The sequence below is a fragment of the Spirosoma areae genome, from assembly GCF_054781775.1.
On the sequence record NZ_BAAGTT010000023.1, the window covers coordinates 1 to 57,671 of the forward strand.

Annotated in this window: 47 protein-coding genes, 1 tRNA gene and 1 pseudogene (1 of these 49 running past the window's edge); 28 read left to right on the forward strand and 21 right to left on the reverse strand. The window is 51.1% G+C overall.

Going from position 1 to position 57,671, the window contains the following annotated elements:
- Nucleotides 1-87 (forward strand): annotated as a pseudogene (locus ACYVI1_RS08750) (integrase core domain-containing protein); the annotation flags it as partial.
- Nucleotides 88-199: 112 nt separating this feature from the next.
- On the opposite strand, the gene ACYVI1_RS08755 reads toward ACYVI1_RS08750, so the two are convergent.
- The 4 genes from ACYVI1_RS08755 to ACYVI1_RS08770 form a co-directional block, all read right to left on the reverse strand.
- Nucleotides 200-631 (reverse strand): hypothetical protein, encoded by a 432-nt coding sequence (locus ACYVI1_RS08755; protein ID WP_460908941.1) that lies wholly within the window; start codon nucleotides 629-631, stop codon nucleotides 200-202.
- A 129-nt stretch (nucleotides 632-760) separates the two neighbouring features.
- A complete protein-coding gene (locus tag ACYVI1_RS08760; protein ID WP_460908943.1) occupies nucleotides 761-1,702 on the reverse strand; it encodes a DUF4145 domain-containing protein in 942 nt (313 codons plus the stop codon).
- A gap of 280 nt (nucleotides 1,703-1,982) precedes the next feature.
- Nucleotides 1,983-2,666, reverse strand: coding sequence for a response regulator transcription factor (locus tag ACYVI1_RS08765; RefSeq protein ID WP_460908946.1), 684 nt, complete (start codon nucleotides 2,664-2,666; stop codon nucleotides 1,983-1,985).
- A gap of 4 nt (nucleotides 2,667-2,670) precedes the next feature.
- Nucleotides 2,671-4,251 carry a sensor histidine kinase gene (locus ACYVI1_RS08770; RefSeq protein WP_460908948.1) on the reverse strand — a complete coding sequence of 527 codons (1,581 nt, stop codon included), beginning with the start codon at nucleotides 4,249-4,251 and terminating at the stop codon, nucleotides 2,671-2,673.
- A gap of 208 nt (nucleotides 4,252-4,459) precedes the next feature.
- Between ACYVI1_RS08770 and ACYVI1_RS08775 the strand changes: the two genes are divergently transcribed.
- Complete coding sequence (locus ACYVI1_RS08775; RefSeq protein ID WP_460908950.1) at nucleotides 4,460-5,239, forward strand: GLPGLI family protein; 780 nt, start codon at nucleotides 4,460-4,462, stop codon at nucleotides 5,237-5,239.
- A 121-nt stretch (nucleotides 5,240-5,360) separates the two neighbouring features.
- Entirely contained in the window at nucleotides 5,361-8,147 is a 2,787-nt protein-coding gene (locus tag ACYVI1_RS08780; RefSeq protein WP_460908952.1) for an outer membrane beta-barrel protein, read from the forward strand.
- Nucleotides 8,148-8,187: 40 nt separating this feature from the next.
- Here ACYVI1_RS08780 and ACYVI1_RS08785 read toward each other — a convergent pair whose 3' ends face one another.
- On the reverse strand, nucleotides 8,188-8,871 hold the full coding sequence (locus ACYVI1_RS08785; protein ID WP_460908954.1) for a hypothetical protein: 684 nt from the start codon (nucleotides 8,869-8,871) through the stop codon (nucleotides 8,188-8,190).
- Nucleotides 8,872-8,930: 59 nt separating this feature from the next.
- A complete protein-coding gene (locus tag ACYVI1_RS08790) occupies nucleotides 8,931-10,208 on the reverse strand; it encodes a THUMP-like domain-containing protein (protein ID WP_460908956.1) in 1,278 nt (425 codons plus the stop codon).
- 105 nt (nucleotides 10,209-10,313) lie between these two features.
- Here ACYVI1_RS08790 and ACYVI1_RS08795 point away from each other — a divergent pair, with 105 nt between their 5' ends.
- Together ACYVI1_RS08795 and ACYVI1_RS08800 are read left to right on the forward strand one after the other, a co-directional pair.
- The gene (locus ACYVI1_RS08795) at nucleotides 10,314-11,951 is read left to right on the forward strand and encodes a SulP family inorganic anion transporter (protein ID WP_460908958.1); all 1,638 of its coding nucleotides are present in this window, start codon (nucleotides 10,314-10,316) and stop codon (nucleotides 11,949-11,951) included.
- A 3-nt stretch (nucleotides 11,952-11,954) separates the two neighbouring features.
- Nucleotides 11,955-13,073 carry a glycerate kinase gene (locus tag ACYVI1_RS08800; RefSeq protein ID WP_460908960.1) on the forward strand — a complete coding sequence of 373 codons (1,119 nt, stop codon included), beginning with the start codon at nucleotides 11,955-11,957 and terminating at the stop codon, nucleotides 13,071-13,073.
- 47 nt (nucleotides 13,074-13,120) lie between these two features.
- Here the strand turns inward: ACYVI1_RS08800 and ACYVI1_RS08805 are convergent, their stop codons facing one another.
- Nucleotides 13,121-13,567, reverse strand: a complete 447-nt coding sequence (locus ACYVI1_RS08805; RefSeq protein WP_460908963.1) for a hypothetical protein — start codon at nucleotides 13,565-13,567, stop codon at nucleotides 13,121-13,123.
- A 638-nt stretch (nucleotides 13,568-14,205) separates the two neighbouring features.
- On the opposite strand from ACYVI1_RS08805, the gene ACYVI1_RS08810 reads away from it, so the two are divergent.
- From ACYVI1_RS08810 to ACYVI1_RS08835, 6 genes are all read left to right on the forward strand, one after another.
- A complete protein-coding gene (locus ACYVI1_RS08810) occupies nucleotides 14,206-14,763 on the forward strand; it encodes a deoxycytidylate deaminase (protein ID WP_460908965.1) in 558 nt (185 codons plus the stop codon).
- Complete coding sequence (locus tag ACYVI1_RS08815; RefSeq protein ID WP_460908967.1) at nucleotides 14,760-15,365, forward strand: acyl carrier protein phosphodiesterase; 606 nt, start codon at nucleotides 14,760-14,762, stop codon at nucleotides 15,363-15,365. Before ACYVI1_RS08810 ends, ACYVI1_RS08815 begins: the two co-directional genes overlap by 4 nt.
- Nucleotides 15,362-15,826 (forward strand): rhodanese-like domain-containing protein, encoded by a 465-nt coding sequence (locus tag ACYVI1_RS08820; protein WP_460908969.1) that lies wholly within the window; start codon nucleotides 15,362-15,364, stop codon nucleotides 15,824-15,826. The genes ACYVI1_RS08815 and ACYVI1_RS08820 overlap by 4 nt, the downstream gene beginning before the upstream one ends.
- A gap of 122 nt (nucleotides 15,827-15,948) precedes the next feature.
- On the forward strand, nucleotides 15,949-16,983 hold the full coding sequence (gene holA / locus ACYVI1_RS08825) for a DNA polymerase III subunit delta (protein ID WP_460908971.1): 1,035 nt from the start codon (nucleotides 15,949-15,951) through the stop codon (nucleotides 16,981-16,983).
- Nucleotides 16,984-17,189: 206 nt separating this feature from the next.
- Nucleotides 17,190-19,586 (forward strand): TonB-dependent receptor, encoded by a 2,397-nt coding sequence (locus ACYVI1_RS08830; protein WP_460908973.1) that lies wholly within the window; start codon nucleotides 17,190-17,192, stop codon nucleotides 19,584-19,586.
- A gap of 43 nt (nucleotides 19,587-19,629) precedes the next feature.
- Complete coding sequence (locus ACYVI1_RS08835) at nucleotides 19,630-20,187, forward strand: hypothetical protein (protein WP_460908975.1); 558 nt, start codon at nucleotides 19,630-19,632, stop codon at nucleotides 20,185-20,187.
- A 36-nt stretch (nucleotides 20,188-20,223) separates the two neighbouring features.
- Here the strand turns inward: ACYVI1_RS08835 and ACYVI1_RS08840 are convergent, their stop codons facing one another.
- From ACYVI1_RS08840 to ACYVI1_RS08850, 3 genes are all read right to left on the reverse strand, one after another.
- Complete coding sequence (locus tag ACYVI1_RS08840; protein ID WP_460908977.1) at nucleotides 20,224-20,421, reverse strand: hypothetical protein; 198 nt, start codon at nucleotides 20,419-20,421, stop codon at nucleotides 20,224-20,226.
- Between the two features lie 104 nt (nucleotides 20,422-20,525).
- Nucleotides 20,526-22,130 carry a CehA/McbA family metallohydrolase gene (locus tag ACYVI1_RS08845; RefSeq protein WP_460908978.1) on the reverse strand — a complete coding sequence of 535 codons (1,605 nt, stop codon included), beginning with the start codon at nucleotides 22,128-22,130 and terminating at the stop codon, nucleotides 20,526-20,528.
- A 103-nt stretch (nucleotides 22,131-22,233) separates the two neighbouring features.
- Nucleotides 22,234-22,307: transfer RNA gene (locus tag ACYVI1_RS08850), tRNA-Met, on the reverse strand.
- Nucleotides 22,308-22,427: 120 nt separating this feature from the next.
- On the opposite strand from ACYVI1_RS08850, the gene ACYVI1_RS08855 reads away from it, so the two are divergent.
- From ACYVI1_RS08855 to ACYVI1_RS08875, 5 genes are all read left to right on the forward strand, one after another.
- On the forward strand, nucleotides 22,428-22,820 hold the full coding sequence (locus ACYVI1_RS08855; RefSeq protein WP_460908981.1) for an START-like domain-containing protein: 393 nt from the start codon (nucleotides 22,428-22,430) through the stop codon (nucleotides 22,818-22,820).
- A 112-nt stretch (nucleotides 22,821-22,932) separates the two neighbouring features.
- Nucleotides 22,933-24,444, forward strand: coding sequence for an LptF/LptG family permease (locus tag ACYVI1_RS08860; protein ID WP_460908983.1), 1,512 nt, complete (start codon nucleotides 22,933-22,935; stop codon nucleotides 24,442-24,444).
- A gap of 115 nt (nucleotides 24,445-24,559) precedes the next feature.
- Nucleotides 24,560-24,835 carry a 30S ribosomal protein S15 gene (gene rpsO, locus ACYVI1_RS08865; RefSeq protein ID WP_460908986.1) on the forward strand — a complete coding sequence of 92 codons (276 nt, stop codon included), beginning with the start codon at nucleotides 24,560-24,562 and terminating at the stop codon, nucleotides 24,833-24,835.
- Nucleotides 24,836-25,051: 216 nt separating this feature from the next.
- Complete coding sequence (gene pnp / locus ACYVI1_RS08870) at nucleotides 25,052-27,193, forward strand: polyribonucleotide nucleotidyltransferase (protein ID WP_460908988.1); 2,142 nt, start codon at nucleotides 25,052-25,054, stop codon at nucleotides 27,191-27,193.
- 75 nt (nucleotides 27,194-27,268) lie between these two features.
- Entirely contained in the window at nucleotides 27,269-28,132 is an 864-nt protein-coding gene (locus tag ACYVI1_RS08875; RefSeq protein ID WP_009282104.1) for a sigma-70 family RNA polymerase sigma factor, read from the forward strand.
- A 61-nt stretch (nucleotides 28,133-28,193) separates the two neighbouring features.
- Here the strand turns inward: ACYVI1_RS08875 and ACYVI1_RS08880 are convergent, their stop codons facing one another.
- On the reverse strand, nucleotides 28,194-28,553 hold the full coding sequence (locus tag ACYVI1_RS08880) for a hypothetical protein (protein ID WP_460908990.1): 360 nt from the start codon (nucleotides 28,551-28,553) through the stop codon (nucleotides 28,194-28,196).
- Nucleotides 28,554-28,984: 431 nt separating this feature from the next.
- Between ACYVI1_RS08880 and ACYVI1_RS08885 the strand changes: the two genes are divergently transcribed.
- The gene (locus tag ACYVI1_RS08885; protein WP_460908992.1) at nucleotides 28,985-29,596 is read left to right on the forward strand and encodes a Crp/Fnr family transcriptional regulator; all 612 of its coding nucleotides are present in this window, start codon (nucleotides 28,985-28,987) and stop codon (nucleotides 29,594-29,596) included.
- Nucleotides 29,597-29,713: 117 nt separating this feature from the next.
- Here ACYVI1_RS08885 and ACYVI1_RS08890 read toward each other — a convergent pair whose 3' ends face one another.
- From ACYVI1_RS08890 to ACYVI1_RS08900, 3 genes are all read right to left on the reverse strand, one after another.
- On the reverse strand, nucleotides 29,714-30,877 hold the full coding sequence (locus ACYVI1_RS08890) for an HU domain-containing protein (protein ID WP_460908994.1): 1,164 nt from the start codon (nucleotides 30,875-30,877) through the stop codon (nucleotides 29,714-29,716).
- Nucleotides 30,878-30,897: 20 nt separating this feature from the next.
- Nucleotides 30,898-32,574 (reverse strand): TonB-dependent receptor, encoded by a 1,677-nt coding sequence (locus ACYVI1_RS08895; protein ID WP_460908996.1) that lies wholly within the window; start codon nucleotides 32,572-32,574, stop codon nucleotides 30,898-30,900.
- Between the two features lie 83 nt (nucleotides 32,575-32,657).
- Nucleotides 32,658-35,726, reverse strand: a complete 3,069-nt coding sequence (locus ACYVI1_RS08900) for a tetratricopeptide repeat protein (RefSeq protein WP_460908998.1) — start codon at nucleotides 35,724-35,726, stop codon at nucleotides 32,658-32,660.
- Between the two features lie 194 nt (nucleotides 35,727-35,920).
- On the opposite strand from ACYVI1_RS08900, the gene ACYVI1_RS08905 reads away from it, so the two are divergent.
- The 3 genes from ACYVI1_RS08905 to ACYVI1_RS08915 all read left to right on the forward strand — a co-directional run bounded on the left by ACYVI1_RS08905 (nucleotide 35,921) and on the right by ACYVI1_RS08915 (nucleotide 39,835).
- Complete coding sequence (locus ACYVI1_RS08905) at nucleotides 35,921-37,774, forward strand: M61 family metallopeptidase (protein ID WP_460909000.1); 1,854 nt, start codon at nucleotides 35,921-35,923, stop codon at nucleotides 37,772-37,774.
- Nucleotides 37,775-37,864: 90 nt separating this feature from the next.
- Nucleotides 37,865-38,608, forward strand: coding sequence for a lysostaphin resistance A-like protein (locus tag ACYVI1_RS08910; protein ID WP_460909002.1), 744 nt, complete (start codon nucleotides 37,865-37,867; stop codon nucleotides 38,606-38,608).
- A gap of 6 nt (nucleotides 38,609-38,614) precedes the next feature.
- Nucleotides 38,615-39,835 carry a DUF5009 domain-containing protein gene (locus ACYVI1_RS08915; RefSeq protein ID WP_460909004.1) on the forward strand — a complete coding sequence of 407 codons (1,221 nt, stop codon included), beginning with the start codon at nucleotides 38,615-38,617 and terminating at the stop codon, nucleotides 39,833-39,835.
- A gap of 150 nt (nucleotides 39,836-39,985) precedes the next feature.
- Here ACYVI1_RS08915 and ACYVI1_RS08920 read toward each other — a convergent pair whose 3' ends face one another.
- From ACYVI1_RS08920 to topA, 6 genes are all read right to left on the reverse strand, one after another.
- Nucleotides 39,986-40,309 (reverse strand): DUF5615 family PIN-like protein, encoded by a 324-nt coding sequence (locus ACYVI1_RS08920; RefSeq protein ID WP_460909006.1) that lies wholly within the window; start codon nucleotides 40,307-40,309, stop codon nucleotides 39,986-39,988.
- Nucleotides 40,293-40,526, reverse strand: a complete 234-nt coding sequence (locus tag ACYVI1_RS08925; RefSeq protein WP_460909008.1) for a DUF433 domain-containing protein — start codon at nucleotides 40,524-40,526, stop codon at nucleotides 40,293-40,295. The genes ACYVI1_RS08920 and ACYVI1_RS08925 overlap by 17 nt, the downstream gene beginning before the upstream one ends.
- A 154-nt stretch (nucleotides 40,527-40,680) precedes the next feature.
- The gene (locus tag ACYVI1_RS08930) at nucleotides 40,681-41,649 is read right to left on the reverse strand and encodes a hypothetical protein (protein ID WP_460909010.1); all 969 of its coding nucleotides are present in this window, start codon (nucleotides 41,647-41,649) and stop codon (nucleotides 40,681-40,683) included.
- A gap of 80 nt (nucleotides 41,650-41,729) precedes the next feature.
- Complete coding sequence (locus tag ACYVI1_RS08935) at nucleotides 41,730-42,428, reverse strand: SIR2 family NAD-dependent protein deacylase (protein WP_460909012.1); 699 nt, start codon at nucleotides 42,426-42,428, stop codon at nucleotides 41,730-41,732.
- A gap of 77 nt (nucleotides 42,429-42,505) precedes the next feature.
- The gene (locus ACYVI1_RS08940) at nucleotides 42,506-44,824 is read right to left on the reverse strand and encodes a glycoside hydrolase family 20 protein (protein WP_460909015.1); all 2,319 of its coding nucleotides are present in this window, start codon (nucleotides 44,822-44,824) and stop codon (nucleotides 42,506-42,508) included.
- Between the two features lie 211 nt (nucleotides 44,825-45,035).
- Entirely contained in the window at nucleotides 45,036-47,738 is a 2,703-nt protein-coding gene (topA, locus tag ACYVI1_RS08945; protein ID WP_460909017.1) for a type I DNA topoisomerase, read from the reverse strand.
- A 309-nt stretch (nucleotides 47,739-48,047) separates the two neighbouring features.
- On the opposite strand from topA, the gene ACYVI1_RS08950 reads away from it, so the two are divergent.
- Nucleotides 48,048-48,920, forward strand: a complete 873-nt coding sequence (locus tag ACYVI1_RS08950; RefSeq protein WP_460909019.1) for a DUF4349 domain-containing protein — start codon at nucleotides 48,048-48,050, stop codon at nucleotides 48,918-48,920.
- 231 nt (nucleotides 48,921-49,151) lie between these two features.
- Here the strand turns inward: ACYVI1_RS08950 and ACYVI1_RS08955 are convergent, their stop codons facing one another.
- Complete coding sequence (locus ACYVI1_RS08955; protein WP_460909021.1) at nucleotides 49,152-49,622, reverse strand: Lrp/AsnC family transcriptional regulator; 471 nt, start codon at nucleotides 49,620-49,622, stop codon at nucleotides 49,152-49,154.
- A gap of 109 nt (nucleotides 49,623-49,731) precedes the next feature.
- Here ACYVI1_RS08955 and ACYVI1_RS08960 point away from each other — a divergent pair, with 109 nt between their 5' ends.
- From ACYVI1_RS08960 to ACYVI1_RS08990, 7 genes are all read left to right on the forward strand, one after another.
- Nucleotides 49,732-51,189, forward strand: a complete 1,458-nt coding sequence (locus tag ACYVI1_RS08960; RefSeq protein WP_460909023.1) for a CoA-acylating methylmalonate-semialdehyde dehydrogenase — start codon at nucleotides 49,732-49,734, stop codon at nucleotides 51,187-51,189.
- Between the two features lie 128 nt (nucleotides 51,190-51,317).
- Nucleotides 51,318-51,941: a transposase gene (locus ACYVI1_RS08965; protein WP_460909025.1), complete on the forward strand. Its 624-nt coding sequence runs from the start codon at nucleotides 51,318-51,320 to the stop codon at nucleotides 51,939-51,941.
- A gap of 107 nt (nucleotides 51,942-52,048) precedes the next feature.
- The gene (locus ACYVI1_RS08970) at nucleotides 52,049-53,398 is read left to right on the forward strand and encodes an aminotransferase class III-fold pyridoxal phosphate-dependent enzyme (RefSeq protein ID WP_460909028.1); all 1,350 of its coding nucleotides are present in this window, start codon (nucleotides 52,049-52,051) and stop codon (nucleotides 53,396-53,398) included.
- Between the two features lie 100 nt (nucleotides 53,399-53,498).
- Entirely contained in the window at nucleotides 53,499-54,962 is a 1,464-nt protein-coding gene (locus tag ACYVI1_RS08975; protein WP_460909030.1) for an NCS1 family nucleobase:cation symporter-1, read from the forward strand.
- Nucleotides 54,959-56,341, forward strand: a complete 1,383-nt coding sequence (gene hydA / locus ACYVI1_RS08980; protein WP_460909032.1) for a dihydropyrimidinase — start codon at nucleotides 54,959-54,961, stop codon at nucleotides 56,339-56,341. The genes ACYVI1_RS08975 and hydA overlap by 4 nt, the downstream gene beginning before the upstream one ends.
- Before the next feature lie 107 nt (nucleotides 56,342-56,448).
- Nucleotides 56,449-57,315, forward strand: coding sequence for a nitrilase-related carbon-nitrogen hydrolase (locus ACYVI1_RS08985; RefSeq protein WP_460909034.1), 867 nt, complete (start codon nucleotides 56,449-56,451; stop codon nucleotides 57,313-57,315).
- 252 nt (nucleotides 57,316-57,567) lie between these two features.
- Nucleotides 57,568-57,671: the beginning of an NAD(P)-dependent oxidoreductase gene (locus ACYVI1_RS08990; protein ID WP_460909036.1), read on the forward strand. It continues 1,240 nt past the right edge of the window; 104 of the gene's 1,344 nt are visible here — the first part of the coding sequence; its start codon is at nucleotides 57,568-57,570; the stop codon falls past the right edge of the window.

Genomic DNA, 57,671 nt, shown 5'->3' on the forward strand with positions numbered 1-57,671 from the left:
TTGGAGAATGGGTGGAGTATTATAACCACCAGCGCTATCATGAGTCCTTGGATAATGTCACGCCAGCCGATGCTTACTGGGGTCGTCAGCAGCATCTGTTAGCAGAACGCCGAAAAACTAAGCAGTTGTCGCTGCTGAAACGGCGGAAAAATCATATTTTTCAGAAATTGCAAAGCAGCTAAAAGTATCTCTTCTCTTTTCACCCGCATATGTCCACTTTTGGCTGACGACATACAGCATCAACTATTGAAGCAACACCATCCTGTTCTTCCAAAAAGCCTTCCGCAATGAACCGGTGGGGCCAGTTATTTAAAAATTTTTCAGCTAAAAAATTAAATGTATGATTAGCGGCATCCTGGGTATTGTAGAGCGATATAGCATACATTTTGCATACATGAGCATTTTTTACTTTTCGCTTTGTTCCCTTCCGTTCCCGATCAACCAGAACGGTTGGGCGAAAATCACGTTCCGTTAGTTTATTTGTTTCTACAAACCGATAAGCTGTGCCACTGCCTCCACTACAGTCATTGGGACAAGGAAGCGGCACATTATCCTCATCAATTAAGTGTTGATATTTGAGTGTGGTATCAAGCGTAGGAAGTTCGGATTTAGGTATAGACACTTCTTGCATAAAGTTATATAGTCTTGGTAAAAGAGGATGGCAAGCAACAATTAAGCTAAATCACTTATTTTGAGTCATAACATGGCTCTATGGTAATCATACACATGAAAAACCTTCCTAATCTCATACGTTAACCATTTAATTTGCTCTATTATTGACACTCAGATCAGCTACGCAATAAACTTGGCCGTCCACAAGAATTTCAATAAAAAATCTTTCAGGTAAATTTTTGGGGTTAGTTATAGTAAGTTCAGTTTCCCACCAGCGTGGATTGCCTGATCGACTCTTCACCTTCAAATTGCTTGGTTGTTGCACTTCGGGCAACAATGGACCACTTCGGGTGTTATAGAATTTGGCGGTGACATCTGGCACTGTTTCGCTATCATCAAGTTCAATTACGTGACTATATTTGCTTGCGTTACGGTAAGCTGAGGGCAATTTGATTTCTTTAGGTTGAATTACCTTTGTAGCTTTTGGCTTAGTCGCAGGGTCACTATTGGCAATGCCGCGTTTTACTTTAGCGGGTAAAACAAACAAGAACTCGCCGAGTGTTTTGGCAAATTCCAGACTCATTTTGGCATCAGCTATGGTCGGAAAGCCTACATTTTCATCAGCGTGACGCTGCCCGTTTGCCCCTAACCGTACCTGATGTGCCCACTCGCCCATTTCAGGGGTTAACAAGTGATCTACTATGGCCTTTTCAATTCGTATGTATAAACTACCGTCCTTGTATCCCTTTTCCTTTAGCATAGCATCTACGGCACTGGCAGATACTATAACCGATGCAATTGGAGTGGATGTACTCCGCATGGCCTCACCTAAGTAGGTTCTTACATTGTCAGGTAAGTTAATGTCTGGCGTTTCCGCATTAGGATAAATTTTTGAGACTTGATTGCCGGGTGGATAACCCATTGCTAATACAGATCCCCCACACCGCTTACAAATATATACACGCCATATTTTGGGTTCTTTCCCATTGTCATAGCTTGTCTTAAATGCGTACTCAACAATCATATTAGGATAATCCACCGAACAGTGAGGGCAGGTATCAATCTTTAAGTGCTCATCAAGTTCAATCATGGTGTGGTTTATAATTCAAGCAGTCAACGAAACAATATTGAAATATAGACAAAATCTTATTGCAATAATATAATAGCATTAAGTGGTAATTGTTGGATTTTGACCACTATTTGTACCTTACTGTAAATAACTTGCTGATTACCAGCATCAATTACTTTTAAGGAAGGCAACTGACCGTACTGAAACGCTTTATACGAACAGGCTCGCGTTTCTCAGCCATTCAAAAGCCATGATGGAAACGTACAGAACGCATTAATTACTGGTTCTGGCCGGATACGGCTTAGCTAATCAGCTTGTAGCCAATGCCCCGGATGTTGATAATCTGTACCGTTGGGTCGTCGCGCAGGTACCGCCGAAGCCGGGTGATGAACACATCCAGGCTTCGTCCATTGAAAAAGGAATCGTTGCCCCAGAGTTCGGTCAGCACGGCACTGCGCTCAAGCACCTGATTCCGTTGTTCGTACAGATGCCGGAGCAGTTCGGCCTCTCGGTGCGACAGCAGGGCTTCGTGGCCATCAAGCAGGAGCTTTTGCTTCGGTGGATCAAATAGATAACGGCCAATGGGCAGCAACGCCGATACCGTTGAGGCCGCTAACGAAACGGTTCTACGCCGAAGCAGGGCGTTTATCCGAACAATAAGTTCATCCAGACTAAACGGTTTTTTTAGGTAGTCGTTTCCACCCAGCTCAAAGCCGCGCACCACATCGGCCGTCTGCGAGCGGGCCGTCAGGAACATAATCGGCACGTCGGGATTTGCCTGACGAATGTGCTCAGCCAGGGTAAAGCCATCCATCTGCGGCAGCATCACATCGGCCACCACAATGTCGGGGTGCTGCCCGCGAAACAAGCTTAACCCCTCAGCGCCATCGGTGGCATAGAGCACCGTAAAGCCACGCACTTCCAGACTGTCGCGAACAATCATGCCGAGGGCTACTTCGTCTTCTATCAACAATACCGTTGCCATTGGTTCAGGATGCGGAATAAAGCGGATTGAGGTTAAGGCGAAACCGTTTGATGCCTGCCTGCCCCTCACCGCCCTGCTCAGGAATTAACAGGATGAATTCACTCCCCTCCCCCGGTTCGCTGACGACGTCGATGAGGCCGCCATGTTTTTCAATCACCTGCCGCGCGTAAGATAATCCCAGCCCGAAGCCTTTAACGGGGTGCAGGTTGCCGGTCGGTACCCGAAAAAAGCGGTCAAAGATGGCGCTCTGATAGGCCTTGGGAATACCAATGCCGTTGTCCTTAACAGACAGCCGCCAAACGTGTTCGTGCTTTCGGCTGGAAACGCGAATGACTACCGACTCCTGGGCATACTTGATGGCGTTGTCGATGAGGTTGTTGAGGGCATTGGCCATGTGGAAGCGATCGATCCAAACGGGTTCATCGACTGGGTCAACATCCACGTCAAACTCAACTGGTTTATCGAATTTCAGGTGGTAGTTACTCAGGATCTGATGAATCAACTCCGACGGCTTTATCCACTCCGGGTTGAGGGCCAGTTCTTTTTTCTCTTCGACCGCCAGTGTGAGCACCTTCTCGACCAAATCAGCCAATCGCTGTAAGTTAGTCTGCGAAATGGTTAGGTAGGTCTGGGTTCTCTGCGGGTCGCTCAGGGCACCAAAGTGCTGGAGAGCCTCAACGGCTGCCGTAACGGTTGCGATGGGTGTTTTCAACTCATGCGTCATGTTATTGATGAAGTCGTTTTTGACCTCCGACAGCTTTTTCTGACGTAGAATTGTCGCCAGCATGAACAGGAAACAGCCCGTTGTCAGCACCAGCAGCAGCACCGAGCTACCCAGCAACCAACTCATACGGCGCAGCAAATAAAACGTTGGGGTAGCGAATGAGGCCTGAGCAAAGCGGTTCTTTACGGGATTAAGCATCTCAGGCGTGGTTCGGAGCACATTGCCATCGGTATCAGTCGGCGTGGACCAGCCGCTCCGAAAAACAACTACGTTCCCCTGGGTTCGACGCGGGCGAATCGTCAGCGTATCCAGGCGAAAGGGAGCATCAATGGCGCGTCGGCGCAGCTCTTTCCCGTAAGCGATTCGCAATTTTTCCAGGTTGACATCGGCGCCATCGGCCCAATCGAGCAGTAACAGACTGGAGATTCGCCGGGCAAACGTATCGGCCATTAAAACGGGCCTGACAGCGGGCCGTTGCCGGGCATTATTCGTAACGACGATTCGCCCCGGTGGTTTAGCCGCCCGCAGCGTATCGATCCGTTTGTTGACGAACACCCGCGTTTCCACGCCCGAAGCCTCGCCCGGAGCCTCGTACCGCCGAACAATGATGTGCGAATTGGATTCGACTCGTGATGCCGCCTGAGGCCGGGTCGTCGCACCGGGAAGTTTTTTATCAAGCAACTGCCGGGCTTCGGCCATCTGTTGCTGCTGAAGTACGTGAAACAAGGCATCCTGCACCGTGCGGGTAAATTGTTGCTGGTTGAGCTGGTACGTCGTCCAGAGCCAGTAGCCCTGAAAGGCGTTGATGCCGACAATACAGGCGGTCATTAACCAGAAGATCGATCGGATGCGTCGGTTCATAAGCACTTGGGTATACCTGGATTCTGTGGATTTCCCTGATTCTGTAGATGCTATAGAACCGGGAGAATCCACAGAATCATTTCCTGAGCAAATCTACAGCGTTGACTGGGTCTTTCCAGACGCGTTAACACTGTTTAACACTATGTAGCAGTGTGTTACAAAAGTCTGCCTGACCTTTGGCTCGTCAAATCAAACCAAGCCGTTGTTTATGAAAACGCCCGTTCGTGTAGCCCTGCTTCTCTCGCTGCTCGCAGCCAATGCCCACCCAACGCTGGCCCAAACGTCTGGCCAGATTACCTACGAGGTTGTCCGAAAGATCGATCCGGCCAGTATGCGAATCGTCATTAATGGCGAGCCGGTTAAGCCGGGTGATCCCAACTTTCCGACCGACATACCCGATGCCCGTACCTTTGGTCAGAAAGTCCTGTTTACCGACAAGTATGCCAAAGAATCCCGTGACGAGCAAAATGCCGTTATTCAGACTATTAACGAGGGCGCTGCCCCCCGCACGACTAACGTAGGGCGCCCCTTCGAGGAACAGGTATTTGTCGACCTGGCCAATCAAAAAACCGTTACCCTGCTGACCATTGGCAAAGATAAAGACGCCCGGACCTACCGCGCCGAAACCCCTGTTCAACGCGCGAACGGCTGGCAGGTAACCGATCAAACCAAAAAGATCGCTGGCTATACCTGCCGTAAGGCAACGGTACCCTTCCATAAAGAAACGTATACGGTCTGGTACACGACTGACCTGCCCGTTACCTATTCACCCGTCCATGAACTAACCCCCGAAGCGGGCGTAGTGCTCCTGATTGAAAGCAGCCGGGAGCAATTCCGGGCAACCAAAGTAAAAACCTCCGCTATTCCGGCGAACGACGTTCACCCCAGTTCACTCGCCCAGATCGTTACGCCCGACCAGTTAGCCGACCTTCGCCAGAAAGCGCTCGCCGATTTTCGGCAACAACTGCAAATCGGCGAACGGAATTAAGTCGCACGGGTAACTGACCACCCCCTCCTGAAACCTACAGGATTAGCTTTTCAAAGGGGCTGGTCAGTTAGAAACAAAATTTATTGTTTAGGTGGCCCTGCCAACTAACGGCTTGCTTTCTATGAAACGATTATTCATTTTTCTTATTCTTGCTATCTCTCTGATTCAAAGCGGATTAGCGCAGTCTATAGTTGCAAATGCCGACATTGTGGGAACTGTGCTCGATTCGGCGAGTGGCAAGCCGTTGCGAATGGCCTCCGTTTCGTTGTTAACCGACCGCGACTCAGGTTATGTCAACGCAACCATAACCGACGGCGACGGGCGGTTTCGGCTGCGGAGTATAGCTGCGGGCCGCTATCGGTTGCTGGTAACGTTTGTGGGGTACCGGAATGCGTCTCGACTCGTCACCGTTGGCCGGCAAACAGCCACAGATGCCGGAACAATCCGCCTGACCGAGCAGGCGAACACGCTCAGGGAAGTTGTCGTTACTCAGGAACAGGCACCCGTTACCATTAAGCAGGACACGCTGGAATTCAACGCCGGTTCGTTTAAGACCCAACCCAACGCGCAGGTAGAGGAACTGCTCCGGAAACTGCCGGGCGTTGAGGTAACCCGCGACGGAACGATACGAGCCCAGGGCCAGGCCGTTAGTCGGGTGCTGGTTGACGGAAAGCCTTTTTTCGGCGATGACCCGAAAATGGCCACCCGCAACCTGCCCGCCGATATTATCGATAAAGTACAGCTATACGACCAGTCGTCCGATCAAGCGCAGTTCTCAGGTATCGACGATGGTAACCGGGAGCGCACCATCAACCTAACCATCAAACGCGACAAGCGGAAAGGCTATTTTGGTCAGAATTCCATTGGCGCAGGTACTGATCGCGACGGTGGCCTGCAACGCTACCAGGGTCGGCTTAACGTAAACCGATTCAACGACGGCCGGCAGTTGTCAATTATTGGCCAGGCGAATAACCTCAACCAGCAGAATTTCACCTTAGCCGACCGGGGCAATCCCGAACCAGGCGGATCAGGCGGGCCTGTGCTGGTGGGTGGGCCGGGTGGCGATGGGGGCGGGGCATCCCGACCAAATAGTAATCGAACTCCCGGCAACATCGTCGAAATAAAAGCGGCAGGCATCAACTATCGGGATAAAGCAGGTAAACGGGCCGAGGTGGCCACGAGCTATTTTAGTAATCAGGCCATCACCACTACTGATCAGCAAAGTCGTCGCGAGACAATCCTGCCAAACCGGTCGTTCTTTACCGATCAACGCATTTATTCGCAGAATCGCCAAACGAGTCACCGATTCAATGGCCGACTTGACTGGCAGCTCGACTCGCTGACCAGCCTGCGCCTGTCGCCCAGTCTGTCGTGGCAAACCACGGGATTCGATAGCCGAAACACCAGCCGATCCTTCCTGCCCGCCGGGCAACTACTCAACACCGGCGATACCCACTATGGCGCAACGGGCAACGGATTCAACGGCTATAACAACCTGTTACTCATGCGTAAATTCCGTCGGGAAGGGCGTTCCGTTTCGGCGAACCTGAACACCCTGGTAAGCGATGGGCCAACCAATGCCCTGAATCAGTCAGCCAATGCGTTTTATGAGTCAACGGGCCTGGATACCCTGACGATGAGTCGGTTAAACCAACGCAGCCGGCAAGCTGGCTACTCGTTCCAGAACACGCTGACGGTATCATTCACCGAGCCACTATCCCTGAATCAGAAACTGGAGTTTCGGTATGCGTATGCCACCACCCGCAACCGGGCCGAGCGGGATGTTGTCGATGCCAGCGAAGCCACCGGAGTCTACGACCGCCCAAATGCAGCCTTGAGTACTGGCTTTGGCAGCCTTTTTGCCACCCACCGGGTAGGGACGACCTTCCAAACACGCTGGTTGCGGTATAGTTACGCACTGGGTTTCGATCTGCAGCAGGCCGAGCTTCAGGTAGATAACCGGTCGGCGGATACGAGTCTGACCAGCCGGTATATGAACGTGCTGCCGAATGCGCTTTTCAGCTACACATTTTCCGGAAATCGCAGCCTGCGGATGCAGTACCGAACCCGGCTGAGTCCGCCATCGATAACGCAGTTGCAGCCACTCGTGGATAATATGAATCCGTTATACGTCCGGGTTGGCAATCCCGCGCTTCGGCCCGAGTACTATAATTCCCTGACAATGACCTACAATGGGTCGAATGGCGTGGGTGGCAACAGCCTGTTTCTAATTGCCAGCCTGAACCAGAGCGACACCCGAATCAGCACCGCAACGACGATCAATAGCGCTGGTGTTCAAACCGTTCGACCCATCAACAGCACGGGCTACTGGTCAGCAAGCGGTTTCCTGTCGGTGGGTCGAACAATTCCGTCGATTAAACTGGGCATCAACCTGCTAACGAACGCAGGCATAAGCCGGTCCGTCAGCCTGATCAATGATCAGCTGAATGAGTCGAAAAGCGTTATTCTGGGCCAGGAAGTACGCCTGCAATCATCGTATAACGGCAAATTCGATTATGGCATCAGCGGAAATATGAGCTACCAAACGGCTGCCTATTCGCTTTTGTCACGCCAAAACACCACGTTCTGGTCGCAGTACGCTACCGCCGATATAAACTGGCAGCTTCCGTTCAATTTCCTGTTGACGAGCGATCTGACCTATACCGCTACCACCGGCCGAACAGCGGGTTATAATCAGCAGTTTACGCTCTGGAACATAGCCCTGGCGCGGCAATTTTTGAAAGGCAAACAAGGCGAAGTGCGCGTTTCGGTTTTCGATTTGCTGAATCAGAATCGCAGCTTAGTTCGCAATACGGCAGATTCATACGTAGAAGATGTACAGAGCCGGGTCGTAAAGCGTTACTTTATGGTCAGCCTCGTTTATAACCTGCGAAAATTTGGGGTGTAACCCCCTTCAGCCAGCACTCGTCTTTTGGCGAAGCACTGATTTAATTACTTTTCTTCGACTTCACCGCTTCAACGTTCTTTTTGCGGCTTTCCAGTTCGGTGAGGGCCGTTTCCTGGTCAGTCTTGTTGGTTTCGATGTCTTTCTGGAGTTGCTCCAATTCTTTGGTGTTGTCGTCAATGCGTTTCAGAAGCCGTTCTTTTTCTTTGGCATTCTGCTCAATCGACCGCTGGAGTTGTTCCCCTTTACGGACCATTTTCTGGTGGTTCTTCTGCGCTTCGTCGAAGCCCCCCTCGGCTAGTTTTACCTCCTGCCCATAGAGCGAATTGTCGGCAAAGCTTTTGAGCAAACCTTCCGCTGCCGAATAACCGCTTCCACCGGGCGTCACGAAGTTGCCGCTGCCGAGGTCGAAGGCGGCAAAAATAGTAGCCGACGTGCGCGACGATTTTACCGTACTGACTAAGTTAACCGGCTCTGAGGAAATGGCCGAAATGTCGGCGTTGGGAATGCGGTATGTTCCGCGCGAGGCCGTCATTCGACCGTATTTCTGAAGTTGTGTTTCCCAGTCTTTCTCAATCTGTTTGCCATCGCCCTGAATCGTCAGGTAAAGGCCCGGCAACTTAGCTTTGTCGACGGTGCTTTCACCCGCATAAACAGTTTGAGCGAAGGTCGATGTTGAGAGAGTTAACAGACAATAAATCAGGATGTAAGCGAATGTGTTTTTCATGGTTGTGTTCAGTTTGTTCGGCTGAATGGCCGAATTATAGTGACTCTATCGAACTGGATTTACTCAACTTTTTTGGTAATTAACAATCGTTTGTCGCCAGTATACAGCGTTGTTGCCAGAATATAAACAGACCCCCCTTCGCGCAACGATAATTTTTTACGTAACTCGGCCACTGTCTGCGGGAAATTACGCACGGTAAGGTTGGCTTTAAGTTCCGGTAGAACCAGTTTAAGGGCTTTTGCATCAGGTTTGATTACCTCCTGTACCTTGAAAATACGGCCTGGGAAATTGATTTTTAAGTCATTACTGGTGTAAAGGTGACTGTTTGGCGCCAGTTTGTCCAACCCAAATCGTGCTGCTGTCAGCCGAAAAGCGCCTGCCTTTAGCACAGCCGCATTCGGTTCATAAATATAGTCCTGAACGGCTGCATATGTAACGTCTGCATTTCGTTCATCCTGCCATCGAAACCGCATGGTAATCGGTCCGTCTGGTAGTAAGTTAACACTGTTAACCGCTATATCTTCTTTTGCAACTCTCTGATTGCCAATAATAAACAAAATCTCCTTCACTTCGTTCTGCACGGCTACTATATGCACCGCTTCGATGGCCTCGCTTAGCTGTCGGACGGACAAGTCGAGGTCAAGTAACGGAGAAACCTTTACTAAAATTTTGGGTGCTCGCTGCAGGAGTGTTCTGAGGAGGTCAGGATTTGATATATCCGGCTCGCAATCGGTTAGCCGAACCACCCGACCGCCCTGGTCATTACGCCGGTGGGGGTCCAGATAGATCCAGTCAGCAGGTGTATTGGGCAAGGGTGATCTGGCCGCCAGCGCGTTGGCGCTTTCGAGCAGACCAACCCCATCGCCAACATAAACCTGCACATTTTCGAGACCCAGCAACGGCAGGTTATGAGCCGCCAGGGTAGCCAGATCCGGTTGCCGATCCAGATACACGACCTGCTCGATCCGATGGGCAAACGCCCACGTATCGACGCCCATACCGCCCGTCAGGTCGAGGAGCAGCCGACCCGCCACAAGCGATGCTTTATAGCGGGCTGTCTGCTCCGACGAAGCCTGCTCCACCGACAGCGCGGGCGGGAATACCAATTGAGCATTTGCGTACCAGATTGGTAATTTCTCCCGCGCTTTCTGGCGGGCTGAAATTTGAGCCGCCAGTTTTTTTATGTCGACGCCCGCCAGTTCAGCATTGCCCCGCCGGGGTTCTCCCGTCCGGTCGAACTCACGACGAGCCGGATGAGCACGCAGCAGCAGCGACTGGACATCATCGGCCAGATGAGCCTGAATAAACCTCTGCTCGGATGGAGAAAGTGTTATCAATGAATAGGTTAACTATTTTTTTAAATCTCTTTTTAATTTTGTGCAACCCGGAATGGGGTATCAGCGTTCCAAAACCAGACAAGTAAGGACCAACACTAAACGTTTATGAAACGAGTCAGCCCATTGCGTACACTTCTAACGTACAAATCAGGATACCTACGCCAGGATCTCCCCGCCAGTCTATCCGTTTTTTTAGTGGCCCTGCCGCTCTGTCTGGGCATTGCTCTGGCATCGGGCGCCCCCTTGTTTTCAGGACTTGTGGCGGGTATAATTGGCGGCATCGTAGTCGGATTTCTATCGGGTTCTGACGTTAGCGTGAGCGGACCGGCTGCTGGTCTGGCGGTTATCGTTGCCGATGCCATCACAAAAATAGGGTCTTACGAAGCATTTCTGGTAGCGGTTATGCTGGCAGGAGCAATTCAACTTATTCTGGGCCTTATCAAAGCCGGTAAGTTTAGCAGTTTCTTTCCCGACAGCGTAATTAAAGGCATGCTTGTTGCCATTGGTATCGTCATTGTTTTAAAACAGATACCCCACGCATTAGGTCGCGACAATGACTACGAAGGCGAATTTGAGTTTTCGCAGTTAGCCGATGGCGAAAATACGATTTCTGAAATTTACCGGGCTATCGAAACGGCCAGTACCGGTGCGGTCATCATCAGCTTCGCTTCGCTGGCCTTTCTCATTGGCTGGGATCGATTAGTCAAAAGCAGCACCCGCACATTCGTTAAAAACTTTCCTTCGGCGTTGGTCGTCGTCGTGCTGGGCGTGGCGCTCAACGAGTTTTTTCGGGTAGCGATGCCCGACTGGTACTTAGGCGACACGGCCCATCAGCACATGGTGCAGATTCCGACCGTTGCAGTGGGTAAAAGCTTATTTTCTATTTTCGACTTTCCCGATTTCAGTTACCTAAGTAATCCGCAGATATACATTACGGGAGCCACCATCGCCATTGTGGCCAGCCTGGAGACCCTGTTAAATCTCGAAGCATCTGACCGGCTCGACTCAGCCAAGCGGGTGTCGTCAACCAATCAGGAGCTAATGGCACAGGGTGTTGGCAACATGCTGTCGGGCATGATTGGCGGTCTGCCCGTTACGTCGGTGGTGGTGCGAACATCGGCGAACGTGTATGGTGGAGCACGGACCCGGCTGTCGGCCATACTGCACGGCGTTTTTCTATTTACGGCTGTCTTTCTGGGTGGTCCGCTGCTCAATCTGATTCCGTTATCCTGCCTGGCGGCTGTGCTGATTATGGTTGGTTATAAATTAGCCAGACCAGCTATTTTCAGGAAAACCTACCGTGACGGCTGGAGCCAGTTTGTTCCGTTCATTGTAACCGTTCTGGGCATTATTTTTACCGACCTGCTGGTTGGAATTGCCCTCGGCTCGGTTGTGGGTATCATCTACGTGCTCTATACGAACGTTCAATCGACGTTTCATGTCACCCGCAATGGGCATAAGGTGCTCATTGAGTTTGATAAAGATTTGTATTTTCTGAGCAAACCCCAGCTTAAGGAAACCTTAGGTTCACTCCAGCCTGGCGACGACGTGGTCATCGACGGCAGCAAGGCTGGCTTCATTGACGATGATATCTATAACATGCTGCACGATTTCCGCGAAACGGCTAAGGTTCAGGGTATTAACTACGAGTTGCGCGAGGTGCGGCTGCGTCGGCGGAAGCGTAAACGGAAAGAAGATGGGGGGACGTTGATGAGCGAGTCGATGGCCGATCCTCATCAGTAGCGGATGAAAATTCTTTTGGCGCCCGACAAGTTTAAAGGGTCACTAACGGCAATAGACGTGTGTGCCGCCATGACGGAGGGCATCCGGCTGGCTCAGCCACTGGCTGAAATTCTTACTGTGCCTATGGCCGACGGGGGCGAAGGGACCGCCGAGGTACTGACCTCTGCAACAACCGGCGTTTGGCACACCTGCCGCGTTCAGGATCCGCTGGGCCGACCGGTCAGGGCGGGGTACGGTATCTCAGGCGATGGCAAAACCGCCTTCATCGAGATGGCACAAGCCTCGGGGTTGCGGTTGCTTGAACCGTCGGAATACGACCCATTCCGGGCCAATACCTTCGGCACCGGTGAGTTAATCAGCCAGGCGATTGGTCAGGGGGTTGAGCGCATCGTGCTGGGCATTGGCGGCAGCGCAACCAACGACGCCGGAACGGGCATGGCAGCCGCTTTAGGCTGGCGTTTCTTCGATAAAGCAGGGATTGAACTGCGGCCCTGTGGTGGTAATCTGGGCCAGATTGACCTGATTAGTCCACCCGATTCACGCTGGAACGGGCGGATAGACGTAGCCTGTGATGTGACAAATCCGCTCATTGGGCCGCTGGGTGCCACCGCTATCTACGGCCCCCAGAAAGGGGCACAACCCAACGATTTGCCTATTCTGGATGCCCACATGAGGCACTGGGCCGAGCGAGTCAATCAACAGTTTGGCGTTGATTTGGCGATGAAGCCGGGTGCGGGCGCTGCCGGTGGCCTGGGAGCCGGGGCAATTCTGTTTTTAAACGGCCACCTGACCGAAGGTGTCAACCTGCTCATTCAGTACACGGATTTGGCCCGGAAAATGGTAGGTGCCGACCTTGTGCTCACGGGCGAGGGGCGGATTGATAACCAGACGTTGCAGGGTAAACTCATTGCAGGCATTACTCAACTGGCTCAGCAGCAGCATATTCCGGTGGTGGCGCTCTGTGGTTCATTGCAACTTTCGCCCGAAGACCTGCTGGCATTAGGACTAACCAGCGCCTTCTCCATCGTGCCTGGCCCGGCCAGTCTGGACGACGCCCTCACAAATGCCGCCCAGTATTTGAAACGGGCTACGTTTCAGGTAATCCAATTGTTGACGTTGTGATGTTTAGCAGAGGGAACTTAAAATAGCTGTTTAGTTGAGCGGCAGCGCTACTTTGTCGCTCGTTTATAGGTTTCAACAATCACCCGGTCAATGCCAAGCTTATCAACTTTTTCAATGCCCTGTTGAATAAGTGTATCCCCGGTAATTTTAACAGCAAACTGGAATGTGTGATTTTCCCAGGCTTTATCCGTAAAGTAGTCTAAATGCTCCGTGTAAATACTATCGACCAACGTATAAACCCCTCCGCCCGCAGAGAATGGAGCGGTAGTTGTGTCTTTACGTATGGTATGATTTAAAAAAGCGAAATGAGTTGAATTAATAATTTTGATCATTTTCCGGCTCGGATCAAACGTAGAAAAAGTCGTGTCTTTTTCGGTCGTTGTTGCCGAGATCAATTCCCAGGTGCCAATTAGTGGCACCTGAGTTTGTTGTTTAGTGCAACCATAGGCACTACAGAGTACCACAATCCATATACGGGTTATGTTAGCTTTCATAGTTTTAAGTTATACAGCTCAAAATTATAATTTTATCCCCCGAATTAAGACTGACGCCTTAATGGATCGCTCTTTAAGGTGCAGAAACTTCTTACGTTCTTCGTCCTGTTTGAAGTTCTCAAAATCTTGCTCCGAGTCAAATTCTACGAGGTGTATTTCGTAGGGTTTGTCAGTGTGGTATTCGATGAACGAGGCATCCGTGGGCCGCACCCTCAGCAAAAGTTTCCCGTTATATTTTGCGATTGTTGGAATAGCAATGTCTTCAAATTGATGAAATACAGGCTCCTGGCCTTCTTTAATATAAATTAACTGAGTTATGTAGATCATCCCTTTGTATAAATTTAAACTTGCTGTCACGTCTGCCAACCGAAACAGACTCACCATCTTTGTTTACAGGCCATACTACTTGTACACGAATGAAACGGACCTTTCTCGAAAAGCTAAACGATATCTTACCGATTCGGCTACTGTTTCCTATGTGAGCCAAAGAAAGGTGATGTGGGGCTGTTCTGCAAGCATCTTTTTTAGTATTTCGATGAACAGGGACGGGATGTAGGTAAATTGCATGAATAGTTGTTGTTCCGTTCTCTTTTTCATCAACTGTGTGAAAAGCCCTGAAATTTCCGGTAGTTTGTAGCATGGATAGGAAAGATGCCACGCGACAAACTAAAGAAACGCTTGTTTCTCAAACCCGCCCTCACTTCGATGACATTTTCATGGACCTGGCTGTGAACCTGGCCAAGCGGTCGCACTGCATCAGGGCGCAGGTGGGGGCAGTACTGACCCGCGACACCCGAATCATTTCTATTGGCTACAATGGCCCCCCGGCGGGGACGCATAACTGCGACGAAGAATTTCCCGACGTCGGCTGCCCCCGTGACTCCAAAGGCTCGTGTTCGCTGGCCCTGCATGCTGAGCAAAATGCGATTCTGTATGCCGCCAAGAATGGCTCCGAAATTGAAGGGTCTACTATCTACGTCACGCTGTCACCCTGCATTGCCTGCGCCCGGATTATTTACAGCATGAAAATCGCCCGTGTCGTTTACCTGAATTCCTACGCTGAATACAAAGGCATTGGGTCCGACGAGGGCGTCGACTTTCTGCGCCGGTTTGGCGTGACCGTCGAGCGATATGGCGAAGCAAGTTCCAGCGCCACCTTACGTTCGGAGCCTGCGATAGCGAACAACGTGCCATGAACATTCTGGCACACGCCTATCTGTCGAATCGGCATCCCGATTTACTAATCGGCAACTTTATCGGCGATTTTATTAAGGGCGACCCGGCCGGCCCGCGCCATAACCTGACACCGGGCGTTGTGGCGGGCGTTCGACTGCACCGGGCCATCGACACCTTCACCGACGCGCACCCCGACGTAGCCGCCGTGCGCGATTTGCTGCATCCGCGTTGCCATAAATACGCCGGGGCCGCCGTCGATATTTTTTTTGACTATTTTCTGGCTGTTGATTTTACCCGGCTTGCGGGCCAATCCCTATCCGAATTTGTTTCTTTTTTCTACCAGACCATTCGGGAAAATGCGCTGCATCTGCCACCGGCTGCCAACCGCATGGCCGATTACATGATTCGACAGGACTGGCTTACGAATTATCAGTTTGTCGACGGCATTGACCGGTCGCTGAAAGGCGTTGCCCGCCGAACCGCCTATCCGTCGGGATTAGAGACAGCCATTGAGGATTTTAAGCAGTATTACAACCAGATTGCCGGGCATTTCGCGTATTTTTGGCCTGCGTTAGTCGAACATTGTCAACCCATACGCACATCGCTGCTCAGTACTTTATGAACGCTCAACGAACTCATTTCTCACTCGCCCACATCGGTGCACCCATAGTAGTCCTGCTTTTTTGTGTACTTGTCGTCCAGGTTGGCTGGAAAACTGCCGAACCCTGGCGCCCCGACCAACTGCTCGAACCGGCTGACCTGGCCGCAACCATTACCAGTTCCAAAGCCCATAGGCCCCTGATCATCAGCATTGGACCAGCGGCTACCATAAAGTCCTCCATTGAGATTGGGCCGGGTGGTGAAGCCGCCAACCTGGCAAAATTGGAGAAACTCCTGAGCAACGAGCCAAAAGACCGCGCTATTGTGATTTACTGCGGTTGCTGCCCGTTTAAAAATTGCCCGAATGTCCGCCCGGCCTTTACCAAACTCAACGAGCTGGGGTTCACCAACCACAAACTCCTGAATCTGGCCAAAAACCTGAAAACCGATTGGCTGGATAAAGGGTATCCGGTGGCGGAGTAAGTTGTTGTGTAACGTGTCAGCCGGGCCACCGGAGGAGTTCAACGGTTGCCTTCTGGTACGTTGAACCCCTCCGGTGGCCCGGCTGACACCTGAAACGTTGAACCTGAAACCTGAAAGCTGTTTTGATTCCTGCCGTTGACGCCCTGCTGAAAGACATCCGTAACAAACGGATTGCGCCCGTTTATCTCCTTCACGGCGATGAGCCGTATTACCTCGATCGCGTTGCCGACGAACTCGAAAAAGTAGCCGTGCCCGTTGCCGAGCGCGGTTTTAACCAGTTTGTCCTTTTCGGGAAAGATGCCGATGTGGGGGTCGTTATCAACTACGCCCGTCGCTACCCGTTCATGGCCGAACGGCAGTTGGTGCTGGTCAAAGAAGCTCAGCAACTGAACGGCATTGCCGACAAGTCAGCGCAAACGCTGCTCGAAGATTATGCCCTGAACCCATTGGCCAGCACCATTCTGATGCTGTGCTTTGTGAAAGAAGATGGGAAGCCCGGCCTCGACGAACGGAAATCGTGGGTGAAAGCCTTCGGCGCCAAAGGTAAACTGCTGGGTGTTAAGAAATTGTATGACAATAAAATTCCGGATTGGGTAGGGGAGTACTGCCGCGAACAGGGCGCCAAAGTTAGCCCCAAAGCTTGCCAATTGCTGGCCGATCACATCGGCAACGACCTGAAACGGCTGGCGGGTGAGATTGATAAAATCCTGATTAACCTGCACGTCGGCGAAGAAATTTCGGCGGCAACGGTGGAGCGATTAGTGGGCATCAGCAAAGAATACAACGTGTTTGAACTCCAAAAAGCCCTCGTACAGCGCGATGTGGCGAAGGCCAACCAGATTGTCGACTATTTCGGACGTAACCCGAAAGACAACCCATTGGTGGTTATTCTGGCGCAGTTGTTTGGGTATTTCAGCAAAGTGCTGCTGGTGCAGGCGTCTAAAGAGCAAACCGATAAGGTACTGGCCCCGCTGCTGGGGGTCAATCCGTTTTTTGTGAAAGATTACCTGTCTGCCGCCCGCACGTTTCCACTGCCTAAAGTAGCCGCTATCATCCATGCCATCCGCCGGGCTGATGCCCAAAGCAAAGGCATCGACGCGCCCACGATGAGCGAGAGCGACATTCTGCGGGAACTGGTTTTCGACGTCCTGCATTGACCGACTACCATTCGGTTGTAACCAAAGCCGCTGACTGCCAGCGGCTTTTTGCGTTTGAAAGCGGGCCTGCTTTGCTTTTGCTGTAAAAAAAAGACCAGGTAAGGCGCTTAAAATTGCGTAATGACTCTTATTTTTCTAATATTGCAACAATGTTGCATAAATTCAGTTTTGTTAGTAGGCAAAGCTGATGTAAGGCAGTAGTACGAATGACGAATTATCAAAAAATCTGTTTGCTGGGCTGGCTTTTTCTCAACGGACTCTCGTTGAGTCGGGCACAGTCAACGGGATGTTCCACCATCCTTAAAGGTCGGGTTCTTGGGCAGGATACCCGCGAACCGTTAGCCGGAGCAACGGTATATATACGCGAATTAAACACCGGGACTGTTGCTGATACCGCTGGTTTTTTTCAATTTTCAGGCGTCTGTTCTGGTAAGTATATACTTGATTATCAGTTTGTTGCCTATAAAATGCTCGGTGTGCCAATTACACTAACCACAAATACCATCACCACGCTTGCTCCTGTCTACTTAACGTCGGATAGTCAACTCCTGCCGGAAGTAGCCGTAACCGAACATCGTTCCGAAGCCCAGCAGTTGCTCCAGACGCAAAGCAGCTTATCCGGTGCCGCCCTCGACCAAACGCGCGGCCAGTCGCTGGGGGAGAGTTTAAAAACAATCACCGGCCTTTATTCGATCCAAACCGGCCCCAGTGTGTCGAAGCCCGTTATTCATGGGCTGTACAGCAACCGGATTATCATCCTGAATAACGGAATCCGGCAGGAAGACCAGCAATGGGGAACCGAACATGCGCCACAGGTTGATCAGTTTCTGGCTTCCCGGCTGACTGTTATTAAGGGGGCAGCCAGCATCCGGTACGGTTCGGATGCCATTGGCGGGGTGATTCTGGTAGAGCCTAAGGCGATGCCCAATCAGCCGGGCGTGACGGGTGAGGTAAACGTAGTTGGGGCAACCAATGGCGGTATGGGCGTGGCATCGGCTATGCTGGAAGGCGCTTTTGGAAAGAAATTTACTGGATTGAGCTGGCGGCTGCAGGGAACATTGAAACGGTCGGGCTACGTCCGAACGCCCAATTACTTTCTGGAAAACACCAGTTACCACGAGAATTCTATTTCGGGCGATGTGCATTATGACCACCAAAATTGGGGCGCTGAGGTATTTTATAGCCAGTTTGATACCAAAGTGGGCCTGTTCACGGGGGCGCAGGTAGGTAGTTTAGCTGATCTGTATACGGCCATTAACCGACCCGAACCCCTTTTCCAGCCCGGCTTCTCCTACGACCTGGGGCGACCCTATCAGGCAGTCCGGCACGACCTGCTGAAACTTCGGAGCTATTACCACGGCAGCCGGGGTGGCACGCTGACGGCTACGTTTGCCCGCCAGCAAAACACCCGCCGGGAATACGATTTTGTATCGTTCAGTGGCATCACCACCCCCGAATTGTACCTGAAATTAGTGACTCAAACCGCCGATTTAGTGTGGGAACACCGTCCCGTCAAAACCTCCGCAGGCGGAAATTGGTCGGGTAGCCTGGGGTTTAACGGAATCACCCAGGGCAATGTGCGTCAATATCTGTTTCTGATTCCGAACCTCCGAACCTTTGGAGCGGGGTTGTTCGCAATTGAACGGTACGCGGTTGACCGATGGACGCTGGAAGCGGGGGTGCGCTACGACTATCGCTGGCTTCGGGCGTACTTTCTCGACGAAGCGTCGAAGCAGCCGTATGCTGAAACCCACAACTGGCAAAACGTAAACGGGTCAGTGGGTGTGGCGTATCAGCTCCGGCCCACCCTAACTCTGACGACCAACCTAAGCACAGCCTGGCGGGCACCCAACATTGCCGAGCTGTATGCCAACGGGTTGCACCAGAGCGCAGTAGCTTACGAACGGGGTAATCCGAACCTCCGGCCCGAACAGGCCTATACGGGCAACCTGGTGCTGGCCTATGCGGGCAAACGGCTTAGCGGAGAGGTGGGCTTCTATAGCAATCGCATCGACAATTACATCTACCTCAAGCCCGACTCGGTTCCCATTGTCCGGCAGCGGGGTGCGTTTCCTGCCTATAGTTATTCGCAGGTGCGGGCTACCTTTCGGGGCGTCGATGCAACGCTGACGTACAAATTTACGGACCGGTTATCGCTCACCACCAAAAATTCGCTGCTGTTCGCCTACAATCATACCGACCACCAGTACGTAGTTTCTACGCCCCCCAACCGCTCCGACAACAGGTTGCGCTACGACTGGGCAAAGTGGGGAAAACTGTCGAATGTGTACGTGTCGGTGAATGGCTTGTATGTGGCCCGGCAAAATCGGGCGCCCGCCGTCACGAATCGGCAGGAAAACGGGCAGATCATCTTTACCGGCGATTTTGCATCACCGCCACCGGCCTACTTCCTGCTTGGAGCTGAATTGGGTTTTACCGCACAGGTGGGCAGGCACCCGCTGAGTGTAGTGTTGAGTGGCACCAATCTGGGAAATACGGCCTACCGCGATTACCTGAATCGGTTTCGCTACTTCGCCGATGAGCCGGGGCGCAACCTCATGCTGAAACTCAGGCTACCGCTGTCCTTCAGCAAGCAATCGTAATTTACTCAGTAACAACCTGTTTCACGTTCTAAATTCTACGGCTATGCGCTTTCTCAAACAACAGATTCTGTGGCTAACGGGGCTAAGCTTACTGGCTGGCTCCTGTAAAAAAGAAGAACAAAACGTTGCACCAACCGATGATAATGAAACAATTACGACTGCTACCCTGACACTCACCAATAAGGCCGCGCCAACGGAAATTGTGACGGCAAGTATTGAGAACCTGAACACGACCGCCAACTTTAGCAAAGCCGTCCTGAATGTAAAGGCAAATGCGACCTATACGGGCGTCCTGACCCTGCTCGACAAGACCAAAACGCCTGTACTTGATGTGTCGGAAGCAGTGAAAGGGGAAGCCAATGAACACCTGGTTGTGTACACGCCCACGCCCGCGAACCTGCTGACGGTTACAAGTACTGATCAAGATACCAACCCGGCGCCGGGGCCGTATCCGTTGGGATTAACCACCGAATGGAAGACCGGGCCAGCCGGGTCGGGCAACCTGAAGGTGGTGTTGCGGCATCAGCCCAACGTGAAAAACGGTAAGCCAGCGCCCGGAACGTCCGATTTGGATACGGATTTTACCGTAGTGGTCAGGTAATGGACCCGGAAATGGGGGCTTAACTCAGCGAATTAGTCACCGACGAACCGTTAAAAAGAAACCCGCCACAACCAGGGCAGCCCCTGCGCCAATCAACGCATAGTCGGAACGCTTCGTATTCCGGGCCACCGCCTGTTCGGAGTTCGATTTGTTTGAGGCTGACAGGTCCCATTCGTGACGTCCAGAATCAAGGGGGGGGGGCGTCGGCAACATCAAGTTGAGGAAAATGGTCATACGACGAGAACCAGTGCAGATCGGCGTCGGGAAACAACGGCAGCGCACGTTTTGACTATTTAGATGTATTGGTTGTGCCAATAGGTCGTTACGTAGCCGTGCCCTTAGCGTTTGGGCAGCCGGGTTCTTAATTCAGCAATAACATCTCTGGTTTCCTGAATACGCGTTTTAAGCCCTTTTTTATAGTGCCAGGCCTGAAATTCAGGATTATCCCGGTGGGTTTCCAGTTCCTGCTCCAGCTCCTGAAGGTATTTTTCGCTTTGGGTTAAATAGTATCCTGCGGTTTCGGGATTGTGAAACCCGCCCCCGTCGACGGTTACGTATACCGGGGTTGTGTGGGCGGCCTGGGTTGAGTCGCCGTAGCAGCGGGCCGCAATCCATAGCCCCTGGTGAACGGACTTGAGGTCGAGGGTCACCGTCAGATGACTCGCTGACTGACCCATTTCGTTTTTAGTGACACGTTTTAGTACCCGCCCATGGGCTATTAACTCGATGGCTTCCAGCGGCATCTGTGCAGAATGACCATACGCCTGGGCACTAATGACCAGGTTATTCCCTTTTTTCAGCCGGATCTGGTCGCCGGGCAGGGCATTGTTCACGCGGAAGTCGAGAAGTGGCCCACTGGTTACGAACGTATGCCCAGCCGCCACACCCCTCTGCCAGGCCTCAGGCGTGAAGGGACCGCTGAGGTACGTATAAAAGCGCGCATTGCCAATGCGGGCGGAATGTTCGGGCAGGTTGTGGTCGTGGCCGCACCACGGAAAGTCAGAACCCGCCGTGGCCGTAAGCCGAAACCCTAAGTCCAGCATGTGGTAATACTGCTGGGTGCGAAGCGGTTGCGACGATACACAATATTGAAGCAGTTCCAGCATATCCACCTTACCCCGCAGCCCATCGAGCGTGAGACCCCGGTACCCATGAAAGGATTCTGCCTGATGGGCGTAGCCGGTAAGTCCACCCCGTTTATGAAGTTCATCAAACACCTTGTCGTAATAGTAATACGCCTGCCTGAATCGCACGGAAGCCGTGGCGCCGACCCCTATGGCGTGGCCCAGGTCGGGGGTTCGCGGATCTTCCTGGCCGGCTGTCAGCAGGTAATTGCCCTGTTGATAGCTGCCTTTTTCACCGAAAGCATACTGCGGGTAGTAGGTCTCCCAGAAGTCGCCCATTTTTAGCAACACCCCCACGTTAATGTCCTCGGCCTGAATCCAGTGAAGGAGCGGCTGATTTTCGCCGGGCGAACGCCGGATGTGGATGTGCCCATCCGCTGAAAACCAGTTGCGGGCGGCCATGTTGATCCAACGGTTCATCCGGCAGGTTTGCCGAAGGGTCTTGCCTGATTGAATTCGAAGGCTGTGCGTCTGGGTCAGGTATTCAGTGCCCTTCGATACGGTCAGTTGATAAACGCCCGGTGGTAAGCTGAGGCTAAATAAACCCGCCACATAGAAGGAGCTATCAGGCTGAAACGCATAGCCATCGGCATGGTCCCAGAGGCCATACGAAACGGCTACCGCTTCCTTTGGAAGGGCGGCTACCGGTTTGCCCGCCCGTGTAAGTCGTATGCGGGCGGGTGTTGGCTTACCCGACCCGGCCTCTTGTATGGCAACGTATACGCGTCCGGTACGTTGTGCGTGTCCATCGGTGATGGCTCCTGAAAAAACCAGAAGTGCGTTCAGCAACAGGAGGTGAAGCCGGTGAGTCATAGTCATTCGTTGGCGCAACGAGGTTGTTTCAAGGGTAATACGCCCTTAACTGAAAATCGCCTAACTGGCTGACATGCAGCAGATTAGGCGATTTTATTGACTGACAAAGTAGCGGGGAGCAGGATCGAACTGCCGACCTTAGGGTTATGAATCCTACGCTCTAACCATCTGAGCTACCCCGCCGGATTTTATAATGTCACAAAAGTAAGCAAAATTCGATGCAGGTCAAAAATCAGCATTGACTTTCGCAAAAAAATTCGTTTACCTTTGCCAGTGACCCCTTTTTTATAGTCTGCTACTGTTATGGAGAAAATTAAATTTATCACCGAATACGAGCTTCGGGCGTCTCCCAAGATGTTATTTCCGTATATAAGTACCGCATCGGGTCTGTCGCAGTGGTTTGCCAGCAAAGTCAATACAATGCCCGAACAACGGTTCGATTTTCAATGGGATAACGAAAGCCACATCGCCCGGCAGGTATCCATGCGGCAAAATAAAGGGGTTCGTTTTGAGTTTTTAGATACCGCCGAAAATGGGTCTGATAATAATTACGTCGATTTTCGGGTCGACCAGTCTGAACTCACCCAATCGACGTTTTTACGCATCACAGACTACTCATCAACTACCGACGAAGGCGAGCTTCAGGACCTCTGGGATGGCTTAATGGATAAATTAAAGGAGATTGTCGGGAGTTAACCTTGTTAAAAATGTATAATGAAGAATGAAAAATGGATGATGTTCGTTACCTGATTAGCGGCACTCTGCCACATACCTTCGGGGCCGCCCGTGCGGTTCAGTATCCAGCGTAATGAAGAAAATTGACAAATTAGTGCTCGGCTCGTTTTGGGGGCCATTTTTTTTGACCCTCGGTGTCGTCATCTTTATTTTCCTGATGCGACTGCTGATGTTCTACATCGAGGAGTTTGTCTCAAAAGATCTTGACCTGGCCACCTTCGGTCGGTTACTTTTCTACTTCGCCCTGCTAACCGTACCCACCGCCCTTCCGCTGGCCGTGTTGCTGTCGTCGCTGATGACGTTTGGCAATCTGGGTGAGTTTTTTGAACTGACCGCCCTTAAAAGTGCAGGCATTTCGCTTACCCGGGCCATGCGTCCGCTGCTGATTGTCGCCGTTGGTATTAGTGCTTTCTCGTTCTGGTTCAACAATTCAGTGTCGCCCTGGGCCAACCTCAAAGGCTACAGCCTGCTCTACGATATTAAAACCGCCAAAGCCACGCTGAACCTGAAAGAAGGGATTTTTTACAATGATTTGCCAGGTTATAGCATTAAAGTCGACCACAAAATTAAAGGCCCTAAAGATAGTAAGAACGGCGATTTGCTGAAGGGATTAGTCATTTACAAGCATCCGGCAAACGGACCGGAATCAGGGAACCGGGAAATTATTCTGGCTGATTCCGGGCGGATGTACACCGACAAAGACCGGACCTACCTGACCTTCCAACTCTTCAATGGGAATGACTACCAGGAGTATGCCGACAATAACAGCGTTAGTTATGCCAGCAGTGGGTCACCGGGCAAAGGTGCTCAGTTCATGCGGAATGGCTTTAAAGACTACCGGCTCGTGATTAGCCTCGAATCATTTGGTATCAAGCGTACCGATGAAAACCAGTTTGAGTATCACGAGTACATGAAAAATCTTGATGAACTCTCAACCCTGACGGACTCGCTCCGTAAGGAGTATAAAAACACCAGTTTGGGCGTAGCCAGCACATCGCGGCAGTATTATACCTATCAGTTTAAGGCCGATGCGACGGTTAAGCAGCCGAAGCAGCTAACAGATGGCAAATGGATTGATTCCCTGTTAAAAAAGCAGGATGTAGCCCGCCCCGATTTAGCCCAGGCCGCCCTCAGTCAGGCACAGAACATCCTGTCGTATTCAACCTCGAACGTAACCTATCTGACCGAAAAAGAGAAGACGGTCTGGAAGTATCAGTTAGAAAGTCACCATAAATTCACGCAGTCCATCGCCATTTTTGTCATGTTTCTAATCGGTGCATCCATGGGGGCCATCATTAAAAAAGGGGGCTTTGGCGTACCGGTCCTGATCGCTATCGTGTTCTTTATTTTCTTATATGTATTGACGATTGTTGGTGATAAATACGCCAAAGATGGGTTACTATGGGTGCCGCTGGGCGCCTGGATGGCCAATCTGGTGTTGTTTCCGGTGGGCCTGCTGCTGATGCAGCGTGCCCGGCACGACTCGCGGCTGTTCGATAAGGATGTGTACATTATTGCCTGGGAACGACTAAAGCGACACTGGGAAGCCCGAAAAAATCGTCAGCCGATAGTCACTGGTTCATAATGGCTGACAAAAGGTAGGCTGGTCGAAACTAATGACCAGCGACTGCTGACTATCGACTATTTTTCACTACCTTTGCACCCAAATTCATTTTTCCAATCAAATTAGCTGTCTGAAGATGTATCTAACGACCGAAAAAAAACAGGAGATTTTCTCCACCTCGGGCCACGCCAAAAGCGCAGCGGACACCGGGTCGGCCGAATCCCAGATCGCGCTGTTCACTTACCGGATCAGTCATTTAACCGACCACCTGAAAGTTCACAAGCACGATTACGGCACCCAATTAGGTCTTTTAAAATTAGTGGGTAAACGTCGGCGGTTGCTGAACTACCTTCAGAAAAAAGACATTATGCGGTATCGGGCCATTCTGGCATCGCTGGGCTTACGGAAATAGTTGGGCCACCACAACAAAGGGAATCTGCTCTATCAGTAGATTCCCTCATTTTTGTTGTTTCTTTTTGGGCATCGTCCGGTAGCGACGAACGTTCAGAAGAAAAGAAAGGAAGTAATTGAGGTATGATAACCGATTGGTGAGCAGCGTGGATGCAGGCATCCGGCAGCCGTCGATTATCAAAAAAAGCTGTAAGAGGACGTATTCAAAATCTGTTTTATGTTTCAAATCACCACGCAATCCGTTGCGCTGCCCGACGGGCGGGAAATTACCATCGAAACCGGCAAACTGGCCCGACAGGCCGACGGAGCAGTGGTTGTACGGTTAGGCAACACCATGCTGTTAGCCACCGTTGTATCAAGTAAAGAGGCCAAAGAAGGCATTGATTTTCTTCCCTTATCCGTTGATTATCAGGAAAAATTTGCCTCGGCTGGCCGAATTCCGGGTAGCTTTCAACGGCGCGAAGGCCGCTTGGGCGACCACGAAATTCTGATTAGCCGGTTGGTCGACCGTGCTCTGCGGCCAATCTTTCCCGAAGACTACCATGCCGACACACAGGTAATGATTACCCTGATTTCGGCGGACCCTGACGTGCAGCCCGATTCGCTGGCTGCATTGGCTGCTTCGTCGGCGCTGGCCGTGTCCGACATTCCCTTCAACGGGCCAATTTCGGAAGTGCGCGTCGCTAAAATTGACGGTCAGTATAAGATTAACCCGAAAACGGCTGATCTGGAACGGGCGACCATCGACCTGATTGTGGCGGCCACCGAAAAAGATATTTGCATGGTCGAGGGCGAAATGGACGAATGTTCAGAAGCCGAAGTGGTCGAGGCTCTTAAGGTTGCTCACGAAGCCATCAAAGTGCAGTGCCAGGCCCAAAAAGAACTGGGTGCTAAAGTGGGCAAGACCGAAAAGCGGGTATACAACCACGAAACCCACGACGAAGACCTGCGGGCGGCTGTTCGGTCGGCTACGTATGATAAAATTTATGAGGTTGTTCGTCGGCAGAATCCAAATAAAAAAGGTCGTTCTGAAGCTGCTAAAGCAATCCGCGACGAGTATATAGCTTCGTTTCCGGAAGGTTCGGAGGTGAATACAGGGTTGATTAAAACGTATTTCCACGACCTGGAATGGGAAGCCTCGCGTCGGTTAGTCCTCGATGAGCGCACCCGTTTAGATGGCCGGGCCTTGGATCAAATCCGCCAGATTTCGGCGGAAGCCGGTTATTTGCCGGGTCCGCACGGGTCTGCTTTATTCACGCGTGGCGAAACCCAGTCGCTAACGACCGTAACCCTGGGTACTAAAACCGATGAGCAAATCGTCGATCAAACGATGTATCAGGGCTACAGTAAGTTCCTGCTGCATTATAACTTCCCCGGCTTTTCAACGGGCGAAGTGAAACCCAACCGGGGAGCTGGCCGGCGGGAGATTGGCCACGGAAACCTGGCCCACCGTTCGCTGAAGAAAGTGTTGCCCGCTGGCGAAGATAATCCGTACACCATTCGGATTGTGTCCGACATTCTGGAGTCGAACGGTTCATCGTCGATGGCCACAGTCTGCGCCGGAACGATGGCTCTGATGGATGCCGGGATTAAAATCAAGGCGCCCGTTGCCGGAATTGCGATGGGCCTGATTTCCGATGCACCATCCAGTGCGGGCGCGAAATACGCCGTGCTGTCGGACATCCTGGGGGATGAAGATCACCTCGGCGATATGGACTTTAAAGTAACGGGCACCGAAAAAGGTATTGTTGCCTGCCAGATGGACCTGAAAGTAGAAGGTTTATCTTATGAAGTACTGGCGCAGGCCCTGGAACAGGCGCGTTTGGGCCGTCTACACATCCTCGGCGAAATGAAGAAGGGCATTGCTGCGGTTCGTGATGACCTGAAACCACATGCCCCCCGCGCCGTTGTTATCAAGATCGACACCAACCAGATTGGCGCCGTTATCGGACCTGGTGGAAAGGTGGTTCAGGATATCCAGAAAGAATCGGGCGCGGTTGTCAACATTGATGAGCATGACAACGCGGGTTGGGTAAGCATTTTTGCGACCAGCAAACAAAGCATGGACAAAGCCGTGTCGCGGGTGAAAGGCATCGTGGCCGTACCTGAAGTGAACGAAACCTATGTCGGTAAAGTGAAAACGATTCAGCCCTTCGGTGCATTCGTTGAATTCATGCCGGGCAAAGACGGTTTATTGCATATTTCCGAGATTAAGTGGGAACGCTTGGAAACCATGGATGGTGTGCTGCAGGTAGGTGAAGAAGTGACGGTAAAATTGATTGATGTGGATAAGAAGACCGGAAAGTATCGGTTATCGCGTAAAGTTTTGCTGCCGAAGCCAGAGAACAAAAATGCGTAAGTCATTGTTACTTTTTTGTGTAATGCAACGTCAGAATGTAGCGTTATATAGTCACTCCACCGAGGGCACCGTATTATGAGACAGCTAAAAATTTCAAAACAGATTACCAATCGTGAAAGTCAGTCGTTAGACAAGTACTTGCAGGAGATTGGTAAAGTAGACCTGCTTACCCCCGATGAGGAAGTAACGCTGGCCCAGAAAATTCGGGAAGGTGACCAATTGTCGCTCGAACGCTTGACAAAGGCAAATCTTCGCTTTGTGGTGTCGGTGGCTAAACAATACCAGAATCAGGGCCTTTCATTGGGTGATTTAATTAACGAAGGCAACTTAGGTTTGATTAAAGCCGCTCAACGATTCGACGAAACGCGGGGGTTTAAATTCATTTCTTACGCGGTTTGGTGGATTCGCCAGTCGATTCTGCAGGCATTGGCCGAGCAGTCCAGGATTGTGCGTTTGCCCCTCAACCGGGTTGGCTCGCTGAACAAGATTTCCAAAACGTTCTCCGACCTCGAACAGAAGTTTGAACGCGAACCCTCGCCCGAAGAACTGGCCGCTGTGCTGGAAATTTCGGCGGCTGAAGTTGTTGATACGCTGAAGATTTCAGGTCGTCATGTATCCATGGACGCGCCGTTTGTGCAGGGCGAAGAAAACAGCCTGCTCGACGTACTCGAAAACGATGGCGAAGATAAACCCGATTCGGGTTTGATAAATGACTCGCTGCGGAAGGAAGTACAACGCGCCCTTTCAACGCTGACCCAGCGGGAAGCCGATGTGATTACGCTTTATTTTGGTCTGAATGGCGAACACGCCATGACGCTCGAAGAGATTGGCGAGAAGTTTAACCTGACCCGTGAGCGGGTTCGGCAGATAAAAGAAAAAGCCATTCGTCGGCTGCGCCACACCTCCCGGTCGAAAGCGCTGAAGACGTATTTGGGCTAAGTTCCTGTTTTCTGTTTGCTTATGCAAAAAGCCTCCTGACTAACGTGGGAGGCTTTTGTATTTATTGTACCTGAACTATCGCTTCGACTACGTTCAATTCAGCATCAATTTTCCGGTTAAGTTCGTCAAGCAGGCTTGTATGTACCTGAAGTTTAAGGTAAGTCGGGGGTAGCAGCGACGAGCGGGCAGGCTGAGAACTCATATCTGTCAATAGAGTGGCTACGGTATTACCTGCCTGCTCACGCAACAGCAGAAGTTTGCGTAACGTCGATCTTTGTTGGGCAGGCTTCCAGGAATTTGGTGTGTCGGTCGCCCTGATTATCTGGTTTAATCGGTCATATCGATAGCAAAACGCATCAAGTACATTCAGCCATTTCAAGAGGACTTTATCTATTTCTTCTACCGAATCTGAGTAAGCCATCACGGGTGTATTGGAATTGCATCATGGAACAGGTACCTGTCTAAGTCGACTGCAGATCCATTGGTGGATAGTTACCGTCTTCTGTTAACAGCAGGTCAACTCGCGGGCTACAATCGATAGTTCGAAAAAGCAGGTTATCGACTCAGGTTTCCATAGGGAAACCTGAGTCGATAACCTGCAGGCATTAAACCCGTTCATAAAAGTATTTAACCGTTCCGCAATTTTGTGTGACATTTATCACTATTTATACTTAGATTAGCCATTGGTTAATAGTAAGTAAGCTAACATATAATTTTTTGGTAATCTATTTGTAAGTTTATTTCGCTTAATTGTTTTGTAAGTGAAATACCTGTAAAGCTGGTCGGGTTTTAATTCGTTTTGTGCCCTTTATCCATACTATAAATACATCCGGCGGGAGGTATTTTATTGACATGAAAGCAATCTCAACTGAAGAACTTGAAGCGGGCTATCTTAGGTTAAAAACACTTGTGGATGTGACGAGTCCCATCTCAGACGTGACCTGGCAGTATTTTAGAACCCATAGTCAGCCTTGCTTTTACGAAAAGAAAACGAAGCTTGTCCATGAAGGAGAACGCCCCCAAATGTTAGGCTTTATAATCCAGGGAGCAGCCAAGTCGTATTATAGCTCACCCATTGATGGACGCCAGGTTGTTACCCGGCTTCATGTACCGAACGATTTCTGCGTTTCGGCTAACTTTCATCTGGGAGAGGTTGCTGTCGATAACATTGAGTTCGTAGCCGATAGCTGGCTAATTTGTATATCCCATGCCGATGTCGTGCGGATGTATGCCACCTTCCCGGATTATACCCGTCTCTACGCAACGCTTTTGGGCCACCGCAGTCGGATGCACGAGGAGAAAGTTCGCGATCTACAGATGCTGACAGTCGGGCAGCGTTTAGAAAAGCTTATAGCCACCAATCCGCATTATTTTAACTACTTCCCCGTTGCCGATATTGCTTCCTATTTAGGAACTGAACGGGAAACCCTGACCCGATTACGAAGCAAACTCTATAAGCAGTAATAGCTGGGTTAATCGGCTTTAGCTTACCATGTAGAATGAACCTACTATACAGGATCAGGGCAAAACAAAAAGACAATACCAACGGACTGTCTTTTTTTAGACAACAATTTTAACTGCTTAATTCTTTAAAAGCCACGTCTCGGAACCGGCTAATTCGCTGATAGCGGCCATCCTGGCAACAGCTTCCTCCCGAATGGCCGACCCCGCAGCCGCCACTTTATACCGTTCTTTCTGACCACGGGCAGGCATGATAACAAACGCGTCGGCATAACCGGCTTTACGCAACTGCCGCTTTAGCCTCAGGGCATTCCGCTTGCTCGAGAAAACACCCGCAATTACCGTAAAATGAGGGCTTGTGCGAATGTGCCTGACAACCGGCAAGGCCATTTTGCTGACGACCACTGGCTTCACCGCCCGTGCTGCTTCAAGTTTTACATGAACCCCAGCCCCGGCGGGTGTTACTTCGGGTTTGGCTACAGGCTCAGTTGGGGGCGTACCAACCACTGGTTCAACAGCGACTTTAGCCACCGGCCTGGCTTCAGGAACTGGGGCAGGACCATTTTTTTGAACAATCCCGACCTTTGGTATTGCTTTTTCGTCAGTCGAACGCTCAACAAGTGAAGCCGACAAGCGGAACAGGTTAGCCGGGTCTACGCTGCTCTGAAAGGGTTGGCCGGGATTAATCACGGAGAGATAACTGACCACACCCAATGACCCAACCAGCAGAACAACGGCGGCCGCGAGCCAATACCGGCGAGCCGGGTGGTAGGGCACAAGCCTTGTTTCTTCGTCCCGCACCAGTATCGGACTGAGTGTTGTAACGGGTACAGCCTCCAGGGCAGCTTCAAGCTGAGGCTGGCGGTTAATTAACTGGGCCGACACGGCACTCATACCATAGGCTTCCCCAAAGAAATTGTGTCGCAAACCAGGAACAAACTGGAGCCGGCCTTCATCATTTTGAGTGAATGTGCCAATCCCATCAAGCTCGAACCGCCCCGCCGTTTTGACGTCCTGCCGTAGTTCACCGACAAACTCGCTGATATGCCGCTGGGCACCTTCGCGCGTGACCGGCTCGTGCAGCATGATGTAGTTGGCCAGAATCCCATCATCGAAGCGTAGGGCTTCGTTAAAGGCCACGCGTTTGCGGGGAGGCAAATATAACCCGTTGGCTTCCGTAAAGACTGCCGATTGATAGTGAGTCAAAAACGCTCCCAAGTCGGGAACAACAACACAATCATACTGATACAGCAGCTTTTTGAGGTACTCATTTACGGACGCCATAGGATGCGCGGGTGGAGGGGTTAGAACGAATAACTGATTCCTCCGAGAAAGTTAAGCCCTTGCGTCTGATAATACAAATACCGCTGGTAGTTCTGGCTGAAGATATTGTTTAACGAAACAAAGGCCGACACTTGTGAACCTAAGAAATAGTCAATTTTCAGGTTAGCGTCGTAGATGGGTTTCAGGGTGTAGGCTACGCCAGACGTGAAGTTTTTGTTTCGGATGCCCTCATAAAAATACAAATCGGCGGTGACGAATAATTTTTTGTTCAGGATGTAGGAATTGCTCCAGCTAGCGGCCACCTGCGGACGCCCCCAGGCTTCTTCGAGTCGGTCGAGACCGTAGTTGAAAAAGTCGGCTTTCAGCGTTGACCGAAACTTATCTTTCTGTGCATACGCTAATTGCCCGGATACGGTCAGCACGTTGGCAATACCGCCATCGTAGAGCACGAAGAATTTTGTGGTATCGGGAATCGTATTGTTGAAGGTCGAAAAGTTTCGGTAGCGGGCATAGGATACCTTGCCTTCATACGAGAATCCCCCCCCCAGATTTCCTTTAGAACCGCCATAGATATCCAGCGACTTAACCGTGTTAACTAATGGCACCTGCGACGCAAGCCACTTGTTCTCAGCAAGTAACGAGCGCAGCGTATTTCGGTTAATATCCCCGTCGACGCCTGCGAAAATGTGAACGTTACCCACGGGGACAAGGTCGATATCAATCACCGGGAAGGCCCGCGTTTCGTTGATGCCCTGCCGTTGGTCGGTCTGGTTAACCGCGTTGACACCGCCCGTAATGGTGAATACTGAAGACGTGTACTTAAAGCTGGGCTTTACACGAAACAGATTCCGATTGTCGACGATGGACCCGTCGGAGCGTTGGGTAACGAAGGCGTCGGCAGCTACCAGCGCAAACACATTGTCGGTGATGCCGAGCGAGGCATTAAAGTTGGTGGCCCAATCGGTTTCGGAGGCATTGAACCGGTCGCGCAGGGAGGTGATACCTGTGCGGAGGGCGTAGTCGATGGCGTTTTCCGACTTGGCGTTTTCAATCCCTATTTTAAAATTAATCGTATTGAGCCGCTGCTTAATCAGATCGGGGTTGAAGTTGGGCTGAGCGGCAAACTCCCGGCTGTATCCGTAAAAATTATACGCGTTCCGGTCGAAGCCGACGTCTGCCTGAAGTTTGAAGGCATCGGCTAAATATTTACCGGTCACCCGAATACGGGTATCGCTTTGGGCAGAATTCTTGCCATCGACCGGCCCCAGCGCCGATGACAGATGCCGCACGGACCCTTCGAGCGCGAGGTTCGAGAGGTTGTTGATACCGACGAAGCCTTCGCCCAGAAACGAACTGTAATTACCCGCACCCAACTTTACGTAATTGTTGTAGGCGGCTGTTTCCTCGGGCTGAGTCGTTGCTGGAGCCAATACGTTGGTCGTAATTTTCGGGTCGCCCACGGTGAGTTTGCGGTCCTCGAACTCGTAGGTGAGTTTTCGCTGCTCGGCGGATGGCTTGCTGGATGGAATCTTATTAAAAATTCGGTTGGCGGGCGGCAACTCAATTTTCCGGCTTTTCTCAACCGTAATTTCCTGATTATCCACTTCGCCTTCCTTCACCGGTCGCGTGGGTTTCGGCTGTTGCGCGAAAAGCGGGACGGATAGAGAAAGCAGGGTGAGGGTGAGTAGGTAACGCATAATGGATAAGGTGAAATGAATAATGAATAATGAATAATGATAAGACGCTATAGCATTTTACATTATTCATTAGCCATTATTCATTAGTTTTTAGACTCCAGAGCCGCCAGCTTTTGCTTTGCTTCGGCGATGATGGTTTCGTCGGATGAATTTTCGATGATTGAGTTCAGAACAGCTTTTGCCTGCGCCGTTTCATCGAGGGCCACGTTATTGTCGGACACCAGAATGAATGCTTTGCCTTTCCAGTAGTCGAACTCGCTGAACTGCTCATTGAATTTCAGCAGCAGCGCAACTGACTCTTTGTATTTTTTCTGCCGGAACAACATGTCGCCGAGGTAATACTGGGCTTCGGCGCCGTTGATGTCTTTGGCCAGGGCAATGGTTTTCTCGAAATCGGCCTGCGCGGTTTTATAGTCGCCCTTCCCGAAGGCCACTTTGCCCAGCATAAGCTGCGCCCGATTTTGGGCGGCCGGCACCACGTTTCCGGCGGCTATGACCTCGCGGGCGACGGCTGCGGCTGAATCGGGCTTAGGAAACGCGAAATAGGTGTCCATCAGCCCTAACTGAGCCGACACCTGCTCAGCTTTGTTGCTGGCTTTGCTCAGGATAATCTGGTAATTCCGAATGGCGCGGGGGAAATTCTTCTGCTTTGTTTCCAGGTCAGCCGCCCGGCTTGCTGCCCGAACCAGAAAGTCTGATTTGTTGTCGGCCACGACTAAATTATAGTACCGGAGGGCGTTGGCTGCGTCGTTTGTCTGGCGATACGATTCCGCTAAATAGTAACGGGCTTCGTTGGTGCCGGGACTGGCGGGGTATTCCTGCAAAAACGCCAGAAACGACTGAATGGCCTGCGGATATTTCTCATTGGCGTAAATATTCTTGGCATTCTCGAACTGCACCCGCTCCACGTCCGTGCTGCCCGGATTGCTCTTTTTGTATTGACCCAGCACCTGCGAAAACTCCTCGGGCCGACCGGCATCATTTAGTGTATTCTGAATGCCCAGCAACGCACTTTGCGCCTGTTCGGAGTCGCCGTAGTTGTCTAAAATGCGTTTGTAATCGGCTACCGCCGGGTCGTATTGCTGAATATTTCCGTAGGCAATGGCCCGTTTCAGCAAGGCAGCCGGGATGAGCGAACTGTTCGGCTTGTCCTGAATCAGCTTCGTATAATTCTGAATGGCCGCCTGATAAGCGCCTTTCTCAAAATCGACATTCGCCTTTTGAAACAGGCTCTCGTCTACAAAGCGCGAGTTTGGAAATTGACGCTGCACCTGGTCAAACTGGGCTTTCGCTTCGGCATCGCGGCCTACATATGTCAAAATTACCGCCTTCTGATACGATGCGTAGTCTTTATCGGGGGCATTTTGCGTAATGGCCTGGTCGTAGGAGCGAATGGCGTTTTCGTACTGCTTGGTTGCAAAGTAGGCGTCGGCTAAGCGAACGGTCGCATCCAGTAGCTGTGGCCGGTTATCTGCATCGCCCCCGCGACTCACAAAATCGCGGAAATAGGGCAGGGCGCGGGGGTAATCTTTTTTGTTGTAGTACGCATAACCGAGGGCGTACAAACTCTTGCTGGCATAATCGCCGGAACCGGATTTGGAAATACTGGCATACAGGGGAATGGCCGTATCGTATTGTTTACCCGCCGAATATGCTTCGGCTTTCCAGAATTGCGCGGCCTGCTGCAGCTCATTATCAACCGGAAATTTCAGCGACTTATCCAGATTTGCCACCGCCTGCGGGTAGCGTTCGGCGTTGAAATCGTTGACACCCTGGTTGTAGGTCAGCCGCTGATAGGTGGCGTTGATTTTGGGGGTTCGGCGTTTGAGTCCTTCAATGTAGGCGATGGCTGCCGGGTAGTTGTTGGAGGCAAAATACGCTTCGCCAACTAATTCGTTGGCTTCATTCTCAAACTTGCTGTCGGGGTATTGCTTCAGAAAAGCGGTTAATTCCCGGACAGCATCGGCCCCGTTGTTCTGGTCGACCTGCAATTTGGCGTGATTGAATCGCGCTTCTTCCTGAATTTCCCGATTAAACGACAGCCGCCCCGCCTGGTCGAAGGCTGTTAAGGCATAGGTCGGATTTTGCGTTTGTAAATAGCTGACCCCCAGGGTATAGGCGGCATACTGAGCTGTGGTATCTTTGCCGCTCGCTACGTTTTTAAGCTGCGTAATCGCGTCAGCATACGCGCCCGTGCGAAACAGCGACTGCCCATACCGGAACCGAACCGCGCCCGGCGCTTTTGTTCCGGCGGCCGTGATGTATTGCCTGTAATACGGAATTGCTTTGGCAAACTGATTCTGCTGATAAAAAACTTCAGCCGTGAACAGGGCGACTTCGTTCAGCTCCGCGCCGTTGTTGCGCCGGAGCAGCGGCTCTGTGTAGGTCAGCAAATCATCGAACCGACGCTGGCGATACAGGGCCTGGGCAATCCAGTTGGGCACCTGATTCTGGTAGGTCGGGTTGGTTTCGACCCGCCGGAAATCGGCAACCGCTTCGTTGAAATTGCGGTTACGAAAATTGATTACCCCGGCATAATACGACGCGGCCGGTGCATCGGCCGAATTGGGATCAGCCTTTACGTCATTTAAAAGCGGCAACGCCCGCTGCAACTCCTGCGTATTGTAGTAAGCAATGGCCAACTGGTATTTATAGCCGGTTTGTTGCGCCGTACTTCCCCCCTGATTCACCGCTTTTTCTAAGAAATCAATGGCTTTCGCATAATCCTGACGGTTGTAGTAATAGGTGCCTAAATCGCCGTAGAGTTGCCCGGCTTTCGGGTGCTGGCTATGGTTTTTAACGAACCGGTCAACGAGCAGTTCAGCGCCGGGTTCGTCGATATACAGGCTCGTGAGGGCCACGTAATAGTCGGCGTCGACGGCATTCTGGTCGCCGGTGTTGAGGAGCGTTTGCGAACCATCGCCCCGGCGGGGTTCGAGGTATTGCCGAAACTCAGACCGGGCAGCCGCATAGTTGGCTTTCTCGAACAACTCAAGCCCATTTCGGTAGTGGTAATCCGGTTCGGCATGACTCTGGGTTCGCTGCGCCAACGCCGATAATGTCGTCAGCAAGCCAACGATTAGGGTAAACGCTAACCGACAAAAAACCAGGAGCGATGGGTGTTGACCTAATTGGGCAGTTAGGTAGGGCATAAATTGTTCCATGTTTCAAGTTCCATGTTTCGGTCGGTTCGCCGGTGCAGTTCCGTATTCCATCTGACAAACGTTGGAACGTTGAACTCGAAACATGAAACTATTTTTTGACGGATTTACGTCGTAGTTTCGTTTAGAAATTGACAAATATCAGGTCAATTCTGGACAAAAAACGAAGGTATTCCTGTTTCCGTATGAAAAAAAACGCCCGGCTTCTTTATTTACTTACTGTCTGGACATTTTTTATTCCTGTTTTCTCTCCTGCAACCAGCCTGGCGGCTGACGATGAAACCCCTCCGGCATCTCCTCCGAGCGTAACCTATGTGCTGTCGATGCCTGAACCGCAAACGCATTATTTTGAGGTCGAGATGCAGTTGAAAAATGTGGCGGCTGCGACCAATGCAAAAAAAAATAAATACATCGATATTAAAATGCCGGTCTGGACACCGGGTTCGTATCTGATTCGGGAATATGCCAAAAATGTGGAGGGGTTCACGGCTTCGGTTGCCGGGAAGACGGTGCCGAGTGAAAAAGTCCGCAAAAATACCTGGCGAATCCAAACGACCGACGATAACCTCACGATTCGCTACCGGGTGTATGCCAACGAGCTCACCGTGCGAACGAGTTTTGTGGATGCCGACCACGGCTATGTTACCCCCGCCGGGGTATTTATGTACCACGACGCCCTGAAAAATAGCCCCCTGCGCGTGGTCGTTCAACCGTACAAATCCTGGAAAAACGTCGCTACGGGACTTGAGCCTGTAGCGGGCGCGGCTCATACCTACGAAGCGGCCGATTTCGATCTATTGGTCGATTCGCCGATTGAGATTGGTAATCACAAAACGTTTGGCTTTACGGCCTCAAACATTCCGCATACGGTGGCCATGTTTGGCGAGGTTGAGTACAACGAAAAACGCTTGGCGGCTGATTATAAGCGGGTTTGCGAAGCGGCTGCTACCGTCGTGGGTGAGCATCCCTGCAAAAACTACACCTTCATTGTTCACCATATTCCGCCAGGAGGTGGCGGGCTGGAACACCTCAACTCGACGACCCTCGAAGTTACCCGCGAAGCGTACACCGAAGCCAAATACAAAGGATTTCTGACATTGGTGGCGCATGAATATTTCCACCTCTGGAATGTGAAACGCATCCGCCCGATTGCCCTGGGACCGTTCGATTACGAGACCGAGAATTATACGCACATGCTTTGGTTGTCAGAGGGGTGTACGTCGTTTTATGAAGATTACATCCTGCGCCGGGCGGGTTTTCATACGCCGGAGAATTACCTCAGCCTTATCGCCAACGACATAACCGTCATTGAAAACCAGCCCGGAACGCGCGTGCAGTCGGCGGCCGAATCAAGCTGGGATGCTTGGATTAAAGGCTACCGCCCCAACGAAAACTCGGCCAACGCGACCATTTCGTATTACGGCAAAGGCAGCGTTTTAGGAACCTTGCTGAATCTGGCAATTCTGACGGGCAGCAACGGCGAACGCAGCATGGACGACCTGATGCGGTATCTCTATACGGAATACTACAAAAAACAAAAGCGCGGGTTCACCGACGATGAGTTCCGGCAGGCCGCCGAACAGATGGCGGGCCGCCAACTCGACGATTTTTTTGCCATCGGGGTCAACTCCGCCGAGCCGATTAATTACAACGCCTATTTTGAGCCGGTGGGATTACAATTAGTAAATATAGCGGCCCCGGAGCAGGATGGGTTTCTGGGCGCGGCCACAACGGTGGCGAATGGCAAAGCAACCATTTCGGGCGTTCGGCGCGGGTCGGCGGCCTACACCGATGGCCTGAACGTGGGCGATGAAGTTATTTCGGTAGACGACGTTCGCGTGGGCGACGATTTGCTGCGGCTTATCAGCGGCCGGCAGGTGGGCGATAAATTAAAAATACGCGTGAACCGGGCTGGTCTCCTGCGCGAAATACCCGTTACGCTCACGCAAAACCCGTTGGTCAGTTACCGCCTGCAACCCCTGCCCAACCAAACGGCGGGGCAGAAGGCACTGTATAACAAGTGGTTGTATATTAAATGAGAAACGAGTTGGGCAAGGTAGATTATCAGGCCCGGCTCGTTTTAGCTACTAAGGGTTCCGCTTCGGTTAAACACCCTCAATCCTGGCGTAATGTTGAATCAATCGCTGCCTAAAAATCAGACATTTACAGCGAAGTACTTCGTAGCCACTGCCGTATTCTTCGGTGTCATTTTTGCCACAATTCGGGGTATAGGAACGCTGGGGCCACCTGCATATCGGTTTGTGATGCCGGTAGGCTTCATCCTGATGGCCCTGATGCCGTTTATCTTCCTGGACAAAATCCATCGCCGACGGGTGGGCTTAACGCCGGCGAACAGCAGATGGGTTTATGGCGTAGCGTTATTGACCGGCATGGCGGCTGCGCTGTTCTGTCACGTTTTAGGCAAAACGTTGTTTGACACAACCTCAGCAAATTGGTTTGTAACCATACGAAATGCCTACACAAAGATTATTCCGGCTGGCGGGCAGGACACGCAAAGCCTGTTCGTTATTGCGACCATACCCGCCCTTATTTTTAGTCCTGTCGGCGAAGAAATCTATTTCCGGGGTTTTCTTCAGGAAGCGCTCACCACGCGATTCAGTTATCGGACGAGCGTAATTGGGGAGTCGCTGTTCTTTGGGGTCGTTCACCTGTTTCATCATGGGCTTAGTCTTGCCGGTAGTCACTTTGTTTTTCAGCCGGTTTCGGGCAGCATCTGGGTTCTTCTGATGTTCCTGACGGCCTGCCTGTTTGCCTGGCTAAAACGAGTAAGTGGCTCCATTTACCCGGCCATTGTTGCCCACGCTTCGTTTAATTTAACCATGAACGTCTGTATCTTTTGGGGCTTGTCCTAAGTCGTTATGCTTCAGCCAGAAACACTACCTGCTCAATCAAAATCATCGTTCAGTTCACCCGAACGGGTTGCGTCCATTGACATATTGCGGGCTATCACGATGGTATTGATGATATTCGTCAATGACCTCTGGTCGCTGACAAATATCCCGGCCTGGCTGGAACACGTGCCGAACGGAGCCGATGGCATTGGCCTGGCCGATGTTGTCTTTCCGGCTTTTTTGTTCATTGTGGGCATGTCGCTGCCGTATGCCATCACGGCCCGACGGCAAAAAGGAGATAGCGATACCGCGCTGGCTGGGCATGTCGTCAGCCGGTCGATTGCCCTGCTGGTGATGGGTGTTTTTCTGGTCAATGGCGAATCCATCAACGAAGCGGCCACCGGTATGCAGCGGCTTGTCTGGAATGTGTTGTCGTGTACAGCCTTTATTCTCATCTGGAACGCCTACCCGAAAAGGGTCAATACCTGGGTCGTGAGGAGCAGTAAAGTGCTGGGCATCACAATATTACTGGCACTTGCTTTCATCTACCGGGGAGGAAACGAAACCATAACCCGTTTTGAAACGCACTGGTGGGGAATATTAGGGCTGATTGGCTGGTCGTATTTAACGGCTGCATTCGTCACCGTTTTCGCCCGAAACCGCATTCCGGTGCTGGTATTGGCCTGGGTCGGCTTTGCGCTGCTAAGCATGGCTGATCAGGCCGGTTTGCTCACGGAAGTAGTTCACATTATTCCCGGTGCCATTAGCGGGGGTACGATGGTTGGCCTGACGATGGGTGGTGTGGTGATAGCAACGCTTTTTATAGAATTCCGCAAACGGGCCGATAACAACCGGATGACACTTGTTTTTCTCGCCGTCTTCGTCGTATTAATTGGGGTATCGGTCTATACGCGTCAGTTCTGGGGACTTAGCAAACTGGACGCTACACCCGCCTGGCTCTTTCTGTGCAGCGCCTTCACCATCCTGGCGTTTACGAGTATCTACTGGCTGGTGGATGTAGGTGGGAAAGCCAATTGGTTTGCTTTCATCAGGCCCGCCGGGACAGACACGTTACTTTGCTACCTGATTCCGTACTTCGCCTATGCTTTGATGACGCTCCTGCACCTCCATTTACCAGAAGCAATTCTTGTCGGTGGACTTGGCTTACTAAAATCGCTTCTGTTCGCGCTGCTGTGCGTCTGGATTACGGGGCGGTTGAATCGGGTGGGGGTGAGGCTGAAGTTGTGAGTGGCTCACCGAAAATTCATTAGTCAACTATAGATTGCAACCGGTGGTGAGTCAAACAGCGGTGTAGAGGGTACTGTAGGCCAAGTGGTTATATATCAAATGAAGCTATAGTACTTGTCTTCCATTCGCTTAGTCTTTTTCTATAGAATCTTATCTGTTTATGAGGTATGCTTTATGCTTTTCAAATTGGTCAACCCGCTCCTTAAATGATGGCAGAAATAAGACAAGTTCTTCTACTTTACTCGTAAAACTATTTAGGACAACAATAATCAGTGAATGTTTGTCAAGGTTTTGCTGATACTGTAGATTTTTGTCTATCGTTAAAAGAACGTCGAACTGATGCTCAACACAGAGTGCCATGAGTTTGCCGTTCTTAATACCACTCCACTGTAACTCTCTAACCGTATAAACTTCGTGTTCGCTAAGGTGCGGTTTCAAGTGCTTCGTTACACACTCGTCAAGCAAAATTTTCATGCAGAATGTTTGACGAGGTTTCAATAAGTTTTTGTGACATTTCAAGCACTTTTATGACTTGCTCTCGCTGTACGCCTTCAAAATCGTCAAGAAAGTAATTTATGGATTCGCCGGTTTCAAGGTAGTCAAATAGATTTTTGATCGGCACTCGTGTTCCGTAGAAAACCGGTGTTCCTCCGAGTATTTCAGGATCAATATGTATGATGCGTTTGTCCATGTCTGAAGCTTTTATATCCAAATTTACGGAAAAGTATTATTAAGCAGGTGGGGAGGGAAGATTATAGATAGCTTTTGTGTGTTGTCTGAGGTAGAAAAACTAACCATTATTTTACGGGAATTGGTCTGCTTCCATAGGCTATAGTCAATATTTATTACTTTGTCGGTATGTATTTATCCTTGCAATATTTTTCTAATTCTGTGTCATTTGCAAAATAACTGTCGCAAAATTCATCAAGCTCTTTCTCGGTTGATTTGTAATAGCGTTCCTCTGCGGTCATTAACTTTTCGGTCTGTTCAATGAATTTTTCAAATTCCTTATTGATTTTGCAAAGTTTGTCAATTGTCTTAAAATCTAAGTCACGATATGTTGGTTGAAATAAAACTTTGCTCTGATACGGATTTGCATTCAACTCGATTACACCAATCCCAAACGATTGATTAAGTCGTTCTACTTCTTCGGTCAAACTATCGCTGAATTCAAAAGCAACTAAATATCCGAAGTTAGCCCAACTTGAATTTGAAACTGCCTGAAAAAATGCTTTTTTTAATTCACTATCGCTGTTTATTTCTTTCTTTATTTCGTATGAGCTCAATTTAAAAGTATCAACACGGTTGGTGAATTTTAAAAAGTTTTGACTGGCTTTTGTCTGTAAGCTTAAAAACTTGATGCCAATCATATCAGGATGTGTCCAGATTTGGTTGCTATCTTTCCCGTAGGTTGATTGTTCATGAAAAATAGTCTTTGCGTAAATACCTGTACTTTTTAAGTAACTACTCAAAAGTTTATGTAAATCTCTCTCATCATATGTTCTGAGTTTATCAACTTTCACAATAGGAATAATTGGTGTCTCAACTACCCCAGATAAAATGTCAATGCCAATATTTTGCTCATTTTTAGTCAAATAATAAGAATATGTTCCGCCTTCTTGCTTTAAGCGTTTAACTCGTGAGTCACCATTTCTGATAAAGTCGCCCAGAACAGCAGAAATAGTCGAACCTGGGGTTTTTGCAGAACCAAAGTCGTAATAATTCTTTTCAATTATTTTGTTATAAACAGCCAAATAGTTAGTTATGTCGTTAATGTCTTCTAAACATTTTAGAACGGCTTCTTTCAATGTCATCTTTACATTCGTTAATTGTTAGTTACCAGCCAAATGTAAACACATGCTGGAAGTTTCTAAAGCACAAAATGGCGCAATTCTTATTCCTCCCTCAACAACTTCTCCGCTAACTCTGTTAATCCCACCGTTGCGGGTTCGGCGATGAAGGTGAGATTGGCGCGTTTCTGCATGTCAGGGATGTTTGGGTCTACGACGTAAATGGGAACGTCCTTCCCAACGGCATAGACCAAACCTGCCGCCGGATACACGTTCAGCGAGGTGCCGACGACAATAAGAATATCGGCTTCGTGGGTAATGTCCAGCGCGATGTCCATCATGGGCACGGCTTCGCCAAACCAGACAATGTGGGGCCGTAATGGCGAGCCTTTTTCACACAAATCGCCGGCTTTTATTTCCCAGCCTTCGATGTCGTAAATCAGGTCGGGGTCTTTGGTCGAGCGCGATTTAAACAACTCGCCGTGCAGATGTACCACATTGGAAGAACCCGCTTTTTCGTGCAGATTATCTACGTTCTGCGTGATGACCGTCACGTCAAACTTTTCTTCTAATTTCACTAATGCCAGGTGGCCCGCGTTGGGCTGAACGCTGAGGGCCTGTTTCCGGCGTTGGTTATAAAAATCCTGCACTAATGTTGGGTTGCGTTGCCAGGCTTCGGGCGTGGCGACGTCCTCGATGCGGTGGTTTTCCCAAAGCCCGTCCGAGGCCCGAAACGTGGGAATGCCACTCTCGGCACTGATGCCCGCACCCGATAAAACGACGATTTTCTGACGTGTGTTCATGATTTTAAGTTTTTGCGTGGAGCAGGGAGCGCGGGGCACGGAAGCTATCCCTGCTCCACGCCCCGCGCTCCCTGCCTTTATTCGACAACAATTTCATCCGTAGCGAACCAGGTTTTTTCGCCTGCGTTGGGGTGTCCGGCGGGACAAACGCCCGCATTTTTAGCCCGGATGCGAACATACCGCGCCCGCGCCGTTTTGAAATCGGCCACAACGGGCAGAATATCCCAGGGACCGGTCAGTGCGTAAGTAACGGGCTGATTGATGGCTTCTTTAAAGTCCGTTCCATCTCTTGAGAGCGCTATGTCGACCGACGTGGGCGGAAAATTCTTGTCTAAAATCACTTTCAGGAAGTTCAACGACACTTTCGTCACGCTGGTCACATCGCCGAGGTCGAGCGTCACATCCATGCCGGGACCGAAGAAATACACCCATTCGCGCAGGCTGCGGGGCGTTTCACCCCGAACACCATCGGTCAGTTTTGCTTTTGGCGCGTCGCTGTTGGCATCCGGCGGAATGGCGTAGGTGTAGGGTTTGTTTTTGCCCTTATGCAGCGTAAAGGTTTGGGTGAGTTGCCCGCCGGTTGGCGCCCCTCCAGTCCGGGTCATGGCCCGAATCGTAGTGGTTTTTGTCAGCGTGATTGGCCCAATGTATTCCGGGCTGCGTTCGTTGGGTTCTTTGCCGTTGGTCGTATAGAAAATCCGGCTGTCGGCATCTAATTTACTCAACCGCGCCTGTATCTGTCCCTGCTCGCTGGCCTGAGTCGTGGCCGTAATGTCGAACAATCGTTTGGCGTAGTTGAGCGGAATGGCATCGAGCTTAGGCAGGTGATTTTTAAGCCGTTGCGCGAAATCCTCGAAGTTGCGCGGCCCCCGTGGCAGCCAGCCAATTTCGGCCAGCGCAATGGCACGCGGAAAAACCATGTAGGCCACATCGTCGGGAGTTGGCGTGTATTCGGTCCACATGTTACCCTGAACGCCCAAAATGTATTTTTGTTCGGCAGGCGACAATTCGGCGGGCGTTGGCTCATAGGCATACACCTGGTCGAGGGGGAGGTAGCCGCCAATCGTCAGGGGTTCGGTGGCGGCATTCCCCTGATACTTATCGAGGTAGCAGGTCGCACCGGGCGACATGATAACGTTGTGCTTTTGTTTGGCGGCAGCGACTCCGCCGTCAATACCCCGCCAACTCATGACGGTAGCGTTCGGAGCCAAGCCACCTTCCAGAATTTCATCCCAGCCGATGATGGCGCGGCCCTTGCTGTTCACAAATTTCTCCATGCGCCGGATGAAATAGCTTTGCAGTTCGTGCTCATCGTTGAGCTTATTTTTCTTCATCAACTCCTGGCAAAACGCGCTGTTTTGCCAGGCCGTTTTTGGGCATTCGTCGCCCCCGATGTGAATGTATTTACCGGGAAATAGGGCCATCACTTCCGTCAGTACATCCTGCAAAAAGCCAAACGTTTTCTCCGACGGGCAGAAAACCTCCTCGAAAACACCCCATTTGGTGGCCACCTGATAGGTTTTGGCCGGGTCGCAGCTCAATTCGGGATAGGCTGCCAAAGCGGCCAGCGCGTGGCCGGGCATTTCAATTTCGGGAACAATAGTCACGAACTGGCTTTGGGCATAACGCACCACATCCCGGATTTCGTCCTGTGTGTAAAAGCCACCATGCGGTTTCCCGTCGAACTGCTGCGGATAGTTCTGGGTGTACTGGCCAATGAGGGTTTCGGCCCGCTTGCTGCCGACCTGCGTCAGTTTGGGGTATTTTTTAATCTCGATGCGCCAGCCCTGATCATCGGTCAGGTGCCAGTGAAAGGTGTTTTGCTTATGCATCGCCATCACGTTGATAAACTTTTTGACAAACGATACGGGCATGAAATGCCGCGACACGTCGAGGTGCAGGCCCCGGTAACCGAAGCGTGGTTTATCCGTAATGGCACAGGCGGGCATCGTGAGCGTGGAGCGCGGGGCCTGGGGCGGGGGGCCGACGGGAAACAACTGACGAAGGGTTTGAGTGGCATAAAACAGTCCTTTGGGTGTGGCGGCTTCGGCCAGCACCCGGCCCGGCGTTACGGTTAGTTTGTAGCCTTCATCGCCGAGGGCGAGTTTCTTGTTGAGCGACAGAAAAATGTGAGCGCCTTTCGCCAGGGCCGGAGTGGTCGGTGCAACGGGCAACGCAAGGCCAGTTGCTGTTTTAACCTGATTGGCAAACGTTTGGGCTACTCCCCGAACGGAGGCATCGGTGGCGGGGGCAATGATTAGGCGGGTATTGGCCGAGAGCGTAAACTGTCCGGGCTGGCCGGAGAACCGCGCGGGAAACGGAATCAGATTGTATTGATTATCAGACTGGGCAATGGCGGTAAACGAAAACAGAAGACAACAAATCAGGTAGTTCATTCGGGGGGTGTATTGACGATGATTCAGGCGGCAAAATAGTGAGGATTTTTGGGTACTCTGCCAATTTTTGCGGAAGCGCATTTTTTCCTGCTCATCCAAAGGGTTAGCTATTGATACCCCCGGATGAATTCGGGGGTATGGGCCAGTAAAAACAAAATGCCTTCCGGGTGGGGAAGGCATTTTCAGCTTACAAAAAACGAAATCACTTACCTTATTTTTTCGCCGTTGCTTTCTTCGCAGCCGTCGGTTTTTTGGCAGTAGCTGCTTTTGGCTTGACGGGCGCTTTTGCCGTCGCTTTGACAGCCGCCTTTTTCGCGGGCGCTTTTGCCGATGCCGGTTCGTCGCCCGCCAGGTTCAGGCAATCCTCAAGCGTAAGTGTAGCTGCGTCGACGTCTTTGGGAATGCGAATGTTCCGCTTGCCAACCGCCAGATAAGGCCCGTATTGCCCATTGATGACTTTAACCGCCGGATTTTCGGGGAATTCTTTGATGTATTTATTGGCTTCAGCCTGGCGTTTGGCCAGAATCAGTTCGATGGCCCGCTCAAGTTTCAGGCCCGCCAGCGATTCATTGCGGGGCAGCGACACATATTTGTCGTCGTGCTTCACATACGGGCCAAAACGCCCTTTTCCCGTCGTCACAAGTTTGCCTTCAAACTCACCGATGGCTTCGCTTACCGACTCGGCCCGCTTGCCCTCAATGAGCTGAATGGCGCGGTCGGCGTCGATGCTATACGGATCATCTTCGCGGGATAGCGACACATATTTGTCGTCGTGCTTCACATACGGGCCAAACTTGCCAATGCCGATGGTCATGGGTTTATCCTCGAAGAAGCCCACCTCACGGGGCAGAGTAAATAAATCCAGCGCATCCTGCAAGGTTATGGTTTCAATCAGTTGACCGTCGCGCAGGTTGGCATACTGCGGTTTTTCATCGTCGGTCGATTCGCCGATTTGCGTGTAAGCGCCGTATTTGCCCAGCCGCGCCGACACTTTCTTACCCGTGCGGGGGTCGATGCCCAGTTCGCGGGCACCCGTCTTGAACGACACCACCGACGACCCCTGAATGTCTTCGATATTCTTGTGAAAATCGCCGTAAAAATCCTGCAGCATTGTCTGCCAGTTCATCCGGCCATCGGCAATCTCATCGAAATCTTTCTCAACCGTCGCCGTAAACTTGTAGTCCACGATGTCGGGAAAATATTCGACCAGAAAATCGTTCACCACAATACCGGTGTTGGTGGGGAACAGCTTGGCTTTTTCGGAACCGAAGGTTTCTTTGCCGCTGGTTTCGCTAATCTGGTTTTGCTGAAGCGTATGTTCGATGTATTTACGCTCCTGACCGGGTTTGTCCTGCTTGATGACGTAGCCCCGGTTGACAATCGTTGAAATCGTTGGCGCATACGTCGAGGGCCGGCCGATGCCCATTTCTTCCAGTTTCTTAACCAACGATGCTTCGGCGTAGCGCGGCTGCGGACGGGTAAATTTCTCGATTGCTCTCATCAGGCCGAGGTTCAGCCCCTGCCCAATGGTCAGCGGGGGCAACATGCCCTTTGCGTCTTCGTCGTCCTCATCGTCTTTCGATTCGAGGTACACACGTAGAAATCCGTCAAACTTAATCACTTCACCCTGCGCGACGAGTTCGCTCGGAAATGTGGTATTTGCCGCCGGAACGTCTGGATTAAAGCGTACCTGCCTGGCTGAATCAAAATCCTCGCCAAATACGTCAAAACTAAGGTTCGGCTGTACTGTCGTTCCCGTTCCGTTCGCAAACCCAATGCCAATCGTTACAATCGTGCGTTCGAGTTGCGCGTCCGCCATTTGCGAGGCAATGGCGCGTTTCCAGATGAGTTCATACAGGCGTTTCTGGTCGCGGTCGCCACCGGCATGGCGGTCATTAAAGTTTGTTGGCCGGATGGCTTCGTGGGCTTCCTGCGCCGATTCGTTTTTGGTTTTGAACTGCCGCGTCTGCACGTATTGTTCGCCAAATTCCGTGCTTATTTCGGCAACGGCTTTGTCGATAGCTTCCTGCGAGAGATTGGTCGAGTCGGTCCGCATATACGAAATCTTCCCGGCTTCATACAGGTTCTGGGCAATCCGCATGGTGCGGTCGACCGAATAACCCAACTTGCGCGAGGCTTCCTGCTGGAGCGTGGAGGTCGTGAACGGGGGAGCAGGCGATTTTTTCGCGGGCTTAACTTCTAAGTTCTTGATTGTAAACGTCGCGCCAATGCAGGCTTCCAGAAAAGCGCGGGCTTCGCCGGAGGTCGCAAAATTCTTCGGCAGTTCGGCGTTCAGGACTTTGTTGCCATCGACAATGAACTGAGCCGCGACCTTAAACGACGACTTCGCTGCGTGTTTATCAATCTCGCGTTCGCGCTCCACCACCAGCCGCAGCGCCACCGACTGCACCCGGCCCGCCGATAGTCCCGTGCTGCCGCCTTTAATCTTGCGCCACAGCACCGGCGACAGTTCGTACCCCACCAGCCGGTCGAGCACGCGCCGGGCCTGCTGGGCATTCACCAAATCGACGTCGATGGTGCGGGGCGATTTGATGGCGTTCTGAATGGCCGTCTTGGTGATTTCGCGGAAAACGATGCGGTTCGTATTGTCGCGCAGGCCAAGGGCCTCTTTAAGGTGCCATGAAATGGCTTCCCCCTCGCGGTCATCGTCCGTTGCCAGCCACACCACGTCGGCCGACTTGGCTAATGACTTCAGTTCACTCACTAATTTTCGCTTATCGGGCGAAATTTCGTAAGACGGCTTAAATCCATTGGTTACATCGACAGCCAGCCCATCTTTGGGCAAATCGCGGACATGACCAAAGCTCGACTTCACCGTAAAGTCCTTACCCAGATAGCCTTCGATGGTTTTTGCCTTCGCCGGCGACTCTACAATGACTAAGTTTTTCGACATAATGTGGTGTTCAGGTTGTAACAGTTTCCGCTCCCTTTTTCCTCGAATCGCCAACGCGGTTCGGCCAAATATAGGCGCAAAACCACTGACTTGTACAAACCAACAAGTGCTGAACGATGTACGATGAACCGATGGGGGAGGATTGCCGGACTACCGGACAAGTTATATTAATGTAACAACAGCTACTGGCTGACAGTTCGCCAATGACGGCTCAACACGCGATAAATAGCGAATAACAGGCTGTTTTCACACCGGTTTGGGTTACCATTCCGGCTTATGGAAATTAATGATAACAGGCATCTTACGGCTATGAATAAAATTTTGACGCTTGCGATATTTCTGACAGCTATGGCCTGTCAGTCGAAGCCGGAACAAGCCATGCCGGCATCTTCGGCAACCGGCGACAGGGCCATGAAAGCGCTTATTCCTGAGCAGGACAGCCCTTCGGAAGATGAACAAATGGCGCCCGAATCACTGCCAGCGCCAAAACCGGGTCAGCCTTCGGTATCGGCGTCGGTCAGCCGAAAGATTATCCGCAACGCGCAGGTGCGAATTCGGGTCAGCGATTTTGCGAAGTCGGGGCAGGCTATCGGGCAGGCGGTTCGGCAGGCAGGCGGGCAGATTGCCAGCTCGAACGAAACCAAAAGCGACAACAGCATCGAGAATGCCCTGACCATTCGCGTGCCAGCCACTCGGTTTGATGCGCTGCTGGCTTCGCTGCTAAACGAAGCCATTTATCAGGACATAAAAACCATTACGAGCGAGGACGTTACGCGCCGGTACGTGGATGTTGAAGCCCGGATTCGGAGCAAAAAAGCCGCCGAGGAAACCTACCTGAGACTCCTCAAACAGGCTCGCAGCGTAGACGATGTGCTGAAAATAGAAGAGCAGTTGGCGGGCATTCGGGAGGAGCGCGAGGTGCAGGAAGCCGACCTGCGCCAACTAAAAGATGAGGTTGCCCTGAGCACCATCAATTTAACGTATTATCAACAAACCGAAGTAGCCCTGCGGCCCGAGGCCCCATTCTATGCCCAAATCTGGCATAACCTGACCGATGGATTTCGGGTAATGGGCAGCGTGGTGGTCGGCTTATTTTATTTTGTACCGGTAGGATTGGTGAGTGCCGGTGTCATCTGGCTAATCATGCGCTGGCGTCGGCAACGGCGGAATGTGGTGAAATGACAGGAACGCAGCTAAAGCGAGTTTACGCGTGTGCAGGAGGAGTTTATCAACCCACGACTCAAGTCGTGGGTTAAGGTAAATGAGCAAGGCTGGAAATTGAACCGTTTCAACGGTTTTGGGAATAGCAAACCGTTGAAACGGTTGAGTAATCTGCTACCCCTTATCACCAAACCCCACAGCTAAAGCGGTGGGCTACTAATTTTCAACGTTATCATACAACCGATTTCTGATTTACCTCAACAACCTCAAATCTGGCTGGGCGTATTTATAGACCTTAAAATACAGGGTCGTTTTGGTTTGATAGACGCCCTCAATCGCGGAAATCTCATTAACAAACTGCACCAAGTGGTTATTATCGGGACACATCACGTCAACTTCCAGGTCATAATCGCCCGACGTACTGGCTAAAAAACTAACTTCGGGCCGGGCGGAAATTTCCTGCGCCACCGACTCCTTCAGCGTGGCCGGACGCACATACACCGCAATGTGTGCATACGCCCCAAAGCCGACCTTATCCGGGTCAACGCGCCCCACAATGCTGATGATGCCTTCGTCGATGAGCCGATTCAATCGGGTGCGGGCGGTGCCAACCGATACGTGCAACTGGTCCGCAATTTCAGTAAATGACATCCGGCCATCCTGCTGAAGACAAGACAGAATGGCAAAGTCCAGGTCATCCAGCGTCGTGTGGTTCTTATCCATAGCAACAAATTCATGCCGTAAAAATATTGCGATTAGTTGACTTAGTACTAAATAATTTTTAGTTTGCGCTTCCTAATTTTGCAAAATATGCAATTTTAGCGTACAAATTATGAAGTATACCCCTGTTCAGAATTATATAAACGGGCAGTTCACCGATGCATCGACCGACCAGACGCTGAACGTAATTTCACCGTTGGATGGCACGTTGCTATCCACCGTTCCGATGTCGTCTGCTGCTGATTTAGATACGGCCGTGAAGGCGGCTAAAGCGGCATTCCCAGCCTGGAGCCGGACAACACTCAAAGAAAGAGTACAGGTATTTTTTCGGTATAAGGTCCTGTTGGAGAAAAACTTAAAAGAACTGGCTGCACTGGTGCAGGAGGAAAATGGCAAAACCTACGACGAAGCCGTTGCCGAAATCGAAAAGGGTGCTGAACTGGCCGAATTTGCCTGCTCATTACCGCAAATCGTTACGGGCGAGATTCTGGAAGTGAGCCGGGGCGTTGAGTGCAGAACGGAACACGTCCCCCTGGGTGTAGTAGCCAGTATCGTGCCGTTCAACTTCCCCAGCATGGTGCCCAACTGGACCGTTCCGAACGCCATCGCCCTGGGTAACTGCATGATTATCAAGCCATCGGAGAAAGTCCCGTTAAGCGTAGGACGACTGGCGGAGTTGTTGCAGGAAGCCGGTTTACCACCGGGCGTTTTTAACATCGTGCATGGCGACAGCGAAGTAGTCGAAGCCATCTGCGACCATCCGGGTATCGAAGCGGTGTCGTTTGTGGGGTCTACCAAAATTGCCAAACTTGTTTACCAACGGGCAACCAGTAATTTCAAACGGTGCCTGGCGTTGGGCGGTGCCAAAAATCACCTCATTGTGCTGCCCGATGCCATTCCGGGCATGACCGCCCAGAACATCACCGCGTCGATGGCTGGTTGCGCCGGTCAGCGGTGCATGGCGGCATCGGCGATGGTGGCGGTCGGCCCGGTCGATCACATCATCGAAAAACTGTGTGAGGAAGCCCGGAAAGTAGTGCCGGGGAAAAATCTCGGGGCGGTTATCAACCGTGCATCTAAAGAACGCATCGAACGCTACATTACGGAGGCAGAAAGTCAGGGCGCCAAAATTTTAGTCGACGGCCGCAACCCGACGGTGGCCGGTAAAGAAAACGGGACGTATGTTGGCCCAACGGTCATCGATTACGTGACCTCAGATATGGCGATTGCCAGGGAGGAAATTTTCGGGCCGGTCATCAGCATCATGCGGACCAATACCGTCGATGAAGCCTTAGCCATCGAGAACGCCAATCCCTACGGCAATGCAGCTTCGGTGTTCACCCAAAACGGCGGTATGGCCCGCTACGTGATTGACAAAGCCAGTGCGGGCATGGTGGGCGTGAACGTGGGCGTACCCGTCCCGCGCGAACCATTTTCGTTCGGCGGCTGGAACGAAAGCCGTTTTGGGGTGGGCGACATTACGGGCAAAAGCTCCATCGAATTCTGGACGAAACTCAAAAAAAGCACCACCAAATGGAACCCCGAAGCAGGAATTAACTGGATGAGTTGATTGAGATTTGACGGTTAAAGGTTGACACTTTGACAAAGTTCCAAACTTTGTCAAAGTGTCAACCTTTAACCGTCAAATCTCAATCAACTCAATAAGAAAACTACGTACAAAATCAGTCTGATTGACTTGTGAACTATTTTGCTCTTGAACCCGAGAAAACATACCATATTTTTAATCGAGGCATCGATGGGGGAACCATTTTCATGGAAGAACGTAATTACTTCTTTTTCCTTAAACGATATGCTGATTTTATGACTCCCGTAGTTGACACGTTCGCTTATTGTTTACTCGGCAATCATTTTCATTTATTGATACGAGTTAAATCCGAACACATACTGAAGCAACAATTAATTTCAGAAAAACGTGAGCAAAAAATAGGTGGTCTTCATAGCACAGAGCATATTGCCAGCAAACAATTCGCAAGACTTTTTAGCAGTTATACCCAAACGATAAACAAAGCCGTTGGCAGAACGGGAGCGTTGATAGAAACTCCTTTTGAAAGAAAGGAGGTAAACGACGAGGAGTATTTTACTCGTTTAATTTGGTACATTCATCACAATCCTCAGAAACACAGATTGATTAGTGATTTTCGACACTATCCATATTCTTCTTATCGAAGCCATCTGTCGACTAAACCAACCCGTTTGGTAAGAGAGTATGTATTGGCGTGGTTTGGAGGAGTTAATGCGTATACAGCCTTCCATGAGCAAGAACATGATGACAATGATTTTTCTGGTTTTATAATGGAATAATCGTTTTGAGATTGATTTTTAGGCTTTGACACTTTGACAAAGTTTAGAACTTTGTCAAAGTGTCAAAGCCTAAAAATCAATCTCAAAACGTAAAAACAACTTTCCCCATGCTTGACACAACAACCCTTTCCGAAACGCAGGACGTCCTTCAGGATAATTTTGATTACACAGTCTTCGCCTGGAGCAAACAGAAAAATATTTCGCCCATTGCGGTCAAATACGCGAAAGGCGTTTATCTCTATGACTACGATGGCAAACGCTATATCGACTTTTCGTCGGGCCTGATGAACGTCAATATCGGGCACGGCGACCAGCGAATTACAGAGGCTGTTGTCCGGCAAATGCAGGAGGTGAGTTATGTGACACCCTACTGCGTGACGAAAGTTCGGGGAGAACTGGGCAAGAAACTGGCCGAAATCTGCCCCGGCGATTTGAATAAAGCGTTCTTTACGTTGTGCGGGGCTACGTCTATCGAGGCCGCGCTCAAACTGGCGCGTTTGTACACCGGGCGGCATAAAATTCTGACTCGGTATCAGTCGTATCACGGTTCCACCTACGGCTCATTATCGGCCGGTGGCGACCCGCGCAAACTCCCCGATGATGCCCAGCAGGCCCCCAATTTCGTGCATATCGACATTCCGTATCTGTACCGCTGGAACCACGACGAAGCCAGTATGCTGACCGATTCGGTCGCCCAACTGGAGCGCATGATTGCCTACGAAGGACCGGGTAATATTGCGGCTATTTTGCTGGAAGGTGAATCGGGTACGTCGGGTTGCATTCAATACCCGAAAGGCTATTTGGCCGCCGTTCGGGAAATCTGTAACCGACACGGCATCCTGCTCATCATGGACGAAGTAATGAGCGGTTTTGGACGAACGGGCAAATGGTTCGGCTTTGAGAATCACGGCATTATCCCCGATATGGTGACGATGGCGAAGGGCATTACCAGCGGCTATCTGCCCTTCGGCTGTCTGATGGTCACGGATAAAATCGCTTCCCGATACGACGATACCTTGCTGGCAACGGGCATGACCTATTCAGCCCATCCGGTTAGTTGCGCGGCTGCGCTGGAAACGCTGAAAATCTACGAAGATGACAACCTGATTGAGAATGCCGCCGAGATGGGCAACTACATCGAAGCGCGGGCGGAAGAACTAAAGCAGCGGCATCCGAGTATCGGCGATTTCAGAAATACCGGCTTGCTGGGTTGCTTTGAACTGGTTAAAAACCGCACGACGAAAGAACCGATGGCCCCTTTCAACGCCAAACCCGACGAAATGGCGATTATGGCCAAAGTAGCCGCCAAAATCAAAGAGTTGGGTATGTACACCTTTGTGCGCTGGAGTTACGTGTTTGTGGCCCCACCGTTGTGTGTCACCAAAGAGCAAATCGACGAAGGACTCGCCATCATCAGCGAAGCGTTGAGTATTGCAGATGAGTATGTAAGTTTATAGTGTTTGTGGTTTGTAGTTGGCTGACGCATGAGTCGCTGACCGCACCGGCGGACCGGCGTCAGCCAACTACAAACCACGAACCACAAACCACGAACTTAAAATGCAAACACTTACCGAACCAACCCTAAACGAATCCTCCGCCCTCTACAGCGACGATTTAGCACCGATTCCCGCGTCGAAACGAACCTGGACGACCTGGAACTATGCTGCTCTGTGGATTAGCATGAGCCTGTGCATTCCAACCTACATGCTGGCGAGTTCGCTCATCGAAGGCGGCATGAACTGGTGGCAGGCCATTCTGACCATCTTTCTGGGCAATACCATCGTGCTGATTCCGATGGTGCTGAACGGTCATGCCGGGGCCAAATACGGCATTCCGTTTCCGGTATTGGCGCGGGCCAGTTTCGGCACGGCGGGGGCTAATATTCCAGCTCTGCTGCGGGCGATTGTGGCCTGCGGCTGGTTCGGCATTCAAACTTGGATTGGCGGGTTTGCCCTCTACCAGATGCTGCGGTTATGGATTCCGTCGTTAGAAACATTACCTCAACTATTTCCTGCTTCGTATGGTTTGCAGACTGGCCCCGCTATTTGCTTCCTATTGTTCTGGCTGCTGAACATGTACGTCGTCTATCTCGGTGTCGATAGCATCCGAAAGCTGCTGGTTTTCAAGGCGTTCTTTCTGCCCGTTGCGGCCCTGGCGTTGCTCTGGTGGGCTATTTCGGCCGGAAACGGCTTGGGACCAATTTTACAGCAACCGGCTAAATTCACCAGTTCTGCCCAATTTTTTGCGTTCTTCTTCCCAGCCCTCACCGGCATGGTTGGTTTCTGGGCAACCTTATCGCTGAACATTCCTGATTTTACGCGCTATGCCGTCAGTCAGAAGGCGCAGGTAAACGGCCAGATTATCGGACTGCCCCCGGCCATGACATTGTTTTCCTTTATTGGTGTCGTCGTCACCTCGGCTACGACCATTATTTACGGCACTACCATCTGGGACCCGCTCGTACTGGCCGGAAAATTCGATAGTAAACTATTAGTGAGCGTTGCTATGATTGCCGTGGCTATCTCAACCTTAGCGACGAACATTGCTGCCAACATCGTTAGCCCGGCCAATGATTTCGCGAATCTGGCCCCGTCGAAAATTGATTTTCGGAAAGGCGGTTACATCACCGGCGTTATCGGCATTCTTACTTTTCCGTGGAAATTAATCGCCGACCCGACGGGCTTTATTTTTACGTGGTTAGTCGGGTATTCGAGCCTGCTTGGGCCGGTGGGCGGCATCATGATTGCTGATTATTTTTTTCTGCGGAAGCAGCAATTAATCCTCACCGATTTGTATAGCGAGACGGGTATATATCGCTTTAGAAACGGCTACAATTCAGCGGCCATCATTGCGTTACTGGCGGGTATTTTACCCAATATTCCCGGCTTTTTGGTGACCATAAAAGTAATTCCGGCCAATAGTATCCCTGGCTGGATTTCACAGATTTACAACTACGCCTGGTTTGTCGGTTTTTTCGTGAGCGCGGGTGTGTATTTAGTTTTGATGCGGAAAAGACAATGAGCATTCTGATTAAAAACGGCCGAATCATCACCGCTGCGGATGATTACATCGCTGATATTTTCGTAGACGGCGAAACGATTAACGCCATCGGGAACGACCTTTCTATGCAAGCTGATACGGTCATCGACGCGTCGGGCAAGTTGGTTTTTCCTGGCGGCATTGACCCGCACGTGCATCTGGATATGCCGTTCATGGGCACCTTTTCGAGCGATACGCACGAGACGGGCACCCGTGCGGCTCTGCACGGCGGCACCACAACGGTCATTGATTTTGTGCTGCAAAAACAGGGTCATTCGCTGAAAGAAGCCCTCGCCGAATGGAATTCCCGCGCCAGTGGAACCGCCGTCGGCGATTACAGTTTTCACATGGCCGTTACGGATTTTAACGAAGACACAAAAGCCGAAATCCAGGAGATAGTTGAGGATGAAGGCATTACCTCGTTCAAAACATTCATGGCCTACAAAGGTGCACTGATGATTGACGACCGGCAGATGATTGGACTCATGCAGGAGGTGAAACAGCAGGGCGGCATGGTTACGGTTCACGCAACGAATGGCGATGTCATTGATTACCTCATCGCCAAACACCGCGCCGAGGGAAAACTGGCCCCGCTTTACCATTACCTCTCGCAGCCGGAAGTGACCGAAGCCGAAGCGAGCGGCCGTTTTGCCGACATGGCTGACTACACCGGTTGCCCCGGCTACATCGTTCACCTCACCTGCGAGGGCGCCCTGAATGCCGTTCGAAACGCGACCCGGCGCAATCAGAAAGTGTTCGTTGAAACCTGCATTCAATACTTAGTTCTCGATGCGTCGCTTTACGAAAATGAGGCAGAGGGAGCTAAATGGGTGATGAGTCCACCGTTGCGCGAAAAGAAGGACCAGCAAACGCTCTGGGCCGGTATCAATCAGGGACTTGTGCAGGTTGTCGCCACCGACCATTGCCCGTTTATGTGGGAGCAGAAATTGATGGGCAAAGACGACTTCTCGAAAATTCCGAACGGGCACCCGGCCATCGAAAACCGCATGGAATTGCTCTACAGCGAGGGCGTTCACAAAGGCAACATCACGCTGAATAAATACGTAGAAGTCGCCTGCACGAACCCGGCCAAAATCTTCGGTATGTTTCCCCGAAAAGGAACAATTTCGGTTGGCAGCGACGCCGATATTGTTATTTTCGACCCCAACGAAAAACACACCCTTTCAGCCAAAACCCACCACATGAATGTTGATTATTCAGCCTACGAAGGCTGGGAAGTAACGGGCAAAGTGAAAACCGTTCTGTTGCGTGGCCAGGTTGCCATTGATGAGGGAAATTGCCGGGTCGAAAAAGGATATGGACAGTTTATAAAACGAAATAAAGTAAGCGGGAAGATTTAAGGCTCGTGTTGTGGTGTCGGGTTCTCAAACCCGACATGCTCGCGTCAGCAATTGGTGTCGGGTTCTCAAACCCGACACCACCATAATAACAAACCACAAACTGAATTATGCCACGAATTATCAAATCGGGATTGATACAAATGAGTTTGCCGAAGACCGAAGGCGAAGGCACGATTGACGAAATTAAAGAAGCGATGGTGCAGAAACACCTGCCGCTTATCGACGAAGCCGGTCAGAAAGGTGTGCAGATTCTGTGTTTGCAGGAGATTTTCAATACGCCCTATTTCTGTCCGGGGCAGGACCGTTCGTGGTATGCGTCGGCAGAATCGGTTCCCGGCCCCACCACCGACCGAATGGCCGAATACGCCAGAAAATACAACATGGTGATCATCGTTCCGGTCTACGAAAAAGAGCAGGCCGGTGTGCTCTACAACACCGCTGCCGTCATCGACGCCGACGGGACGTATCTGGGCAAATACCGCAAGAATCACATTCCGCACACGTCGGGTTTTTGGGAGAAATTTTTCTTCAAACCCGGCAACTTAGGCTACCCGGTTTTCCAGACCCGTTATGCCAAAGTGGGCGTGTACATCTGCTACGACCGCCACTTCCCGGACGGCGCACGCTGCTTAGGGCTGAACGGGGCCGAAATTGTGTACAACCCGTCGGCAACGGTGGCTGGTTTGTCGCAGTATTTGTGGAAGTTGGAACAGCCCGCTCATGCCGCAGCCAACGGTTATTTTATGGGCTGCATCAACCGCGTCGGTGAAGAAAAACCCTGGAATCTGGGGCGGTTCTACGGCTCGTCGTATTTCGTTGACCCGCGCGGCCAGATTTTTGCCCAGGCCTCGGAAGATAAAGACGAACTGCTGATTTCGGAATTCGATTTAGACCTAATCGAAGAAGTCCGCAGCGTCTGGCAATTCTTCCGCGACCGACGGCCAGAAACGTATGATAAATTAGTTGAGTTGTAGATTAATGAATGTTGAGTTGTAGATTAATGAATAATGTACAATGCCGCATGGACAAGGCGTAACGCATAAGCCTGGTTCTATCATTGTACATTATTCATTGAATCTGTTTAGGATTAAGCGTCAAGCGCATTTGTTGACGAGTCGGCTTAACCCCTAAATCCCCTTCAGGAGACTTAGGGGTTAAGCCGACCAGAAAAACGTAATAACTAAACCGCTTCATTGTACATTATTCATTGTACATTGTTCATTAAAATGATAGTCAATAACCGATTAACGGCGGAACAATATGAGCAAAACTTCAGCGACATTCATCCGCCGTTCGAGTCGCGCGAAGCGGCTTTGGTAGAAGCGAATCG

What these genes read in the sequence shown, in the direction of transcription:
- ACYVI1_RS08755 (WP_460908941.1), bottom strand. Translation starts at nt 631, where the DNA reads ATGCAAGAAGTGTCTATACCTAAATCCGAACTTCCTACGCTTGATACC.
- ACYVI1_RS08760 (WP_460908943.1), bottom strand. Translation starts at nt 1,702, where the DNA reads ATGATTGAACTTGATGAGCACTTAAAGATTGATACCTGCCCTCACTGT.
- ACYVI1_RS08765 (WP_460908946.1), bottom strand. Translation starts at nt 2,666, where the DNA reads ATGGCAACGGTATTGTTGATAGAAGACGAAGTAGCCCTCGGCATGATT.
- ACYVI1_RS08770 (WP_460908948.1), bottom strand. Translation starts at nt 4,251, where the DNA reads ATGAACCGACGCATCCGATCGATCTTCTGGTTAATGACCGCCTGTATT.
- ACYVI1_RS08775 (WP_460908950.1), top strand. Translation starts at nt 4,460, where the DNA reads ATGAAAACGCCCGTTCGTGTAGCCCTGCTTCTCTCGCTGCTCGCAGCC.
- ACYVI1_RS08780 (WP_460908952.1), top strand. Translation starts at nt 5,361, where the DNA reads ATGAAACGATTATTCATTTTTCTTATTCTTGCTATCTCTCTGATTCAA.
- ACYVI1_RS08785 (WP_460908954.1), bottom strand. Translation starts at nt 8,871, where the DNA reads ATGAAAAACACATTCGCTTACATCCTGATTTATTGTCTGTTAACTCTC.
- ACYVI1_RS08795 (WP_460908958.1), top strand. Translation starts at nt 10,314, where the DNA reads ATGAAACGAGTCAGCCCATTGCGTACACTTCTAACGTACAAATCAGGA.
- ACYVI1_RS08800 (WP_460908960.1), top strand. Translation starts at nt 11,955, where the DNA reads ATGAAAATTCTTTTGGCGCCCGACAAGTTTAAAGGGTCACTAACGGCA.
- ACYVI1_RS08805 (WP_460908963.1), bottom strand. Translation starts at nt 13,567, where the DNA reads ATGAAAGCTAACATAACCCGTATATGGATTGTGGTACTCTGTAGTGCC.
- ACYVI1_RS08810 (WP_460908965.1), top strand. Translation starts at nt 14,206, where the DNA reads ATGGATAGGAAAGATGCCACGCGACAAACTAAAGAAACGCTTGTTTCT.
- ACYVI1_RS08815 (WP_460908967.1), top strand. Translation starts at nt 14,760, where the DNA reads ATGAACATTCTGGCACACGCCTATCTGTCGAATCGGCATCCCGATTTA.
- ACYVI1_RS08820 (WP_460908969.1), top strand. Translation starts at nt 15,362, where the DNA reads ATGAACGCTCAACGAACTCATTTCTCACTCGCCCACATCGGTGCACCC.
- ACYVI1_RS08830 (WP_460908973.1), top strand. Translation starts at nt 17,190, where the DNA reads ATGACGAATTATCAAAAAATCTGTTTGCTGGGCTGGCTTTTTCTCAAC.
- ACYVI1_RS08835 (WP_460908975.1), top strand. Translation starts at nt 19,630, where the DNA reads ATGCGCTTTCTCAAACAACAGATTCTGTGGCTAACGGGGCTAAGCTTA.
- ACYVI1_RS08840 (WP_460908977.1), bottom strand. Translation starts at nt 20,421, where the DNA reads ATGACCATTTTCCTCAACTTGATGTTGCCGACGCCCCCCCCCCTTGAT.
- ACYVI1_RS08845 (WP_460908978.1), bottom strand. Translation starts at nt 22,130, where the DNA reads ATGACTATGACTCACCGGCTTCACCTCCTGTTGCTGAACGCACTTCTG.
- ACYVI1_RS08855 (WP_460908981.1), top strand. Translation starts at nt 22,428, where the DNA reads ATGGAGAAAATTAAATTTATCACCGAATACGAGCTTCGGGCGTCTCCC.
- ACYVI1_RS08860 (WP_460908983.1), top strand. Translation starts at nt 22,933, where the DNA reads ATGAAGAAAATTGACAAATTAGTGCTCGGCTCGTTTTGGGGGCCATTT.
- rpsO (WP_460908986.1), top strand. Translation starts at nt 24,560, where the DNA reads ATGTATCTAACGACCGAAAAAAAACAGGAGATTTTCTCCACCTCGGGC.
- pnp (WP_460908988.1), top strand. Translation starts at nt 25,052, where the DNA reads ATGTTTCAAATCACCACGCAATCCGTTGCGCTGCCCGACGGGCGGGAA.
- ACYVI1_RS08875 (WP_009282104.1), top strand. Translation starts at nt 27,269, where the DNA reads ATGAGACAGCTAAAAATTTCAAAACAGATTACCAATCGTGAAAGTCAG.
- ACYVI1_RS08880 (WP_460908990.1), bottom strand. Translation starts at nt 28,553, where the DNA reads ATGGCTTACTCAGATTCGGTAGAAGAAATAGATAAAGTCCTCTTGAAA.
- ACYVI1_RS08885 (WP_460908992.1), top strand. Translation starts at nt 28,985, where the DNA reads ATGAAAGCAATCTCAACTGAAGAACTTGAAGCGGGCTATCTTAGGTTA.
- ACYVI1_RS08890 (WP_460908994.1), bottom strand. Translation starts at nt 30,877, where the DNA reads ATGGCGTCCGTAAATGAGTACCTCAAAAAGCTGCTGTATCAGTATGAT.
- ACYVI1_RS08895 (WP_460908996.1), bottom strand. Translation starts at nt 32,574, where the DNA reads ATGCGTTACCTACTCACCCTCACCCTGCTTTCTCTATCCGTCCCGCTT.
- ACYVI1_RS08900 (WP_460908998.1), bottom strand. Translation starts at nt 35,726, where the DNA reads ATGCCCTACCTAACTGCCCAATTAGGTCAACACCCATCGCTCCTGGTT.
- ACYVI1_RS08905 (WP_460909000.1), top strand. Translation starts at nt 35,921, where the DNA reads ATGAAAAAAAACGCCCGGCTTCTTTATTTACTTACTGTCTGGACATTT.
- ACYVI1_RS08910 (WP_460909002.1), top strand. Translation starts at nt 37,865, where the DNA reads ATGTTGAATCAATCGCTGCCTAAAAATCAGACATTTACAGCGAAGTAC.
- ACYVI1_RS08915 (WP_460909004.1), top strand. Translation starts at nt 38,615, where the DNA reads ATGCTTCAGCCAGAAACACTACCTGCTCAATCAAAATCATCGTTCAGT.
- ACYVI1_RS08920 (WP_460909006.1), bottom strand. Translation starts at nt 40,309, where the DNA reads ATGAAAATTTTGCTTGACGAGTGTGTAACGAAGCACTTGAAACCGCAC.
- ACYVI1_RS08925 (WP_460909008.1), bottom strand. Translation starts at nt 40,526, where the DNA reads ATGGACAAACGCATCATACATATTGATCCTGAAATACTCGGAGGAACA.
- ACYVI1_RS08930 (WP_460909010.1), bottom strand. Translation starts at nt 41,649, where the DNA reads ATGACATTGAAAGAAGCCGTTCTAAAATGTTTAGAAGACATTAACGAC.
- ACYVI1_RS08935 (WP_460909012.1), bottom strand. Translation starts at nt 42,428, where the DNA reads ATGAACACACGTCAGAAAATCGTCGTTTTATCGGGTGCGGGCATCAGT.
- ACYVI1_RS08940 (WP_460909015.1), bottom strand. Translation starts at nt 44,824, where the DNA reads ATGAACTACCTGATTTGTTGTCTTCTGTTTTCGTTTACCGCCATTGCC.
- topA (WP_460909017.1), bottom strand. Translation starts at nt 47,738, where the DNA reads ATGTCGAAAAACTTAGTCATTGTAGAGTCGCCGGCGAAGGCAAAAACC.
- ACYVI1_RS08950 (WP_460909019.1), top strand. Translation starts at nt 48,048, where the DNA reads ATGAATAAAATTTTGACGCTTGCGATATTTCTGACAGCTATGGCCTGT.
- ACYVI1_RS08955 (WP_460909021.1), bottom strand. Translation starts at nt 49,622, where the DNA reads ATGGATAAGAACCACACGACGCTGGATGACCTGGACTTTGCCATTCTG.
- ACYVI1_RS08960 (WP_460909023.1), top strand. Translation starts at nt 49,732, where the DNA reads ATGAAGTATACCCCTGTTCAGAATTATATAAACGGGCAGTTCACCGAT.
- ACYVI1_RS08970 (WP_460909028.1), top strand. Translation starts at nt 52,049, where the DNA reads ATGCTTGACACAACAACCCTTTCCGAAACGCAGGACGTCCTTCAGGAT.
- ACYVI1_RS08975 (WP_460909030.1), top strand. Translation starts at nt 53,499, where the DNA reads ATGCAAACACTTACCGAACCAACCCTAAACGAATCCTCCGCCCTCTAC.
- hydA (WP_460909032.1), top strand. Translation starts at nt 54,959, where the DNA reads ATGAGCATTCTGATTAAAAACGGCCGAATCATCACCGCTGCGGATGAT.
- ACYVI1_RS08985 (WP_460909034.1), top strand. Translation starts at nt 56,449, where the DNA reads ATGCCACGAATTATCAAATCGGGATTGATACAAATGAGTTTGCCGAAG.